Source organism: Massilia horti, from assembly GCF_004614195.1.
In the GTDB taxonomy this organism is placed as follows: domain Bacteria; phylum Pseudomonadota; class Gammaproteobacteria; order Burkholderiales; family Burkholderiaceae_D; genus Telluria; species Telluria horti.
Map to the genome: position 1 here is coordinate 1 of NZ_SPUM01000108.1, position 56,626 is coordinate 56,626.

General features: G+C 67.0%; 46 protein-coding genes and 1 pseudogene. 19 read left to right on the plus strand and 28 right to left on the minus strand.

The window, feature by feature from the left end:
- From E4O92_RS15970 to E4O92_RS16005, 8 genes and pseudogenes are all read right to left on the minus strand, one after another.
- A pseudogene (locus tag E4O92_RS15970) lies at nucleotides 1-912 on the minus strand (hypothetical protein); the annotation flags it as partial.
- Entirely contained in the window at nucleotides 912-1,550 is a 639-nt protein-coding gene (locus E4O92_RS15975) for a tetratricopeptide repeat protein (RefSeq protein WP_135190733.1), read from the minus strand. The gene E4O92_RS15975 and the pseudogene E4O92_RS15970, both read right to left, overlap by 1 nt.
- 4 nt (nucleotides 1,551-1,554) lie before the next feature.
- The gene (locus tag E4O92_RS15980) at nucleotides 1,555-2,820 is read right to left on the minus strand and encodes a glycosyltransferase (protein WP_229483419.1); all 1,266 of its coding nucleotides are present in this window, start codon (nucleotides 2,818-2,820) and stop codon (nucleotides 1,555-1,557) included.
- Nucleotides 2,802-3,674: a hydrolase 1, exosortase A system-associated gene (locus E4O92_RS15985; protein ID WP_135190734.1), complete on the minus strand. Its 873-nt coding sequence runs from the start codon at nucleotides 3,672-3,674 to the stop codon at nucleotides 2,802-2,804. The genes E4O92_RS15980 and E4O92_RS15985 overlap by 19 nt, the downstream gene beginning before the upstream one ends.
- A complete protein-coding gene (locus E4O92_RS15990) occupies nucleotides 3,671-4,516 on the minus strand; it encodes a hydrolase 2, exosortase A system-associated (protein WP_135190735.1) in 846 nt (281 codons plus the stop codon). The genes E4O92_RS15985 and E4O92_RS15990 overlap by 4 nt, the downstream gene beginning before the upstream one ends.
- Nucleotides 4,513-4,764, minus strand: coding sequence for an acyl carrier protein (locus E4O92_RS15995; RefSeq protein WP_135190736.1), 252 nt, complete (start codon nucleotides 4,762-4,764; stop codon nucleotides 4,513-4,515). Before E4O92_RS15995 ends, E4O92_RS15990 begins: the two co-directional genes overlap by 4 nt.
- A 3-nt stretch (nucleotides 4,765-4,767) precedes the next feature.
- Nucleotides 4,768-5,850, minus strand: a complete 1,083-nt coding sequence (locus E4O92_RS16000) for a GNAT family N-acetyltransferase (protein ID WP_135190737.1) — start codon at nucleotides 5,848-5,850, stop codon at nucleotides 4,768-4,770.
- Entirely contained in the window at nucleotides 5,847-7,088 is a 1,242-nt protein-coding gene (locus E4O92_RS16005) for an aminotransferase class I/II-fold pyridoxal phosphate-dependent enzyme (RefSeq protein ID WP_229483421.1), read from the minus strand. Before E4O92_RS16005 ends, E4O92_RS16000 begins: the two co-directional genes overlap by 4 nt.
- Nucleotides 7,089-7,301: 213 nt before the next feature.
- On the opposite strand from E4O92_RS16005, the gene E4O92_RS16010 reads away from it, so the two are divergent.
- The 8 genes from E4O92_RS16010 (at nucleotide 7,302) to E4O92_RS16045 (ending at nucleotide 18,977) form a co-directional block, all read left to right on the plus strand.
- Nucleotides 7,302-8,807, plus strand: coding sequence for a lipopolysaccharide biosynthesis protein (locus E4O92_RS16010; protein ID WP_135190738.1), 1,506 nt, complete (start codon nucleotides 7,302-7,304; stop codon nucleotides 8,805-8,807).
- A complete protein-coding gene (locus tag E4O92_RS16015) occupies nucleotides 8,804-9,589 on the plus strand; it encodes a class I SAM-dependent methyltransferase (RefSeq protein ID WP_206076891.1) in 786 nt (261 codons plus the stop codon). Before E4O92_RS16010 ends, E4O92_RS16015 begins: the two co-directional genes overlap by 4 nt.
- A 105-nt stretch (nucleotides 9,590-9,694) precedes the next feature.
- Complete coding sequence (locus E4O92_RS16020) at nucleotides 9,695-11,281, plus strand: acyl-CoA ligase (AMP-forming), exosortase A system-associated (RefSeq protein WP_135190739.1); 1,587 nt, start codon at nucleotides 9,695-9,697, stop codon at nucleotides 11,279-11,281.
- Nucleotides 11,278-12,510 (plus strand): pyridoxal-dependent decarboxylase, exosortase A system-associated, encoded by a 1,233-nt coding sequence (locus E4O92_RS16025; RefSeq protein WP_135190740.1) that lies wholly within the window; start codon nucleotides 11,278-11,280, stop codon nucleotides 12,508-12,510. The genes E4O92_RS16020 and E4O92_RS16025 overlap by 4 nt, the downstream gene beginning before the upstream one ends.
- Nucleotides 12,511-12,564: 54 nt before the next feature.
- Nucleotides 12,565-14,397: an asparagine synthetase B family protein gene (locus tag E4O92_RS16030; RefSeq protein ID WP_135190741.1), complete on the plus strand. Its 1,833-nt coding sequence runs from the start codon at nucleotides 12,565-12,567 to the stop codon at nucleotides 14,395-14,397.
- Between the two features lie 27 nt (nucleotides 14,398-14,424).
- The gene (locus E4O92_RS16035; protein WP_135190742.1) at nucleotides 14,425-15,483 is read left to right on the plus strand and encodes an acyltransferase family protein; all 1,059 of its coding nucleotides are present in this window, start codon (nucleotides 14,425-14,427) and stop codon (nucleotides 15,481-15,483) included.
- A 32-nt stretch (nucleotides 15,484-15,515) separates the two neighbouring features.
- A complete protein-coding gene (locus tag E4O92_RS16040; RefSeq protein WP_135190743.1) occupies nucleotides 15,516-16,553 on the plus strand; it encodes an acyltransferase family protein in 1,038 nt (345 codons plus the stop codon).
- A 333-nt stretch (nucleotides 16,554-16,886) separates the two neighbouring features.
- Complete coding sequence (locus E4O92_RS16045; RefSeq protein WP_135190744.1) at nucleotides 16,887-18,977, plus strand: acyltransferase family protein; 2,091 nt, start codon at nucleotides 16,887-16,889, stop codon at nucleotides 18,975-18,977.
- Nucleotides 18,978-18,987: 10 nt separating this feature from the next.
- On the opposite strand, the gene E4O92_RS16050 is transcribed toward E4O92_RS16045, so the two are convergent.
- Genes E4O92_RS16050 through E4O92_RS16120 form a run of 15 tightly spaced genes read right to left on the minus strand, consistent with a single transcriptional unit; the run spans nucleotide 18,988 to nucleotide 37,882 of the window.
- Nucleotides 18,988-19,995, minus strand: coding sequence for a polysaccharide deacetylase family protein (locus E4O92_RS16050; RefSeq protein WP_229483423.1), 1,008 nt, complete (start codon nucleotides 19,993-19,995; stop codon nucleotides 18,988-18,990).
- A 14-nt stretch (nucleotides 19,996-20,009) separates the two neighbouring features.
- Entirely contained in the window at nucleotides 20,010-21,323 is a 1,314-nt protein-coding gene (locus E4O92_RS16055) for a putative O-glycosylation ligase, exosortase A system-associated (protein WP_135190745.1), read from the minus strand.
- On the minus strand, nucleotides 21,320-22,696 hold the full coding sequence (locus E4O92_RS16060; protein WP_135190746.1) for a phenylacetate--CoA ligase family protein: 1,377 nt from the start codon (nucleotides 22,694-22,696) through the stop codon (nucleotides 21,320-21,322). The genes E4O92_RS16055 and E4O92_RS16060 overlap by 4 nt, the downstream gene beginning before the upstream one ends.
- The gene (locus tag E4O92_RS16065) at nucleotides 22,693-23,799 is read right to left on the minus strand and encodes a glycosyltransferase family 4 protein (RefSeq protein WP_135190747.1); all 1,107 of its coding nucleotides are present in this window, start codon (nucleotides 23,797-23,799) and stop codon (nucleotides 22,693-22,695) included. The genes E4O92_RS16060 and E4O92_RS16065 overlap by 4 nt, the downstream gene beginning before the upstream one ends.
- Entirely contained in the window at nucleotides 23,796-25,007 is a 1,212-nt protein-coding gene (locus tag E4O92_RS16070) for a TIGR04063 family PEP-CTERM/XrtA system glycosyltransferase (protein ID WP_135190778.1), read from the minus strand. The genes E4O92_RS16065 and E4O92_RS16070 overlap by 4 nt, the downstream gene beginning before the upstream one ends.
- 41 nt (nucleotides 25,008-25,048) lie before the next feature.
- Complete coding sequence (locus tag E4O92_RS16075) at nucleotides 25,049-26,953, minus strand: XrtA/PEP-CTERM system amidotransferase (RefSeq protein WP_135190748.1); 1,905 nt, start codon at nucleotides 26,951-26,953, stop codon at nucleotides 25,049-25,051.
- On the minus strand, nucleotides 26,941-28,122 hold the full coding sequence (locus E4O92_RS16080; RefSeq protein WP_135190749.1) for a TIGR03088 family PEP-CTERM/XrtA system glycosyltransferase: 1,182 nt from the start codon (nucleotides 28,120-28,122) through the stop codon (nucleotides 26,941-26,943). Before E4O92_RS16080 ends, E4O92_RS16075 begins: the two co-directional genes overlap by 13 nt.
- Complete coding sequence (gene xrtA / locus E4O92_RS16085) at nucleotides 28,122-29,669, minus strand: exosortase A (protein ID WP_135190750.1); 1,548 nt, start codon at nucleotides 29,667-29,669, stop codon at nucleotides 28,122-28,124. Before xrtA ends, E4O92_RS16080 begins: the two co-directional genes overlap by 1 nt.
- On the minus strand, nucleotides 29,660-30,853 hold the full coding sequence (locus tag E4O92_RS16090) for a TIGR03087 family PEP-CTERM/XrtA system glycosyltransferase (RefSeq protein ID WP_135190751.1): 1,194 nt from the start codon (nucleotides 30,851-30,853) through the stop codon (nucleotides 29,660-29,662). The genes xrtA and E4O92_RS16090 overlap by 10 nt, the downstream gene beginning before the upstream one ends.
- A gap of 1 nt (nucleotide 30,854) precedes the next feature.
- Nucleotides 30,855-31,952, minus strand: coding sequence for a FemAB family XrtA/PEP-CTERM system-associated protein (locus E4O92_RS16095; protein ID WP_135190752.1), 1,098 nt, complete (start codon nucleotides 31,950-31,952; stop codon nucleotides 30,855-30,857).
- Entirely contained in the window at nucleotides 31,949-32,824 is an 876-nt protein-coding gene (locus E4O92_RS16100; protein ID WP_135190753.1) for an XrtA system polysaccharide deacetylase, read from the minus strand. Before E4O92_RS16100 ends, E4O92_RS16095 begins: the two co-directional genes overlap by 4 nt.
- Nucleotides 32,821-33,870 carry an XrtA/PEP-CTERM system-associated ATPase gene (locus tag E4O92_RS16105; protein ID WP_135190754.1) on the minus strand — a complete coding sequence of 350 codons (1,050 nt, stop codon included), beginning with the start codon at nucleotides 33,868-33,870 and terminating at the stop codon, nucleotides 32,821-32,823. Before E4O92_RS16105 ends, E4O92_RS16100 begins: the two co-directional genes overlap by 4 nt.
- Before the next feature lie 15 nt (nucleotides 33,871-33,885).
- The gene (locus tag E4O92_RS16110) at nucleotides 33,886-35,433 is read right to left on the minus strand and encodes a TIGR03016 family PEP-CTERM system-associated outer membrane protein (RefSeq protein ID WP_167759813.1); all 1,548 of its coding nucleotides are present in this window, start codon (nucleotides 35,431-35,433) and stop codon (nucleotides 33,886-33,888) included.
- On the minus strand, nucleotides 35,426-36,325 hold the full coding sequence (locus E4O92_RS16115; protein WP_135190756.1) for an XrtA-associated tyrosine autokinase: 900 nt from the start codon (nucleotides 36,323-36,325) through the stop codon (nucleotides 35,426-35,428). Before E4O92_RS16115 ends, E4O92_RS16110 begins: the two co-directional genes overlap by 8 nt.
- 21 nt (nucleotides 36,326-36,346) lie before the next feature.
- Nucleotides 36,347-37,882, minus strand: a complete 1,536-nt coding sequence (locus tag E4O92_RS16120) for an XrtA system polysaccharide chain length determinant (protein ID WP_135190757.1) — start codon at nucleotides 37,880-37,882, stop codon at nucleotides 36,347-36,349.
- Nucleotides 37,883-38,193: 311 nt separating this feature from the next.
- Between E4O92_RS16120 and E4O92_RS16125 the strand changes: the two genes are divergently transcribed.
- The 8 genes from E4O92_RS16125 (at nucleotide 38,194) to E4O92_RS16160 (ending at nucleotide 45,129) form a co-directional block, all read left to right on the plus strand.
- Nucleotides 38,194-38,976, plus strand: coding sequence for a S1 family peptidase (locus E4O92_RS16125; protein WP_135190758.1), 783 nt, complete (start codon nucleotides 38,194-38,196; stop codon nucleotides 38,974-38,976).
- A 204-nt stretch (nucleotides 38,977-39,180) separates the two neighbouring features.
- On the plus strand, nucleotides 39,181-39,798 hold the full coding sequence (locus E4O92_RS16130) for an XrtA/PEP-CTERM system exopolysaccharide export protein (RefSeq protein ID WP_135190759.1): 618 nt from the start codon (nucleotides 39,181-39,183) through the stop codon (nucleotides 39,796-39,798).
- A gap of 169 nt (nucleotides 39,799-39,967) precedes the next feature.
- Complete coding sequence (locus tag E4O92_RS16135) at nucleotides 39,968-40,540, plus strand: hypothetical protein (RefSeq protein ID WP_135190760.1); 573 nt, start codon at nucleotides 39,968-39,970, stop codon at nucleotides 40,538-40,540.
- A 49-nt stretch (nucleotides 40,541-40,589) separates the two neighbouring features.
- A complete protein-coding gene (locus E4O92_RS16140; RefSeq protein ID WP_167759814.1) occupies nucleotides 40,590-40,841 on the plus strand; it encodes an HPr-rel-A system PqqD family peptide chaperone in 252 nt (83 codons plus the stop codon).
- Nucleotides 40,841-41,755 carry an HprK-related kinase A gene (locus E4O92_RS16145; RefSeq protein ID WP_135190762.1) on the plus strand — a complete coding sequence of 305 codons (915 nt, stop codon included), beginning with the start codon at nucleotides 40,841-40,843 and terminating at the stop codon, nucleotides 41,753-41,755. Before E4O92_RS16140 ends, E4O92_RS16145 begins: the two co-directional genes overlap by 1 nt.
- Nucleotides 41,752-42,828 carry a nucleotidyltransferase domain-containing protein gene (locus E4O92_RS16150; protein WP_135190763.1) on the plus strand — a complete coding sequence of 359 codons (1,077 nt, stop codon included), beginning with the start codon at nucleotides 41,752-41,754 and terminating at the stop codon, nucleotides 42,826-42,828. Before E4O92_RS16145 ends, E4O92_RS16150 begins: the two co-directional genes overlap by 4 nt.
- A gap of 206 nt (nucleotides 42,829-43,034) precedes the next feature.
- Entirely contained in the window at nucleotides 43,035-43,928 is an 894-nt protein-coding gene (gene pepA / locus E4O92_RS16155; RefSeq protein WP_135190764.1) for a flocculation-associated PEP-CTERM protein PepA, read from the plus strand.
- Between the two features lie 154 nt (nucleotides 43,929-44,082).
- Nucleotides 44,083-45,129 (plus strand): nitroreductase family protein, encoded by a 1,047-nt coding sequence (locus E4O92_RS16160; protein ID WP_135190765.1) that lies wholly within the window; start codon nucleotides 44,083-44,085, stop codon nucleotides 45,127-45,129.
- Here the strand turns inward: E4O92_RS16160 and E4O92_RS16165 are convergent.
- The 4 genes from E4O92_RS16165 to E4O92_RS16180 form a co-directional block, all read right to left on the minus strand.
- Nucleotides 45,126-45,995, minus strand: a complete 870-nt coding sequence (locus E4O92_RS16165) for a ThiF family adenylyltransferase (RefSeq protein WP_135190766.1) — start codon at nucleotides 45,993-45,995, stop codon at nucleotides 45,126-45,128. The two genes, E4O92_RS16160 and E4O92_RS16165, sit on opposite strands and share 4 nt — an antisense overlap.
- Before the next feature lie 55 nt (nucleotides 45,996-46,050).
- Nucleotides 46,051-46,857 carry an N-acyl amino acid synthase FeeM domain-containing protein gene (locus E4O92_RS16170; protein ID WP_229483425.1) on the minus strand — a complete coding sequence of 269 codons (807 nt, stop codon included), beginning with the start codon at nucleotides 46,855-46,857 and terminating at the stop codon, nucleotides 46,051-46,053.
- Nucleotides 46,858-46,942: 85 nt separating this feature from the next.
- A complete protein-coding gene (prsT, locus tag E4O92_RS16175; RefSeq protein ID WP_135190768.1) occupies nucleotides 46,943-49,723 on the minus strand; it encodes an XrtA/PEP-CTERM system TPR-repeat protein PrsT in 2,781 nt (926 codons plus the stop codon).
- A gap of 211 nt (nucleotides 49,724-49,934) precedes the next feature.
- Entirely contained in the window at nucleotides 49,935-50,243 is a 309-nt protein-coding gene (locus E4O92_RS16180; RefSeq protein WP_135190769.1) for a hypothetical protein, read from the minus strand.
- A gap of 144 nt (nucleotides 50,244-50,387) precedes the next feature.
- Here E4O92_RS16180 and E4O92_RS16185 point away from each other — a divergent pair, with 144 nt between their 5' ends.
- From E4O92_RS16185 to E4O92_RS16195, 3 genes are read left to right on the plus strand one after another with little or no spacing between them, the layout of a single operon-like run.
- Entirely contained in the window at nucleotides 50,388-50,657 is a 270-nt protein-coding gene (locus E4O92_RS16185) for a MoaD/ThiS family protein (protein WP_135190770.1), read from the plus strand.
- 1 nt (nucleotide 50,658) lies between these two features.
- Complete coding sequence (locus E4O92_RS16190; protein WP_135190771.1) at nucleotides 50,659-51,747, plus strand: WD40/YVTN/BNR-like repeat-containing protein; 1,089 nt, start codon at nucleotides 50,659-50,661, stop codon at nucleotides 51,745-51,747.
- Nucleotides 51,740-52,933 carry an FAD-dependent oxidoreductase gene (locus tag E4O92_RS16195; protein WP_135190772.1) on the plus strand — a complete coding sequence of 398 codons (1,194 nt, stop codon included), beginning with the start codon at nucleotides 51,740-51,742 and terminating at the stop codon, nucleotides 52,931-52,933. The genes E4O92_RS16190 and E4O92_RS16195 overlap by 8 nt, the downstream gene beginning before the upstream one ends.
- 150 nt (nucleotides 52,934-53,083) lie before the next feature.
- On the opposite strand, the gene icmF is transcribed toward E4O92_RS16195, so the two are convergent.
- Nucleotides 53,084-56,371: a fused isobutyryl-CoA mutase/GTPase IcmF gene (gene icmF / locus E4O92_RS16200; RefSeq protein WP_135190773.1), complete on the minus strand. Its 3,288-nt coding sequence runs from the start codon at nucleotides 56,369-56,371 to the stop codon at nucleotides 53,084-53,086.
- Nucleotides 56,372-56,626: the final 255 nt, after the last annotated feature.

A 56,626-nucleotide genomic window follows, 5' to 3' on the forward strand; every position in this document is an offset into this window, starting at 1 on the left:
CGCCGCGATGGCGGTGCAGGCGCCGCGCCAGTCCGGCACGCCGCCGTGGCGCAGCCGGCGCGCGCCCAGCAGCGCCAGGATCACCGCGCCGGATACCGCGTATGCGAGGTACATGTCGCGCGAGAAGGTGGCCAGTCCGGCGAAGCCGCCAAAGAGGAGCAGCAGCAGGGCCACCGCCAGGCGGCGCCGGTCATCCACGCGCAACAGCCAGGCGGCCACGAACGGGAAGCAAAGCGCAAGGTAGGCGTCGAGCGCGGCGCCGCCGGTGTGCATCGCCGAGAACGGCGCCGTGGGGCGGTAGTCGCTGGAGAAGTTGAGCAGGCCCGGGAAGGCGCTGCGTTCCCACATCACGGCGCAGCTGGTCAAGGCCAGGCCGAGCAGCATGCCGGGGATGAAAAAGCGCCCGATCCCTTCGAGCCGCTCGCCGGCCCCCGCGCGCAGCAGCGGCAGCAGCACCAGCGCCCAGGCGAAGCCCTTGGCCACGCGCAGGCTGTTGAAGCGGCTCGAATAGTTCGCGAAGGCGTTGGCGTCCAGTGGCGGCAGCGGCAGCAGGCCGTTCACCGCGGCGATCGCGGTGGCCAGCGCCACCAGCATCAGCGCCGCTACGACGGAGCGCGGCAGCGTGGCGCGGGGAGCAGCGGGGCGCAGGCGCGCATAGCCGGCGCAGGCGGTGGCCAGCAGCAGCAGGTCGATCTCTTCGAGATAGAACGAGCCGGTGTACGGGGTCAGGTCGAGCACCGGCAGCAGCGCCGGCACACCCAGGAGCCAGGCATGCGGCCAGCGCAACAGCAGCGCCATCCAGGCAAGCAGCGCCGCGCCGAGCACGGTCTTGTCGAGCGGGTAGGCATGGACGGCCGCAACCAGGCCGCCGGCCATCAGGGCGGCGACCAGCTTATACAGCACAAAACGCATTAATCAGCCTTGTCTTCCCATTGGCCGGCTTCGGCCAGCTTGTTCTTCAGGCCAGGCAGGGGAAAGCCGGCATCGTACGCCTTCTTCGCGTACGCCCTGGCCTGCTCGAAGTCGCCCTGTTTCAGGGATACGAGCCCCAGGTTGTAATTGATCGTCGCATTCTCCGGTTCGACGGCGGCGCCCTGTTTGAACAGCGCGGCTGCCTCGTCGGTCTTACCGAGGGAGAAAAGGTAGCTGCCGTAGACCGCGTAGACGTTGGCGTCGTCCGGAGTGAAGCGCAGCGCGCGGTTGAACCAGCATTCGACCGGGTAGCGCATGCCGGTCACCTGCACGCCGCGCTCGCGCTGCGCCAGCGTGATCAGGGTGTTCAGCGCCCGGTGGTGGTTGGGGATGGCGCGCAGCGTGTAGTCGAGATCTCCCCCGAGGGTGCCCGTGGCGCCCTTGATCCCGTACTCGACGTCGGGCGTGAAGTGCGCCATTTCGACCAGATTGACGTTCTGCTGGAATTCGGCGCGGCGGCGGTAGTCGTACGGCCCGTAGGAATTGGCGAGTTCGCCGCAGTAGTTGGCGGTGGCCGCGTGCAGGTCGGCCGCCGCGGTCAGGGCGAGAAGTGCAGCGATGCGTAGGATCTTGTTCATGTTGTCATTCTCCTCGGTTGATGCGCGCCACCCGGTCCAGCAGGCGAGCCAGCTGGGCGGTGCGGGCCTGGCGCGAATTGGCGGCCACCGCCGCGTTTGAAGCGACCGGCGCGCGTCCGGCCTGGGCCAGCGGCACGAAGTGCGCCAGCGCCTCTCCGATCGCCTCCTTCGAGTCGAGCGGCGCGATGGTGTCGATGCCGGCGCTGCGCAGCGCGGCGGCGGTGTCCCCAAGCGGGTCGGTCAGCGCCAGGATGGGGCGCCCGGCACGCAGGTACTCGTACAGCTTGGCCGGGATCTGGTGGTTGCAGTTCGATGCCTGCAGCACCAGCAGGCCCCCCGCGCCCAGCATCTCGGCCAGCGCCGCGCGGTACGGCAGGTGGGGTTCGAGCGCCACCAGCTCCCCGATGCCGTGCTCTTTGACCAGCTGCGCAAGGTATTCGTCGTGGCCGGTGGCGCGCAGCACCAGCCTGAAATTCGCGGCTGACAGCGTGCCCTGCGCCTGCAATTCGGCCAGCGCCGCGAACAGCGGCACCGGGTCGCGCTCGGACGGATAGATCACGCCGCTGTGCACCAGCACGAAGGGTGCGCCGGCCCCTGGCGGCGGCGCCAGCTCGGCCTGGGCAAAGTTCTCCTCGTCGTAGCCGTTCTCGATCAGCGCAAAACGCTCGGCCGGGATATCCGGAAAGCGCGCCTGGTAGATGCGGATCGTGCCCGGCGTGGTGCACACAGCGACGCTGCAGCGCGCCACGGTCTGCTTCTCGATCCAGCCGTAGACCCGGCGCACGAGCGGGTTGGACGGGTAGCTTTCGTCGGTCATCGGGTCGCGCAGGTCGGCCACCCACGGGATGCCGGTCAGCCGGTGCAGAAACAGGCCGATCAGGTGCGCGCTGGCGATCGGGTAGGTCGACCAGATCACGTCGGGGCGGTAGCGCCGCGCCAGGCGCAGCCCGGCCGGTACCGCGCCCAGGCACCATGACACCCAGCGGTCCGGCAGGGCCAGCAGGCCCAGATAGCGGCCGCGCAGCGCCAGGTGGCGCGAGGTGTCCAGCGCGAACGCGCGGTGTACCGGCACTTCGGCGGGGATGTCGCGCAGCTGGTCGTCGCCGACGTTGGCAAAGGCGCGCGGATGGGCCGACAGCACCACCGGGTTCCAGCCGAAGCCGAGCAGGTACTGGGCGAATTTGAGGGTGCGCTGGATTCCGCTGCTGCCGCGCAGCGGCGGGAAGTGGAACGCGATCATCAGCACGCGCTTTACCATGAGCGCACCCATTCGCAGGTCCAGCCGGCCACCTGGTCGCGCCAGTCGCGGCGCGAGAAGGTGTGGTCGGCCGGCGCCAACGCGCGCCGGGTGACGCGCGGCGCGCCCAGTACGCGCTGCCAGTCGCCTGACGCGTTGGCCATGTCCGAGAATGCCTTGGCCGTCAGGTCGGCGCCGCTCAGGATCAGCAGCACCTTGCCCTGGAAGCGGGACAGGCCCTGCAGCATGCGCTGCGGCAGCGGCGCATCGGGTGCTTCAAGCGCTTCAGGCGCGGGGCTGTCACCTTCCCGCGCGCGCCCGGCCCCGAGGGCGGAGCGCACCAGTCCGGCGAACGAGCTGGCGGCGGCAGCGTAGTCGAAGCGGCCGGTCAGGATCTTCTTCCACAGCGAACCCTCCAGCAGGCGGGCGCGGTAGTAATGCTTGAGGGTGGTCCTGGCGACGTCGTCAGCGGTGCACCCCCACGGGTTGAGCAGCACCAGCCCGGTCACGCGCGGGTCGCGCGCGGCGTAGAGCATCGCGGCCGAGGCGGCGTCGCACAGGCCCCAGACCACCACTTCGCGCACGCCCGGCACCGCCTCGACAAAGTGGTCGATCGCGGCGCTCAGGTCGTCGCCGATGTCCTCGAAGCTGCGCGCGGCGCCCTGGCTGTCGCCCATGCCCCGGTAGTCGAAGCGCATGGTGGGGATGCCGCTTGCGGCCAGGCTGCGCGCAAGCAGGGTGAACTGGCGGTGGCTGCCGGCCCGGTACTGGGGGCCGCCGACCACGACCAGCACGCCACGGCCGGCCGGCTGCGGCGGCACGCTGGCCACGCCGTACAGCCAGTCGCCGCGGCAAGGGAAGGCAAGGGCGCGTTCGCAAAAACTCATGCGCTCCCTCCGAAAATGGCGCAGGTGGCTTCCAGCAGCGCCGGGCATTCGGTGATCTCCTGGGTAGCCCAGAACGCCTGGCCCGGCACCAGGTGCACGCGCACCTCAAGGCCCGCCTGTTCCCATGCGCGGGTCACACGCGTGCAGGCCGGCGGCAGCGGGCGCTCCGGGCTTGCTACGATTTCAAGCCAGTGCAGCGGGCAGCCGGTCACCGGCAGGGCGGCTGCGTCCAGTTGCTCGAGCGAGGCCGCCAGCTGCGGCGCCAGGCCGTACCCGCCGATCTCCAGCGTTTCGCCGGCCTTGAGGGCAGCGCGCAGCGCCTCGGTGCCGCCGCTTTTCTCCTTGCCCTCGTCCAGCATTTCGCCGGCCACGCGCAGGCGCAGGAACTGGGTCAGGTGCAGGGCGCCGCTGGGCACCGGCTGCCACAGCACCACCCGTTCGAGCGAACCGGGCGCGGCGTGGTGCGCATGGTCGAGCGCCAGCAGCGCGCCCAGGCGCAGGCCCCACAGGCTGGGAGTGTGGCCGGTCTGTTCGCGCAGCCAGTCGCAGCCGAGCGCGACGTCGCGCCGCCATGCTTCCCAGCGGGCGTCGCCGAAGTCGTCGCTGCTGTCGCCGCAGCCGTGCAGGTCGAGCAGCAGCACGCCGTAGCCGAGCGCGGCCAGCGCGCGTGCCTGCAGCGCCGCCATGCGCCGCGCCTTGTTCATCTCCTCGGCAAACGGATGCACGTACAGCACCGCGCCGCGGCACTCGCCAGCCGGCGGGTGGTACAGGCAAAAGCGCTGGCCCGGTGCGCTGTCGAGGAAGAACGGCAGGGCGCGCGGCGACGCCGGCAGCTGGGTCATGCGCCGGTCTTGTGCTGCACGAACGCGGCCAGGGTGCCCAGCGTTTCGAAGGTGGACGCGCCGATCTCGTCGTCGTCGACGACGATGCCGAAGTGTTCTTCCAGTGCGCCGATCAGGTTGACCACCGCCATGGAATCCAGTTCAGGGATGCTTCCCAGCAGCGCCGAATCGGCGGTGAGGCTGTTCCTGGCCTCCAGTGTCAGGCTCAATACGTCGGCCAGGATGTTCTTTACTTCCTCGAGATACATGTCTTACTCCATCGATGGGGTGGTTTGCTGCAGCGCTGGCGCAGCAGGCGCGGGCGCGGCCTGCGGCGGCCGGGCGCGGTTGTTGATCAGCTTTCGCAGCCGCGGTAGCGCTGCCCAGCGGTAACTGTTGACATGGTACATGGTGCGCACCTCGTCGGTCCATCGGGTATGCCACTCCATCACCTTGCCGTAGAACTCGAGCCGTTCGAACTGCTGCTGCTCGAACAGTTCCCGGCAGACCTCCTCGCACAGGAGGAAGGCTGGCGAATATTGGCTGCTGACCGACTCGTCGTAGGTGGTCTTCAGGATGATCAGGGCGCCGTTGCCTTCGATGCACAGGTTCATCGCGACCAGCCGGTCGTCGAACCGGTAACGCAGGATGCGCCCGCGCCCGGCGCGGCAGAAGTTCTCCAGCATGGCGCGGTAGAACCGGCCCTGGGCGTTGTCGGCATGGATCGCGGTGCCGCCGCCGGCCTTCCAGCCTGCGCTTTCCAGTTGCCCGTAGTCGGCCAGCGCCGCGGCCACCTGCTGCGGATCGCGCACCACTTCCATGTGCGCCTCTACGCCTTCCTTCTGCAGTTTCGAGCGCTGCTTTTTCATGTTGGTGCGCAGGTTCTTGCCGCGCGCTGCCCAGTAGTCGTCGAAGCTGCCGCGGATCGTGATGCGGGCGGTGTCGATGTAGTCGAGCGTGCGAAGCAGGGCGCCGTCGAGCGGGCGTGGCGCGAGCATCGGGTCGCGCTGGGTCACGCCCAGCACCAGCGCGAAGCCGGGCAGGGCGCGCAGCAGCGTGCCGGTGAGCATGTCGATGTCGAGCCCGGGGTGCGACAGCCACATGCCGACGGGCGCCTGCGACGGCTGGAACGTCTCCCAGGCACCAATGCGGCGCCGCTGCACGATCGCCATCGCGAGCAGGCGGCCGTCACGCTCGAAACGGGCCAGCAGTTCGCTGCCGTCGCCAAACTCGGTAAGGAGCGGCGCCACGAACGCCGGTTCGAGCAGCGGCGAAGCCGTGCATTCAGTGTTCAACTGCTGCCAGGCGGCAGCATGGGCGGCGAATTCGCGCGCCGGGGTCAGGATCCATGTCATGGTGCAGTCGCGCTGCGCTGGAGCAACGCATCTTTTATCTGGCTGATCATCCAATCGAGTTCCGCCTCACGCAGTTCCTGGTGACAGGGGAACGACAATACGCGCTGCGACAGGTCGGCGCTGGCCGGGCAAACGCTGGCATCGACCCCCGGCCACGGGTATTCGCCGAAGCGCAGAATCGGCACGCCCTGCATCTTGAGCGTGCGAAACAGCGGCTGCGGGCGGTCGACCAGCAGCGGGAAGATCCACGGGCAGACGCCGTCGGGCAGCGTGGCGAACAGCGGGCGGCAGCCGGGCAGGCCATGCAGCGCCGCCTGCAGCTTCAGGTAGTTCCGGCGGCGCAGCGCGCCCATCCGCGGGCGCGACACCAGCCGGAGCAGGAGGCGCGAGCACAGCGACGAGCGCTTGTCGAGCCAGCGCGGGTCGAAGCCGAAGCCGCCGTCCGACGAACCGGGCGCGAGCGAGGGGGCGGATTCCTTGCGGCCTTTGAGCCGGCCCCACAGCACGTCCTTGAGCCAAAGCGGCAGCGCCAGCAGCGCGCGCACGACGAAGAGACGCCCGTAGGCGAAGCTGTCTTCCAGCGTGTTGATCGCTGCCTTCGCCTCGAAGCCCTTGCCTGCCGGTTGCAGGTGCACGCCGGCCAGCGAATGGCGGGCCGACACCAGCACGCCGCCTTCGTACATGGGAAAGAACTTCATGCTGCTGGCGATCGCGTAGTCGCCGTACGAGCCGACCGGCTTGCCTTTGTGTTGGCCGAGGAAGCAGTGGGCGCAGTCTTCCAGGAGGGCGATGCCGCGCGCGTCGCAGAAGGCGCGCAGCGCCACCAGGTCCTGCGGGAAGCCGTAATAATTGGTGGCCATCAGCACCTTGCAGTCGGCATCGAGCTTGGCGGCGACGTCAATCAGGTCGACCGAGGTGTCCGGCCGGATGCGGTAGAACACCGGCCGCGCGCCGGCCCACACCACCGGCTCGATCATGGAGGCGCAGTGGTAGGACGGGACCAGCACCGCGTCCCCGGGCCCGATGCCCATCTCGCGCAGCGCCAGCGCGATCGCGACCCGGCCGCTGGTCACCAGCCGCGCTGCGCCGGCGTCCAGTACCGACGGGATGCGCTCGCCGCCGCGGCCGAACGAGGCCAGCGACAGCACCGGGGTCACCGGCACGTGCGACTCCGGGTAGCCGGCGCTGGGCGCTTCGGCCAGCGGCAGCGTCTGGCCCACTGTCGTCATTTCTCCCATGGAAACCTGTTCGCGAGTGAAAGTTTTAATTTAAACAAGATCGAGTATAACCCGCACTTCCGATTTTTAGTCGTACGGAAAGTTTCAATCGTGTGCGGCGGGCATGATTTGTTGCATAAAATTATCGCGCACGGTTGAGTGCAAGTTTGTTAATTTATTGCTGCTACAATACGGCGGCCTCATCGGACCGGGTTTTCGAATAGAAAGTCGCGCTTGAACGAAATTAATAATGAGATAGCCAAAGGCGCCGCCTGGATGGTCGCGTTCAAGTTCCTCGACCGCGGAATCGGGCTGGCCAGCACGGTGGTGCTGGCGCGCCTGCTGGCGCCGACCGATTTCGGACTGATCGCGATGGCGATGATGCTGATCGCCGCGCTGCAGCTGCTGGTGGCGTTCAGTTTCGACGTGCACCTGATCCAGAAGGCCGATGCCGGGCGCGCCGAGTTCGACACGGTGTGGACCTTCAACGTCCTGTTCGGCCTGGCGATCGGCGCCGCGCTGGCCCTGCTTGCGCACTTCATGGCCGGGTTCTACCGCGAGCCGCGGCTGGAGGCGGTGATCTACACGCTGGCGCTCGGTTGCGTCGCGAACGGGCTGGCGAACGTCGGCCCGGTCATGTTCCGGCGCGAGATGCGCTTTGACCGCGAATTCAAGTTCATGCTCGGCAAACGGCTGGCGCCGGTGGCGGTCACGATTCCGATCGCGCTCTGGCTGCACAGCTATTGGGCGCTGGCGCTGGGGCAGCTGACCGGCACCTTCGTCGCGGTGGCGCTATCCTATTACATGAGCTCGTACCGGCCACGCTTTTCGCTGGCGGCGCGCGCCGAGCTGTTCCACGCATCCAAATGGCTGGTCGTCAACAACATGCTGGCGTTCCTGAACGGGCGCGCCGCCGAGTTCGTGATCGGCAAGTTTGCCGGCGCCTCGGGCCTGGGCGTGTACACCATCTCCAACGAAATCTCGACCCTGCCCACCACCGAGCTGGTGGCGCCGATCAACCGCGCCGCCTTTCCCGGCTACGCGCGGCTGGCGCACGACCTGGCCCGGCTGCGCGACAGCTTCCTGGGCGTGATCTCGATGATCGCGCTGTTTGCGATCCCCGCCGGGCTGGGAATCGCGGCGCTGGCCGACCTGATGGTGCCGGCGGTGCTGGGCTGGAAATGGCAGGCCGCGACCCCACTGATCCAGGTGCTGGCGCTATACGGCGTGCTGGGCGCGCTGCAGACCAATATCGGCTATGTTTATCTGGCGGTCGGGCGCCCGCGCCTGATCACGATCGTGGCCTTCGTCCAGTTCCTGGTGCTGCTGGCGTTGCTGCTGCCGGCCACCTGGTACCACGGCGCCATCGGCGCGGCCGTGGCATTCCTGGGCACGGCGCTGTTGATGGCGCCGGTCAACCAGATACTGATCGCCCACCAGCTCAGGCTCTCATTGCCGGCTTACCTGGCGCGCCTGTGGCGCCCGCTGGTGGCGGGGTTGGCGATGGTGCTGGCGCTGGTCGCGTTCAAGCAGGTGGTGGCGACCCAGCACACGCTGGCGCTGGCGGCCACGCTCCTGGCCGGCATCGCCTTTGGCGCGCTGGTCTACTCTGCCTGCCTGTACCTGCTGTGGCGCGTGGCCGGGCGGCCGGACAGCGCCGAACGCGTTTGCCTCACTCAGATTGAACAAGCAATGCATCGCGCCGGCGTGCGCGTGAACTTCGGACTGGAGCCACGATGAACCTGCAGACAATCGCAAATCCGGGCGTGGCGGCGCCCGTCCAAGACTTCCGCCAGGGCGCGCTCGAGCAGGCCCGGGTGGCGAACCTGCTCGGAATGCTGCCGCCGCGCCTGCGCCACGCGCTCGACATCGGCACCCGCGACGGCTATATTGCACGATTGCTGGCCGAGCGCGCGGACATGGTGACCGCGCTCGACCTGGAGCTGCCGCGGATCGACCACCCGCGCATCCGCTGCGTCAAGGGCGACGCCACCGCGCTTCAGTTCAGCGACGGCGCGTTCGACGTGGTGTTTTGCGCCGAGGTGCTGGAACATATCCCGAGCCACCTGCTGGAGGCCGCGTGCGCCGAACTGTCCCGTGTCGCCCAGGACTACGTGCTGATCGGGGTGCCGTATCGCCAGGACTTGCGTACCGACCGCACCACCTGCCAGCACTGCGGCCAGACCAATCCGCCCTGGGGCCACGTCAACAGCTTCGACGAGGCACGGCTGGCACGCCTGTTCCCGCAGTGCGGGATGGAGAGAATCGAGTTCGTCGGCGCGACCCGCGAGGGCACCAATTTCCTGTCCGCGCTGCTGATGGATGCCGCCGGCAATCCGTACGGCACCTACGAACAGGACGAGCCTTGCGTTCATTGCGGCGCCGACCTGGGCGGGCCGCCTGCGAGGACCATCGGCAGCCGGGTGCTGGCACGCGCGGCCACCAGCGTGCGCAAGCTGCAGCAGCCGTTCGTCAAGGAACGGCCGCGTTGGATCCACGTATTGTTCCGCAAGCACAATTGAGCAAAAGAAATCAAAAAAATAAAAAAATGCTAATATATTGCGGTTGAAAGTGCGGCGCACGCGCTGCTTCAACCCACCATCGAAGCAACAAGAGATGTGACTGTCATGAGCGACCTGATTCACGAGTTTATTTTCCGCTCCGCGCGCCGCACGCCGTCGGCCGAGGCGCTGGTGCACGGCCAGCGCCGCCTCGATTACGCGGCGCTCGCCAACGCCGTGCGCTGCGCCGCCGGTGGGCTGCTTGCGGCCGACCTCAAGCGCGGCGAACGCGTCGCCATCTACCTGGAGAAGACGGTGGAGAACGTGGCGGCGATGTTCGGCGCCGCCGCCGCTGGGGGCGTGTTCGTGCCGGTCAATCCGCTGCTCAAGCCCGAGCAGGTGGCCCACATCCTGGCCGACTGCAACGTGCGCGTGCTGGTGACGTCGGGCGAGCGCCTCAAGCTTCTGGCGGCGGCGCTGGAGCAGTGCCCCGACCTGCATACTGTGATCGTCACCGGCAATGCCGCCGCGCTGCCGGCGCTGGCCCGCATCGCCGTGGTGCCGTGGGACCAGGCGATGGCCGCGCGTTCGGCACGCGCGCCGCACCGCGCGATCGACACCGACATGGCCGCCATCCTGTACACCTCCGGCAGCACCGGCAAGCCGAAGGGCGTGGTGCTGTCGCACCGGAACATGGTGGCGGGCGCCAACAGCGTCGCCAGCTACCTCGAGAACACGCCAGAAGACCGCATCCTCGCCGTGCTGCCGCTGTCGTTCGATTACGGCCTGTCGCAGCTGACCACCGCGTTCTCAACCGGCGCCACCGCGGTGCTGATCAACTACCTGCTGCCGCGCGACATCCTCAAGGCCGTCGAGGCCGAGCGCATCACGGGCCTCGCGGCAGTGCCGCCGCTGTGGATCCAGCTGGCCCAGCTCGATTGGCCGGCCGATTGCACGCTGCGCTACCTGACCAATTCCGGCGGGGCGATGCCGCAACCGACCCTGGCCGCGCTGCGCCGCGCCTTGCCTAACGCGCGGCCGTTCCTGATGTACGGCCTGACCGAGGCGTTCCGCTCGACCTACCTGCCCCCGGAAGAAGCCGACCGCCGCCCCGATTCGATGGGCCGTGCGATCCCGAACGCCGAGGTGCTGGTGCTGCGCCCGGACGGCAGCGAATGCGACCCGGGCGAACCGGGCGAGCTGGTGCACCGCGGCGCGCTGGTATCGATGGGCTATTGGAACGACGCGGCCAAGACCGCCGAGCGCTTCAAGCCGTTCGTCTCGATCCACCATGGCCTGATGCTGACCGAGATGGCGGTGTGGTCGGGCGACACCGTGCGCCGCGACGAGGAAGGCTTCCTGTACTTCATCACCCGAAAGGACGAGATGATCAAGACCTCCGGCTACCGGGTCAGCCCGAGCGAGGTCGAGGAAGCGGTGTACGCGCACCCGGACGTGGTGGAAGCAGCCGCGCTGGGCGTGGCCCACCCGGCGCTGGGCCAGGCGATCGTGGTGGTGGCGCTGGCGCGCGCAGGCAGCGAGCTGTCCGCGGACGCGCTGCTGGCCGCCTGCAAGCCGCGCCTGCCGGCCTACATGCTGCCGGCCCGGATAGTGATGGCCGAGGCCAGCCTGCCGCGCAACCCGAACGGCAAGATCGACCGCAAGCTGCTCGGCCAGCAGTTTGCCGACGCATTTCCGGGAGAGCCCCAATGAGCGCGCGTCCCCAACATGCGCCATTGATCCAGTTCCCGGTGGTCGACGACTGCCTGCAGGTGGGCGGCATGCCGCTCACCCGGCTCGCCGCGCGCATCGGCAGCACCCCGTTCTACGCCTACGACCGCGTCAAGCTGACCGAGCGCGTCGCGCTGCTGCGCCGCCACCTGCCGCCCGAGGTGCACCTGCACTACGCGATGAAGGCCAACCCGATGCCCGCCGTCGTGCAGCACCTGGCCGGCCTGGTGGATGGTTTGGACATTGCTTCCGGCGGCGAGCTGCGGGTGGCGCTCGACACGCCCATGGCCCCGCACCTGATCAGCTTTGCCGGTCCGGGCAAGAGCGACGCCGACCTGTCGTGCGCGATCGCGGCCGGCGTGGTGCTGAACCTCGAATCGGAAGGCGAAATGGAGCGCGCCGCCGCGATCGGCAGGCAGCTTGGCGTGGTGCCGAAAGTCGCGGTGCGCGTCAATCCCGACTTCGAGCTCAAATCGTCCGGCATGAAGATGGGCGGCGGCCCCAAGCAGTTCGGCGTGGACGCCGAGCGGGTGCCAGAGATGCTGGCGCGGATCGGCGCGCTGGGGCTGGATTTCCAGGGCTTCCACATCTACAGCGGCTCGCAGAACCTGAAGGCCGAGGCGATTTGCGAAGCGCACGAGAAGACGTTTGCCCTTGCGCTGCGCTTGGCCGCGCACGCGCCGTCGCCTGTGCGCCTGCTGAATATCGGCGGCGGCTTCGGCATTCCGTACTTCCCTGGCGAGGGCCGGCTCGACCTGGAGGCGGTCGGCGCCAACCTGAAGCGCCTGCTGCCGGACGTGCTGCGCCAGCTGCCGGGCGTGCAGGTGGTGATCGAGCTGGGACGGTACCTGGTGGCCGAGGCGGGCGTGTACGTGTGCCGCGTCATCGAGCGCAAGGTCTCGCGCGGTCAGGTGTACCTGGTCACCGACGGTGGCCTGCACCACCACCTGGCGGCTTCCGGCAACTTCGGCCAGGTGATCCGCAAGAACTACCCTGCCGTAATCGGCAACAAGGTCGCTGGCGGCGAGCGCGAGACGGTGTCGGTGGTCGGCCCGCTGTGCACCCCGCTCGACCTGCTGGCCGACCAGATGGAAATGGCGCGCGCCGAGCCGGGCGACCTGGTGGTGGTGTTCCAGTCGGGCGCCTACGGCCTGTCGGCGAGCCCGACCGCCTTCCTCAGCCACCCCGGCGCGCGCGAAGCGCTGGTCTGATTCCCACGCGAACAGGAAAGGAACGAAGATGTCTGGACTTGCCGGAGGTTTGCGATGAGCGGATTGTGCGGATGGATCGGGCATAACGGCGCCTCGAACCAGGAACTGGTCGAGGCGATGGCCGCGCCGCTGGCGCGTTTCGACGGTGCCCCGGTGCGCAGGGTGCAGGGCCGCAAGAGCGCGGCGGCGGTGGCGGCCCGTGACGGCAGCGCCCACCTGTATCAAAGCGACGGCCTGCTGGTCGCGCTGTGGGGCCGGCCGCGGCTGCGCGACGCGCGCCTGGCGGAGCAGGCGGCACGGGAAGGCCTGGCCAGGACGCTGGCCGACGCCTGGCGCGGCGCGCCGCAGGAGCTGTGCGCGAGCCTGGACGGGACGTTCGCGCTGTGCATCGTCGACGAGGCCAAGGGCAGCGCTCTGCTGGCGGTGGACCGCATGGGTGAGGTGCCGCTGGCCTGGCGGCTGGCCGGCGAGACCCTGGTGTTCGGCTCATCAAACGACGCGATCCATCGCCACCCGGCCACGCCGGCGCGGCTCGACCCGCAGGGCATCTACAACTACGTGTACTTCCACATGGTGCCCAGCCCCGGAACCGTGTACCGCGACGTGCGGCGGCTGCTGCCGGGCGAATACCTGCTGTACAAAAATGGCGAGGTCCAGACCGGATCGTACTGGCGCATGCGGTACGAGGAACACAACGCCCGGCCGTTCCCCGAGCTAAAGGAGCAGTTCCTTGCGGCGCTGCGCACCGGCGTGCGCGAGGCGGCCGGCGATTCTGCTGTTGGCGCGTTCCTGAGCGGCGGCACCGACAGTTCGACCGTGGCCGGCATCCTGACCGAAGTCTCCGGCCGCCCGGCGAAGACCTACTCGATCGGTTTCGAGGCGCAAGGCTACGACGAGATGGAATTCGCGCGCATCGCCTCGCGCCATTTCGGCACCGAGCACCATGAATACTACGTGACGCCGGACGACGTGGTGGCGGCGATCCCGCAAGTGGCCAGCGCGTTCGACCAGCCATTTGGCAACGCCTCGGCGCTGCCCGCATACTACTGCGCGCGGCTGGCGCGCGCCGACGGCATCGAGCGCATGCTGGGCGGCGATGGCGGCGACGAACTATTCGGCGGCAACGAGCGCTACTCCAAGCAGCACATCTTCGCGCGTTACGAGCGCGTGCCTGGCCTGTTGCGCAAGGGCCTGCTGGAGCCGGCGGTGTTCAATTTTCCGGGCGGCCGCCACATCAAGCTGGTGCGCAAGGCGCGCAGCTACATCGAGCAGGCCTCGGTCCCGATGCCGGCGCGGCTGGAGACCTACAACCTGCTGGACCGCTACGGCGCAGCCGCGGTGTTCACCGACGAGTTTTTGGCGGACGTCGACCCCGGCCGGCCTTTGGTGAGCCTGGCCGATACCTACGGCCGGAGCGAGGCGGGCAGCCTGATCAACCGCATGCTCGAGCTGGACATGAAGATCACGCTGGCCGACAACGACCTGCCGAAGGTGGTCAAGGCCTGCGAGCTGGCCGGGGTCGAGGTCGCGTTCCCGTTCCTGAACGATGCGATCGTGGCGTTCTCGGCGGGCCTGACCCCGCGCCAGAAACTGAACGGAACCCAGCTGCGCTGGTTTTTCAAGGAGGCGCTGCGCGGCTTCCTGCCGGATGAGATCATCACCAAGCAGAAGCACGGCTTCGGCCTGCCGTTCGGGGTCTGGCTGCAGCAGCACAAGCCGCTGCAGCAACTGGCCAGCGACAGCCTGACCGACCTGAAGGCGCGTGGCATCGTACGCCCCGCCTTCGTCGACGAGCTGGTGGGGCAGCACCTGCGGGAACACGCCGGTTACCACGGCACCATGGTGTGGGTGCTGATGATGCTGGAGCAGTGGTTCAAGCAGCGCTGACGGGCCATCGCCCGATATTGATAGCGCATGGTGGATAGATCCAACAAAGTCGACGTCTTCCGCGGCCTGCTCTTCGCGCTGATGGTGAACAGCCACGCCCTGACGCTGGCGCACGTGCCGCCGTCCCATTGGTTCTGGACCGACTGGTGGCTGCCCAAGGGCTGGGCCACGGTGGTGTTCGTGATCCTGTCCGGCTACGGCGTCGGGCTGGTGTACACGCAGCGCGCGGTGGCGTCGCGCGCGCCACGCCTGCAGCGCCGCTGCCTGCAGCTGCTGGGCGTCATGGCCGCCTCCAATACCGTCTTCGCCATGCTGCGCGAAGCCTCGGCCGGTAACTTCGAGGTGGTGTCGACAATGAACTGGTGGCTCGGGTTCCTGACCTTCGAGACCAAGTGGACGATCTCGGGCGTGCTGCTGCCGACCGCCATGGTGATGCTGTGCGGGGCGGCCATCATCCGCTGGACCCTCAAGTCCCCCTGGACGGTGCTGGCGGCGCTGGCGGTCGCGCGGCTGGCGGTGACGGCGCTGACCCTGCAGCTCGCACCCACCCCGCATGCGCAAGACTGGCTGGTGCGCTTCCTGCTGTTCAAGGGTTTCGGCGGCTATCCGGTCGTGCCGTTCGTGATCAACGGCTGCATCGGGATCTGGCTGGGGGTGATGCGGCGCCAGCGCGAGCCGGCCTGGAAGGCGGCGATGGCCGCGCTGCTGCTGCTGCAGTTGGCGTTCTACCTGTCGTTCTGCCTGCTGCCGGGCGCCTTGCTGACGCAGGGGCTCAAGACCTTGAGCCCGCTCGGCAAGTTCGCCTGCGTGTTCATCGTGACCCACCAGTTCGAGCGCTTCGGGCCGCGTGCGCTGGTCGAAGCGGTCGAGATGGTCGGCCGCTTTGCCCTCGGTTCGTTCGTCATGCACCGTGTCTTCATCCAGCTGCTGGCATACGCGATGGCTGCCTATGCGCTGGCGGTCGGCGGGTTCGAGCAGCGCTACGTCGTGCTGGTGGCCGGTACTCTGTTCCTGACCTGGGGACTGTGCCATCTGCGCCAGCGAATCGAGTTGGTCAACGCGCCGTTCAGGCGTCTGGCCCTTTAGGCCGCGTGGCTGCACGCGCGCGACCAGCAATCATGGGCCACAGCGAACTCGCCATTTCCCGCCCCGAGCCAAGCCAGCGCCAGCGCGAGCTGGCGCCGCAGCACCTTGACTACCTCGACGGCTGGCGCGGCCTGGCGATCCTGTTCCTGCTGGCCGGGCATTTCTATCCAGTCGCCGGCATCAACCTTGGCGCGGTCGGGGTGAATCTGTTTTTCGTGCTGTCTGGCTTGCTGATGGCCCAGTTGCTATTCGTCGCGGGCACGCCGATCCCGACCTTCTACCGACGGCGCATTTCGCGCATCCTGCCCGGGTTTGTCGTGATGCTGGGCCTGGTGACGGCCTGGTGGGCGCTCTCGGGGCGCACCGTGCAGTGGCACCAGGTCGCCGCCGCCGCTCTGTTCGTTAACAATTACACTGCGCACGCGCCCGGCGAGATGCCGTTCGGGCATATCTGGTCGCTGTCGGTAGAGGAGCATTCCTACGTGCTGCTGTCGCTGGTCGCGTTGGCGGCGCGGCGGACGGGGCGCCGGCCTGGCCCTGCGGTTGCGCTGCTGGCCCTGGTTTTCGCCGGCTGCGGCCTGTGGTACTGGTCGCGCTTCTCTGGGCCGGGCCTGGACTTCGGCCTCTGGCTGCATACCGAGGTGCAGGCCTTCGGCGTCTTCCTGTCGGCCGCATTGCTGCTTGTGCTGCGAAAGCGCCGGGTGGCGCCGCTGCCGTGGCTGGTGCTGCCGGTGCTGGTCGCCGCCGGCATCGCGCTGCACTGGTGGTCGGTCCCGGCCCCGCTACGCACGGTGGGCGGCGTCGGCTTGTTCGCGCTGGCGGTCAACTTGCTGCGCGCGGCGCCCCCGCCGCTCAAGGCCGCGCTCTCGCTGCGGCCGCTGCGCCAGATGGGCATCTGGTCGTTCTCGATCTACCTGTGGCAGCAACCGTTCTACCTGGCCACGCAGCACGCGATGCCCGCCTGGATCGCGCTCGCGCTGGCAATCGCCGCCGGTATCGTTTCCTTCTACTGCATCGAGCGGCCCGCGCGTGCCTGGCTGAACGCGCACTGGGGCGGGCGCGCCGGTTGAGCCGGTTCGCCGGGTCTCTCTCCGAACTGGCTGTCTGCGCACTCGTCCCGCCCTTCGCGCGATTGCTTCCGTCGATGCCGCTTCTGTCGAAACCTTCCGAATTCTCGTAGGCGTCAATGGCCAGCGCACCTGTTGTATCGGCGCAAGAAAAAGTGACCGATAGTCACATATTCCAACTATTTCGGGAAAACTGGCTTCATAATTGCAATTGCTTTTTTTGCACCTCAGGGGTGCCAGTATTTCCATGGACGAATTGGAGTCGTAAGGTACCTTCCTTATTCAGGGAAGCTTGTGTTCCCTCATCTTCGCGCGGTTTGAGAATTCACGACAGGAATGAGTTCATCAACATTGAAGGCAGATATTGCGTACCGCCCTGACATTGATGGCTTGCGGGCCATCGCGGTACTTTCAGTTGTCCTGTTCCACATCAACAAACACCTGATACCGGGTGGTTTCGTCGGTGTCGATATCTTCTTCGTCATCTCCGGTTACCTTATTTCACTAGGGATCCTGCAGGAATTGGAGCGCGATTGCTTCTCGATCGCCGACTTCTATCGACGGCGTATCAAACGAATCGCCCCTCCGATGTTAGTCGTTGTGCTGCTCACAATGGCGGCGGCGCAGTTCGTGATGATTCCGGAAGATGCCAAGCGGGTCGCCGATTCAGCGCTCTGGTCGCTTCTTTCTCTCGCCAACGTCTATTTCTGGTTAAAACAAGACACCAGTTATTTTGCAGCGGCAAATAACGAGTCTCCGTTGATGCACCTATGGTCCCTGGGGGTAGAGGAGCAGTTTTACATCATATGGCCGTTGCTGCTGCTGCTCACCTATCGGCGGGCGCGAGCAGCGGGATTCGTCATTCTGGCGGTTGCCAGCTCCATGGTCTCATTCGGTCTGGGGCAAATTTGGTTTGCACACGACCCATCCTTCACTTATTTCATGCTGCCGACCCGTGCAGGCGAGCTGCTTCTGGGTGCGCTGGCAGCAGTCATCGTGCTGCGTCGCGTCGATTTGCGCATACCGGCAATTGTCGTCGGGCCGCTCGCGTGGATGGGGGCGGCGCTGCTGGTCAGCTCATTACTTTGGATCACCGAGGACCAGATACATCCGGGCTGGATCACGCTTGCGCCGACACTTGGAACGGCGCTGCTGATCGTCGCGGGACACTGCCGCACAACGCCAGTTACGTGGCTGCTCTCACTTGCGCCATTAAAGCGGGTGGGTCTCGTGTCGTACTCGGCCTACCTGTGGCATTGGCCGCTGCTGGCGTTCTATCGGTACGGTCACGCAGAGATTGGCCCGGTCGCCGCCGGCATCATACTTGTCCTGACCTTCGTATTTGCCTGGCTAAGTTATGTGCTTGTTGAGCAACCGGCCAAGGGATCGCGCGCTTCGGCAATGCGTGTCTTCACCGCCCAATTTGCGATTCCGGCAGGGGCGACGGCGGTGCTCGCTTTGGGGGCGATGTTCATTGACGGCTACGGCCCCCGTTGGGGTTCGGCGGATTACAAGACGCAATTGGCAGCCTTCCGCAATCGCACCAAGCCGGCCTACCAGTTCGACTACGTATGCCAGCGTCAGCATATCTCGATCGCCGATGCGCGCAACGAGCACTGCGTGCTTGGCGCCCAGTCCGGCGCGCCGCCCAGCGTGATTTTGTGGGGTGATTCGAACGCCGCGCACTACGTTGGAGTGGTCGGCGCTATCGCCCGCGAAGCCGGTTTTCGTTTTCGAAACATCGAGCTTGGATCCTGCCCGCCGCTGCGAAGCGATCCCGCTCTGTTTGTCAGCGTCAAACGGCTGCACGATTGCGAAAGCTCGGCAGGCCCGATCCTGGCGACGGTAGACGGCTTTGATACTGTGATTATCGGCGCTTCATGGACCGATTACCTGCGCAAGTCGGAACGTTTTTTCGATGTTTTTTTCTCTGAGGTCAGTGCCCTTGCAAAGGCAGGAAAACATGTGATCCTCCTTGCAAAGGCACCGGTGATCGACGGATATGATCGGCGCTGCCGCGAAAAATCCCTCAGCTATCCGCTACTGCATTGTCCAATGAATACGGCGAAACCTGCGCCAGATGTCATGAGTGCCAATCTGCAGCTGAAAGAATTCGCCGACCGCACTCCTAATGTTTCCTACTTCGATATAGGGCCTTATCTCTGTCCCAACGATATGTGCTATGCCTTTGATGCCGAGGGGCGCCCGCTCTATTACGATTCAAGTCACCTGTCCATGCCAGCATCGTGGGAACTCGGCGAGATGATCGTACGCCGGGTTGGCGTGCCAGTGCCGTTCAGGCAGATTCCAGCCATTAGCAAGCCGATTCTAGGGACCCGTACGGTAGTGGAGCAGGGTTCCGGGATGGCCGATGGCATCGCCAAGCACTCGGCGCTGCGTCCAGTGCTTCTCGAGGCAGCGCACTAGCTTGTGCGGCTCAGGCGCGCTCGGCCGGCACGCGCAGGTTTTGCGCCAGCCGCAGCGTAAAGCGCAGGCGGCCGCGGTCCCACGGCGTAAAGCGCGGCAGCTGATACAGGTCGGTCGCTCCGCGCTGCGCGCCCCACGCGGTCGATACCGCGGCCTCGAAGCCAAGCTCGCGCACCATCTGCACGTGCTCGGCACGATAGTCGGTGCCCGGCTTGCCGTTGGGGTAGGCGAACAGGCGTACCGGGGCGCCGGTCAGGTCCTCCAGCGCGCGCTTGCCATTGGCGATTTCTGCGCGCGCCGCGTCCAGGTCGAGCCTGGCCAGGATCGGGTGGCGCACGGTATGCCCGCCGATCTCCATTCCACAGCGGTGCAGCTGGCGCACCTGGTTCGAACTCATCATCAGGTCGTTTGGTAACGCGCACCCGACCGCATCTGCCAGGCGCGCCACCTGTTCCAGCCGCTCGGTGAGCGGCAGGTACTTGAGCTGGCCGATCAGCGCGCCGATCGCGGCCTGGCGTTCCTTGACCGTGCCGGCCGGGTGCAGGCCCAGCTTGATCCCACGCGCGTCGATTTCGCCTTGCGCGCGGCGCGCCAGTTCGATCACGGTGTCGTTCCACATCCGTCCGCCATCGAGAAAGCCGGTGGCGACGAAGAAGGTCGCATGCAGTCCGTGCGCGAGCAGCAGCGGCAGCGCGTTTTGCGCGTTGTCGGCATAGCCGTCGTCGAAGGTGATGCAGGCCGCGCGCGGCGGCAGGGTGCCCTCGTGCAGGTGGCGCACCGCGTCCGGCAGCGGGATCACGTTGAATATCGATTTGAGCAGGCGCAGCTGGCGGTCGAACTCGGCCCGGTCGACTTCGCCGGGGAACAGCGGGTCGGGGTGATCGAGCACGCGGTGATAGATCAGGATCGACAGGCCCTGCTGGCCGCCGGGCGACAGCATGCGCATCAGCGCCTTGCCGAGCAGCGAACCGCTGCTCCCCTCGGGTGCTGCGCGCAAGTATGTTTGGGATGCGTCCACCGGCCTGTCCATCGTCACGCCCTGCGCCGCCGGGCCGTCTGGAGCTGGGGCGCCACTTCCGCAGCGGGTGCGTGGGCGTCTTCGCGAATACGCTTTAGCTCGCGTTCGACCACCAGCCGCAGCGCCACCAGGCCGCACATCAGGTAGTAGGGCACGTCGAAATAGGCCAGGCTCAGGAAGGCGCCGCCGACCATGAACCCGAGCAGGCTCACCTGGGTCATGGTCGCGAGGTCGTGCGCCCATTTCAGCTGCGAGTGCGCCCGGGTGCGCCGCACCACCCAGCTGCCGGTACGCCAGGTGAGCACGCCCAGCAGCAGGTACAGCAGCAGGCCGACGTAGCCATGTTCACCCAGGACCTGGAAGTAGATGCTGTGGGCGGCGTGGATGTCGTCCGGAACCGGGGCGTAGCGCGCGAACACCTGCGCGTCGTAGATTTGGAAGCCGCCACCCACCAGCGGCCGGTCGTTGGCCAGGTTGACGGCCATGTGCCAGGCGTTGATGCGCCCCATCGCCGAGCTGTCCTGCTGGTAGGTGCCGATGGTGTCGATCCGTTCGTGCCATTTGTCCGGCATGAACAGCAGCAGCGCCGGCACCGCGATCGCGATCAGTACGCCGAGCCTGAATTTATCCCTGCTCTTGAGCCAGAGGAAGATGACCATCGCGCCGATCGCCAGCGCCGCGCCCCGCGAGTAGGTGCCCAGCGCGGCCAGCGCGCACAGCAGCATCGAGGCGACCAGCGCGCGCCGGCCCCACTTGTTGGCCGTCATCGAGCGCAGGAACACCATCAGCGGGATCACCATCACGAACGCCAGCGCGACTTCGTTATTGCCGTCGATGAAGGTGCCTGCCGGGCCCCACACCCGTTCGCCGCCGCCGCTCCTGATCGTGAACAAGCCGCCCTTGACGCCGTAGTAGCCGACCGATACCACCACGGTCCAGATCATCCATTCGATGTGCTTGCGCTCGGTGAGCAGCATCAGCACCACCAGCGTCATGCCAAAGATCTTGTACACCTTGCTCCATTGTTCGCCGATCTGGTCGGGGTGGATCGCGAACAGCGAGGTCACGCCCATCCATAAGGCGAACAGGATGAAGGTCACCGTCACCGGGTTCATCGGCAGCCGCTTCTTGTCCTTGCTGAACAGGATGGCCAGCATGGTGGTGGCCGCGATGATCGCCGCGAACGGGTAGGTGCGGGCGAAGCCCCAGCCTTGCGAATGCGGATTCATCACGCTGATCCAGATCCACATCACCATGCCGAACCACGGCCGCTTGAAGATCAGCGGCAGCGAGCCGAACACGATCAGGGTAACGAGAATGTCCCTCATACCATGGCCTCCATGTGTGCCGCGTCGACCTTGCTGACGACGTAGCGGAACTTGCCTGACTTTTCAGGCGTGATGGCCTCGACCTGCTCGACCACAACCTCGACCTCGCGCCCGAGCCGGGCCCTGAAGCCGTCCACGATCGCCTGGTGCGCCGCGCCCAGCGGGGCGTCGGCCACCACCTGCACGCGGGTCTGGTCCAGGCTCTCCTGCACGATCTTGAACGCTTTCACCTGCGGCAGGTCGCGCAGGATGTACACCAGCGCCAGGCCGTGCATCACGGTGCCGTCGCGGGCGACCAGGAAGTCGGTGGTGCGGCCCTGGATTTCTTTGAGCAGCGGCAGGCCGCGCCCGCAGCCGCATGGCTCGGTGCCTTTCACCCCGACGTCGCCGGTGCGGTAGCGGATGAAGGGGAAGTCGCCGGTGGCCAGGTGCGTGACCACGATCTCGCCGGCGGCGCCAGCCGGCACCGGGTTGCCGTCCGGGTCGAGGATCTCGACGATGATGTCTTCGGCCGTGATGTGCATGCCGCCGTGCGGGCACTGGTGCGCGATGAAGCCGGCGTCGCGTCCGCCGTAGCCGTTGGCGACCGGGCAGCCGAAGGTGCGCGAAATCTGTTCGCGCTGGTCGTCGTACAGGCGCTCCGAGGTCACGAACGCGACCTTGATGCCCAGGTCGTCCATGCGCTGGCCGCGCGCCTGTGCGTGGCGCGCAATGTGCGACAGCGCCGACGGGTAACCGAACAGCATGCGCGGACGGGCGGCGCGGATGCGGGCCAGGAAGCCGTCCAGCTTTTCGGGCGACATCTGGAACGCCGGCAGCAGCTGCGTGCGCAGCAGGCGGTCGCGCACTGCGCGCGCGCCGTCCTGCGCCCCGAGCTCGATCGGCGAGCCCCAGACCACGATTTCGCGATCGCCAATGTCGACGTCCCACCAGCGCGTGGCGCGCCACTTGGCGGCCACGTCGTGGCTGACGCGCTCGCGGCCAATGTAAAAGACCAGCGGCTCGCCGCTCGAGCCGCCGGTATTGAAGCGTGCGAGACCCACCGCGTCAATCGCCTTCAGGCGCTCGCCGGCGGCGCGCACCGCGGCCTTGTCCAGCCGGGGCAGGCGTTGCAGGTCGGCCAGCGACTGCAGGTCGCGCGCCGGGTCGAAACCGATCGCGGCGAACAGGTCGCGGTAGTAGGGGACCTGCGATTGGGCGCGCGCCAGCAGGCGGCGCAGGCGCTGGAACTGGAGGGCCTGGAGCTGGTCCTGGCTCCACCACTGGCTCGCTTCCAGCTGCCGGCGTGCGCGCACGCTGGTGTGGCGCTTCACCAGTTCGTGCAGGGGGAACAGGATCCGCGATACCAGCGCGGTGTACGGGGAATTGCTCATCTGTCCGTTGCGATCCGTGTGGGTTGGGGGCGGAGGACGGCATGGTAGGCGCCGAGCAGGCGCGGGCGCACTTCGCTCCATGCGAACTGGCGTACCCGGGAGAGGCCGGCCTCGCGCAGGCTGGCGGCCAGCTGCGGGTCGGCGGCCAGGCGCAGCACGGCGGCGGCCATCGCTTCGGGCGAGCCGGGCGGCACCAGCAAGGCGGTCCGGCCGTCCTCGACCAGATAGGGGACGCCGCCGACGTTGGTGGAAACCACCGGCACGCCGCTGGCCAGCGCCTCGATCACCGAGTTGGGGCTGTTGTCGACCCGGCTCGGGTTAAGCATCAGGTCGGCCTCGCGGTACAGCTGGGCCATGCGCTGGTTGTCGACGCGCCCGGTGAAGGTTACCGCCTGCGCGATACCCAGCTCTTCGGCCAGGCGTTCGAGCGCGGCGCGCAGCGGGCCGCTGCCGGCCACCACCAGCCGAGCGTCCGGATGCACGGCCGCCACCAGCGCAAAAGCGCGCAGCGCCATGTCGTTGTCGTAGATCGGGTCGAGGTTGCGCGCGACCAGCAGGCGCAGGCCGCGCCCGCTTGGGGCGGGTGGCGCTGGACTGAAGCGCTCCAGGTTGACGATGTTCGGCACGATCCTGGCGGTAAAGCCGTATTTGTCGAACACCGCTTCGAGAAAGCCGGACGGCACGATCAAGGCGCTTGCCCTGCGCAGGCTGGGGCGCACCCAGGCCAGCGACTTGCTCAGGAAAGTGTCCGCCTCGCCGCCGCGGTAGTTGACCACCACCGGGCAGCCGCGCAGGCGACCGATCCAGATCGCCGGTGCGGCGTACAGGTGCCACGACCAGCCGGAATTGGCCATCACGTGAAACAGGTGCACGCGGCCGGCGGCGCGCCACAGGCGCGCCAGGTAGGGCAGCAGCCGGCACACCGCGCGCAGACCCCGGACGTGCGCGGCCCAGGCCGGGCGCACCGCGCAGTTGACCTGGATGGTGTCGACCTCGCAGCCCTCGGCCTGCAGCAGGGCGGCCAGCTGGAGTGTCTGGTTCGCCATGCCGCCCGACGGCGGCGGCAGCGGGCCGACCAGGCCGATGCGCAGTGGTTCGCTCATCCCTGGAGAATCCTTCCCGCCAGCGCGCCGTAGACGGCACGGTAGCGGTCGACGCTGGCGGCCCAGCTGCGCCGCTCCTCGACAAAGCGGCGGCCGCGCGCGCGCAGCGCCGGCCAGCTCTCGGGCGCGGCCAGCAGCGCCAGGACCTTGTCGGCCAGCGCCGCCGGATCGCCGGCCTTGAACAGCACACCGGTGCGGCCGTCTTCGATCAGTTCATGGTGGCCGCCGACGTCGGAGGCCACCAGCAGCCGGCCCTGGGCCATCGCCTCGAGCGGCTTGAGCGGCGTGACCAGGTCGGTCAGGCGCATCTTCAGGCGCGGGTAGACCAGCACGTCGACCAAGTTGTAGTAGCGCTGCACCTGGTCGTGCGGGACCCGGCCCGTGAACACCACGCGATCAAGCACCCCCAGCCGCTCGGCCTGGGCCTTGAGCGCGGCGTCCTGCGGGCCGCCGCCAACCAGCAGCACGCGCAGGTCCGGATTGGCTTTGGATAGCGCAGGCAGCGCGTCGAGCAGCACGTTCAGCCCTTCGTAGGCGTAGAACGAGCCGATGAAGCCGAGCACCGTCTTGCCCTCCAGGTCCAGCTGCTGCGCGAGCGCATGGTCGCGCGTGCCGTCCACGCTGAAGTCCTCGATGTCGACCGCGTTCGGGATCACCGTGACCTTGGCCGGGTCGATGCCGCGCGCCAGGATGTCGCCGCGCAGGCCCTCGCAGATGGTGGTGGCGGCGTCCACCTGCCTGAGCGCATGCGTCTCGAGCGCGCGCGTGACGCGGTAGCGCAGGCCCCATTCGCGGCTGGTGCCGTGGTCGACCGCGGCGTCCTCCCAGAATGCGCGCACTTCGTACACCACCGGGATACCCAGCTTGCGGCCGACGGAGAGCGCGGCGATCGCGTTGAGCGCCGGCGAGTGCGCGTGCAGGATGTCGGGCTGGACCTCGCGCGCGACTTCCAGCAGGCGCGCGGTCAATTGCCTGATCACGTCGAGCTGGTTCAGCACAGGCAGCCGCGCCAGCGGGCCGGGCGCCGTGCGGTAGAAGGTCAGGCCATCGACCGTCTCGGCGCGCGCGCCTGCCGCGCCCTGCTTTGAACCGGTGACGTGGAAGGTCTCCCAGCCGAGCGCGCGCTGGTGCTGCAGGATCGAGCGGGTGCGGAAGGTGTAGCCGCTGTGCAGCGGGATCGAATGGTCGAGCACATGCAGCACGCGCAGCGCGCGCGCGCTTGGCGCCACGGCGTGAACGGCGGTCTGGCTCATGCCGGCGCTCCTTCCAGTTCCTTGCGCAGGAACGCTTCGAACATCAGCACCGTCCAGATCGGCGCGCTGTAGTCGCGGCGGCCGGACTCGTGCTGCTCGACCATCTCGGCCAGGAAGGCCTGGTCGAAGATCCCGGTCGCGGCCAGCGCCGGTCCCAGCAGCGCCTCACGTACGCGCTGGCGCAGCGGACCGCGGAACCAGCTGGCCAGCGGCACCGCGAAGCCCTGCTTCTTGCGGTACAGGATGTCGTGCGGCAGGTAGTGCTCCATGCTCTTCTTGAAGATGTACTTGCCTTCGCCGCCCTTGAGCTTGATCGATGGCGACAGCCCGGAGATCCATTCAACCAGCAGGTGGTCCAGCAGCGGCACCCGCACCTCGAGCGCGTGCGCCATGCTGGCGCGGTCGACCTTGGTCAGGATGTCGCCCGGCAGGTAGGTCTTCATGTCGAGGTACTGGATCAGCGACAGCGGCTCGCCGGTCGGCGCCGCGGCGGCGTGCTCGCGCATCACGTCCAGTGCGCGGTAGCCCTGCAGGCGCCGCTTGAACTGTTCCGAGAACAGGCGCGCGCGCATCGCGTCGGACATGATCGACACGCCGTGGAAGTAGCCTTCCACCAGGTCGCGCGCCAGCGCCTCGAAGGTGGTCTTGGCGCGCAGCACGCGCGGCGCCCAGTCGGCCTTTGGATAGTATTTGCCGAGCGGGCCGAACACGCCGCGCCGCAGCGCCTGCGGGATCTTCGAGCGCACCGCGTCCTCGGCCATGGCGAAGCGGTAGCGGCGGTAGCCGGCCAGGTTCTCGTCGCCGCCGTCGCCCGACAGCGCCACCGTCACGCGTTTCCTCGCCAGCTGGCACACTCGGTAGGTCGGGATCGCCGAGCTGTCCGCATACGGCTCGTCATACAGCCCGGCCAGGGTGTCGAGCAGCGCGTAGTCGTCGGTGTCGACGGTTTCGACGTGGTGGTTGGTGCCGTACTGGCGCGCCACCTGCCCGGCGTACTCCGATTCGTCGAAGGCCTTGTCGTTAAACGCGATCGAGCAGGTGTTCACTGGCTCGTCGGTCAGGCCCGCCATCATCGCCACCACCGCGCTTGAGTCGACCCCGCCGGACAGGAAGGCGCCGAGCGGCACGTCGGCCTTCAGGTGGCTTTGCACCGCCTCGCGCACGCGCACTGCCAGTTCACCGGCCGCGTCCTGCTCGGTCATCTTTTCGTGCAGCTTGAACGGAACGTCCCAGAACTGCTTCGGTTCGGGAACCGGCTGGCCGATGCGAACCAGCAGCGAATAACCCGGCGCCAGCTTGCGGCTTCCCGCGTAGATTGTCTTCGGCTCGGGCACGTAGCCGTAGGCGAAATAATCCTCGACCGCGCGCACGTCGATCTCGCGCGGCAGGCCGGGGTGGGCGCGCAGCGACTTCAGTTCCGAGCCGAAGATGAACATCCCGCTTGGTAACAGCGCGTAGAAGAAGGGCTTGATGCCCATCCGGTCGCGCGCCATGAACATGACCTGCTTGCGGCGGTCCCAGATGGCGATGGCGAACATGCCGCGCAGGCGGTGCACGCAGTCCTCGCCCCATGCCTCCCACGCATGCACGATGGTTTCGGTGTCGCTCTTGGTGCGAAACTGGTAGCCCAGCTGCTGCAGTTCGGCGGTCAGTTCGCGGTAGTTGTAGATCTCGCCGTTGAACACCACGCCGACGTCACCGGCGGCGTTGAACATTGGCTGCTGGCCGCTGGCCAGGTCGATCACCGACAGCCGCCGGTGGCCGAAGCCGACCCCGGGCTCGGTATAGATGTCGCCCTCGTCGGGCCCGCGGTGATGCTGGGTTTCGTTCATCCGCTTAAGCAGCGCGGGGTCGATCTCTCGCGCGCCGCGGGTATCGAAAATGCCGACTATTCCACACATGATTCGATGGACTTCCTGAATGGGGTTTTACGTTGGCACAGGCTGTCGTACAAGGCCTGGTAGCCGGCGACCATGGCCGGCATCGAATAATGGGTCAGCACCCGCGCGCGGCCGGCGGCACCGTGCGCGGCGGCCAGTATCGGGTCGTCCACGTAACGCGCCAGCGCCTCGGCCATCGCTTGCGGGTCGCGCGGCGACACCAGCTGGCCGGTGACGCCTTCGGCGACCACTTCCGGCACGCCGCCGACACGGGTGCCGACCACCGGCAGGTTACTGGCCATCGCCTCCAGCACGCTGCCGGGCGTGCCCTCGGCGATCGAGGAGATCACGTACATGTCCAGGCCACGCAGGATCTCGGCCACGTCGCTGCGCGCGCCGGGCAGCCACACCAGGCCCTCCAGGCCGAGCGAGCGCACCTGCTCGCGCAGGTTCGGCAACAGCGGGCCGTCGCCGACGATCGCCAGCCGCAGGTTGGCGGCTTGCTGCGGCGCGCGTGCGCGCAGCAGCGCGAAGGCTTCGACCAGGGTGGCGTGGTCCTTGACGTCCTGCACGCGGCCGACGCTGCCGATCACACGGCAACCGGGGCCGAAACCGAAATCCGGGCGCGCCTCGGCGTCTGCCCGCGGCCGGAAGCGTTCGGCGTCGATGCCGTTGGCCAGCAGGGCGCTCTTGTGTTCGGGTACGCCGATCACGTCGCGGCTCCAGGACAGCATGGCGCCGGAGTTGGCGTAGCAGCAGTCGTAGAACGGCAGCATGAGGCGGCGCAGCAGGTTGTGCTTGCGGTTGCGTCCCTCGGGGTCGGTGGCCTCGCGCCCGTGCATGCCGTTGATGCGCGCCGGGACACCGGCCAGGAGCGCCGCCGGCGCGTACTCCATCGCGGCCAGGTTGTAGGTGTGCAGGATCGCCGGGCGCAGGCGGCGCAGCAGCTTGAACAGCGCCGCGTGGGTCGCGAGCGACAGGCCGCTTTGCTTGTGCAGCGCGTACAGCTGCACGTCGGGCTTGCTGATCCGCTTTGCGAAATCGGTGTGGTCAAGCAGGCACACCACCGCGTGGCGGTAGGCGTGCGCCGGCATGCGGTTGATGCGCTCGACCAGCAGGTTTTCCAGGCCGCCGAAGTCGAGGCGATAGATCAGGTGCGCGACCAGCGGCGCGTCCGGTTGCCCGCACATCAATGGCCCTCCGTGGCCGACAGCGCGGCGTCGATCGCGGCCAGGTTTTGCTGCAGGAACGAACGCAGCGTGGCGCGTGCCGCCTCCTTGTTCTCGCCCAGCGGGGTGGCGGCAATCACCGCCGATCCGTCGCCGGGACGCAGCATCAGGCGCGCGCGCGCCTGCCACAGCTTGCCCACGTAGTCGCTGGCGGTGACGTGCCCGCCGACCCGGATCCAGTGCCAGACCAGCAGGTCGCCCTCCTGGCTCGACAGGGTGGTCTCGCGCAGCACGAGCGTGGCGCCACCCACGTTCTCCTGGCGGCGCACGGTGCCGGTTTCGCGGAAATCGCCGTGTTCGTTCGCGAGCCGGTTCACTGAGCTGATCAGCGACCGGCCAGTCCGGTCATTGCGGTAGTAGAGCAGCGAGAGCGCCACCGGGGCGCTGCCCTCAAGCTGGCGCAGGGACAGGTCCAGGCGCGCGTCCGGCCCGACGTATGCCGGTTGCCAGCTGGTGAAGGCGGGTGTTTCACTCCACGCCAGCGCGACCGGCGCCAGGCGCGAAGGCTGCGGCAGCGCACTGGCGCGCGCGTTGACCAGCGCCAGCGCCGGCCACAGTGCCGCCAGCGCGACAAAGGCGACGGTCATGCGCGCGAACACGCCCGGGCTGGCCAGTGCGCGCTCGCCATCCTGCGCCAGCGCGTCTGGCGCCGGGCCGGCATCCTTCTCGTGCCACAGGCGCCCGATCCAGAACATCAGGAACATCACCAGGCCGAAGAACAGCCAGCCGTAGATGATATGGTCGACCCCGACCGCCAGCCGCATGCTCGACAGGTGGCCGATCATCACGATCATGTAGGCGCGCACGCCGTTGGCGACGATCGGCACCGCCGCCGACAGCGCGATGAACAGCAGGCGCCGGCGCCAGGAGCGGTAGCTCAGGTAGGCGTACAGGCAGCCGAGCGTGATCGACGAGATCAGGTAGCGCAGCCCGCTGCAGGCTTCGACCACCGACCAGTGGCCGCTGGGGATTTCGAAGCTGGGACCGTTGCGCAGCACCGGGATGCCGGTCAGGCGCAGCGCGGCCACCGTGAAGTCGGCGGTGAAGTCGATCAGGGGCGCCACGAACACTTCGCCGAACGGCACCGCGGACAGCAGGAACAGCAGCGGGAACGCGAGCGCGCTGGCATAGCGGCGGCCGCATACGGCCAGCACCGCCAGCGGGAACAGCGCCACCAGCGCGTACTGGCGCACCACCTGCACCTCGGCCACCGAACCGAGCAGCCACAGCATGCCGGCCAGCGCCGCCGGCACCAGCGCCGGCCACCACGGCGCGAGCGGCAGCGTGCGCAGCGTTTCGCGCTGGCGCCACGCCAGCCACAGGCAGATCGGTGCCACCGCGTAGCCGTGCGCGAAGGTTTCGGAGTTGTTCCACAGCGTGACGATCGAGCGCGCGGTGTCGAAATACAGGATGAGCGGCGCGAGCAGGGCGAGCGCAATCCATATGCGGCGCGCGCCGCCCAGCGCGGGGGGCGCCAGGACCAGGCCTGGTGGGGGGATCAGTTGCATTCCAACCTCGCTTCGATGCCGGCCAGGTTGCTCGGCCAGCTGTACAGTCGCTCGACCCGTTCGCGTGCGCGTGCGCGCAATGCGCGGTCGTCTTCGCCCAGGGCTCTTGCCACCGCCGCGGCAAACGCGTCGGCGCCGTCGGCCAGCAGCAGTTCGGCGCCGGGCGCGGCGTCGATTCCTTCCAGCGCCTGCGGCGACACCACCACCGGCAGCGCCATCGCCATCGCCTCCAGCACCTTGTTCTGGATCCCGCGCGCGACCCGCAGCGGGGCCACCGACAGTGCGGCGTGGGCCAGGTAGGGGCGCACGTCGGGCACGGTGCCGGTCACGACGATGCCTTCGCTCCTGGCCAGCGCCTGCACGGCCGGCGTGGGCCGCGCGCCGACGATGTAAAAGCGCAGGTCGGCAAAGCGCGCGCGCAGCGCCGGGAACACTTCGGCCGCGAACCACTCGACCGCGTCGACGTTGGGCCAGTAGTCCATCGCGCCGGTGAACACCAGCGCCCGTTCACCTGCCGCAAACGGGCTGGCGTAGGGGCGCGCGGGCGAGAAGTAGTCGGTGTCCACGCCGTTGTTGAAGTGGCCGATCTTGGCCTGGCTTTCCGGCGCCAGCGTGCGAAACAGCTCGGCTTCCGGCGCGGTGGCGAACAGGGCGGCGTCGCACTGGCGCGCCACCTGGCGCTCGTAGGCCAGCAGGGCGCGCGCCTCGCGAGCGTACAGCCAGCTCATCGGCCACGGCTTGTTGTCCGCGTACTGGCGCCACTTGTCGGAGTCGACGTCGCAGAAGTCGACCACCCGGCGCGCCTGTCCATAGGGTTCGGCGTACTGCGCCATGGGCGAGGAGAACACCACGATCCGGCTGATATGCTGCTGCGTCATCGTGCGCTCGACCCAGGCCGACAGGTCCGCGTCGCGGTAGTAGTCGAGCGAAAGCGAGCGGCCGCGCGCCAGGGCCGGCAGGCTGCGCAGGCGCGCCAGCTTCGGGTCGAGCCGCGCGAAGTGGGCGCTTGCACACAGCGCGCGCACGTGCGGCACGTGCTGCCAGTCGTCGGGGTCGTCCACAAACGTACCCAAGTGCACCCGGTAGCGCTGCGCCAGGTGCCGCAGCAGGTGCCAGGAGCGAATCTTGTCGCCCTTGTTCGGCGGGTACGGGATGCGGTGCACCAGCAGCAGCAGATCTTCCATGCTATCCCAGGTTCCTGACGATGTGCGGCCCCAGCGCATTGGCCAGCGGGAGCGGCAGCTTTTTCCAGAGCTTGATGAACAGCCGGTATTTCGGGTTGAGCGGGTTGTTGTCGGGCAGGGAGCTCGCCCGGTACAGCTTGTACTCGTACGGCAGCGGCTGCGCGGTGAAGCCCCAGTTCTTCTTGAAGTCGTAGGCCCCGGTGCCCAGCTTGCTGCGGCCGAAGTCGAACAGGCGGCAACCGCGCGCGGCAGCTGCCTGCATCAGGTTCCAGTACATGAAGTCGTTGCCGGCCACATCGCGCGCGATGTCCATGCCGCCGCCGTAGTACGGCACGACCTCGTCGCGCCAGTAGAACGACAGCACCGCCGCGACCAGCTGGTCGTCGTCGGTGGTGATCACGCGCACCTCGCACTCGTCGCCGAACACCTGCTGCAGCAGGGCGAAGTAGCGCTTCGGGAACACCGGCGTGCCGAGCCGGTGCACGCTGTGCGCATAGGCGGTGAACAGGCGCTCGACGTTGTCGTCGACCTGGCCCTTCAGGCCCAGCTTGATCCCCTTGCGCACCATCGCGCGCTGCTTGCGCGGGATCGCGTTCAGGTTTTCCTCATCGATGCCTGAAATCGCTTTGCGGAAGGTGACGTACAGTTCTTTCGTGTGCCAGGCCGGGTCGTCCGGATGGGCGCGCCGCATGCCGCGGTATTCGAGGTGGCCCACGCCCAACTGCTGCGCCAGCTCATGGGCGGCGGCATCTAACATGGCGCGCGCCTCGGGGTCGCTCGCGACCACCCCGCCGTACACGCAGAACGGCATGGCGCCCAGCGAGTGGCCGAACAGGCGGCTCTTGATCTCGGCCAGCGGCAGCACGCCCTGGATCACGCCGTCCTGCTGCACGTAGTAGAACCAGGTCTTGATCCCGAACGACTGCTCGATCACCTGCTGCCAGCCGGACAGGTGGAAGAAGGTCGCCTCCGGGCAGGCGCGCACGAACGCATCCCAGCGCGCGCGCTCGTGCGGCTGCATCAGGTGCAGCGTGCGGGGGCTGGCGGCCAAGACCGGGGCTTTGCTCCGGGTGGAAGCGCGTTCGAGGATCGAGCTCATGGCGTCTGAAGGAACACGCGGTCCATGCGGTCCCACTGGAAGTCGCGGGCGAGCAGGCCTAAGCGCCGCTCCATGCGGTCGATGTTCAGGTAGTGGCGAAAGCGCGCCCGGGCGCCTAGCCCGGCGGGGCGCGGCTGGCCGGGGTCGATTTCCCACGGATGGAAATAGAACAGCGACGGCTGGCGCTCGTCCTGGTTCACGCGCCGGATCATCCAGCGCGACAGCGCGTACGGCAGCAGGCGGAAGTAGCCGCCGCCGCCGGCCGGCAGGTTGCGGCTGCCGACCCGCACGGTGGTGATCGGCACTTCGAGCAGGCCGCCCGGGCCGTTCGGGTAGAACGCGAAACGCGGCGCGTCCGGCATGCCGTAGTGGTCGTGCGCGATCGGGTAGATGCTGGAGCTGTAGCGGTAGCCGGCGTCCAGCAGGGCGTCCAGCGCCCACAGGTTGCCGTGGCCGATCGAGAAGCTGGGCGCGCGGTAGCCGGTCACCGCCACGCCGCCGATGTCTTCCAGCAGCGCCTTGCTGCTCTTGATGTCGTTGTCGAATTCGGCGCGGTCCTGGCTGGAGGCGCGCAGGTGGCCGTAGCCGTGGCTGGCCAGTTCATGGCCGCCGGCCACGATGCGGCGCACGACCTGCGGATAGCGCTCGGCGATCCAGCCCAGTGTGAAGAAGGTGGCCTTGACGCCGTGCTGCTCGAACAGGGCGAGGATGCGCTCCATGTTCGCCTCGACCCGGCATTCGCGCGCGGCCCAGCTGTCGCGGGCGATGTAGGGGGCGAACGCGGAGACCTGGAAGTAGTCCTCCACGTCGCAGGTCATCGCGTTGCGGATCGGCGCGAAAGAAGCGCGCGGCTCCGGCGCCCCGGCTGTCATTCCTCTTCCTCCGCGGTCTCGGCGGCTGCGGCGTTCTGCGGGGCGCTGACCATTTTTTTCAGGATCGACAATACCGACACCACCGACTTCTCCAGCCGCATCAGGCGCTCGTCGGTCACCCCGGCGCCGCCTTCGCCCGATTCGCTGGCGCACAGTTCGCCGCCGCGCAGCACCGCCTCGCGGGTCGCCGCCGGCAGCGCGCCGGGGGCGGGCTCGCCCACGCTCGCGGGCAGCTGGAATTCCTCGTCGATGTCGTGGATGACGGCGTTGATGTGTTCATCGACGAACGCGTGCAGCTCTTCCAGGTAGCCCATCAGCAGCACCCGGTCCATCAGGGTATTGACCTTGCGCGGGATGCCGCCGCTGTAGGCATGGATCGCCTCATGGGCGCTGTCCGCGAATTCCGGGTCGCCGTTCCAGCCGACCGTGGCCAGCCGGTGCTCGACATAGGCGCGGGTCTCTTCCGCATCCATGGGGCCCAGGTGGTAGCTGGCGATCACGCGCTGGCGCAGCTGCTGCAGGTCGGGGCTGTGCAGGGTGGCGCGGAACTCGGGCTGGCCGAGCAGGAAAGTCTGCAGCAGCGGCTTGTCGTCGGTCTGGAAGTTCGACAGCATGCGCAGTTCCTCGATCGTGCGCGGGTTCAGGTTCTGGGCTTCGTCGACCACCAGCAGCGCGCGCTTGCCCTGCTGGTCGACGAAGCGCAGGAAGTGCTCCAGGCGCGTGATCAGGTCGGTCTTGCTTGCGCCTTCGAACGGCAGGCCGAAGCTCGACACCACCATGCGCAGCGTGTCGTCCGGGTCGAGGTGGGTGTTGACGATGTGGGCCGCGACGATCTGATCCTTGGGCAACCGGTTGAACAGGTTGCGCACCAGCGTGGTCTTGCCGGCGCCGACTTCGCCGGTGATCACGATGAAGCCCTCGCCCTGCGACAGGCCGTACTCGAGGTAGGCCATGGCCCGCTTGTGGCCTTTGCTGCCGAAGAAGAAGTGGGGATCGGGCCGGAGTCGGAACGGTTTGTCGCTGAGCCCGTAGTAGGATTCGTACATGTGCTCGTGGCTTTTCTAAAGCGTCAGGGAAAGGGAGGCCGAGACTGCGTTCTCGGTGTACGTGCGCCCGCCGCCGATGGCCGTGCCTTTCGCGTGGCGCGCTTCGACCGAACCATACAGCTTGCGCTGGAAGCGGCGCGACAGGCCAACGCGCAGCGCGCGGTTGTCTTGCTTCAGTCCAGTCGACAGCGAGTTGCTGCGGCTGGATGTGAGCGAGACGCTGGCCTGGCTGCGCGAGGACAGGCTATAGTTGAAGTTGGCCGCCGCTCCCTTCATGCGCACGTCGTCGTTCAGGTTGGACAGGTGGCTGCCCAGGAGCTGGCTGTCGGTCTGCTGCAGCGACAGCGCGGTGCGGCGGGTGTCGAACAGCGACAGCAGCAGCATGCTGTGGGCGCCGTTGAACCCGGCCGAGGCCTGGAACTGCTTTTGCAGCATGTAGCGGTTGCTCAGGTAGTTGACGTTCTCGGCCAGGCTGGCCGGCAGCCCGGTGGCGCGCAGGTAGGCTTCGACCGCCTGGCGGCGTGCGACCGGGTCGGGAATATTGGGCATGAACAGCCGGTCCAGCAGGTCGGCGGTGTCGATCGTGGCCGGCAGCAGGAACTGCGAGCGGGTGGTGGTGACCGCCTCGTCGTAGTTGAAGCTCCAGACCGTGTGGCGGCTGCGGTGCAGCGCGTTCAAGGCATGCGACTGGCCGTAGTAGCGGTGGCCGGTGCTGGCCGACAGCGAAGTGCGCGGCGAGGGCGTCCAGTCGAAGCCGATGTTCCAGTTGCCGCCGCCGCTGCGCCCGCCCAGCGCGTGGTAGTCGTAGTTGTCGTGTCCGATGGCCGCGCGCACGGCCAGGCTCGGCTGCACGCGGTACGACAGGCCTGCCATCTCATTGGTCGAGACCGAGTCGCCGGCCAGCTTGTCGACCAGGTGCTGGCGGTCGTAGCGCAGGTTCCAGCCCAGGCGCACGCCGGGCCTGCTGGAGGCGCTCGCGGTGACGCTGTCGGCGTGGGTGTTGCCGTAGCCTTGCTGGTTGGTCTGGACCGAGTCGCGGGTGTAGCGCAGCATCAGGTCGGTACCGCCGCCCAGGCGGTGCGCCAGGTAGGGGCTGACGCGCCAGGTCGACACCTCGGTGCGGTTGAACGAGGAGTAGGGGGCGCCTTCGACCTGGGGGGCGAACGCCGATATCGCCTGCTGGCCGCGCATCGCGGCGGCGTCCAGGAACAGCAGTTCGTCGACCACGCGCGCCTTGAGGTTGGCCTGCAGCTGGCGGTTGTTGTCGTAGATGTTGGGTGCGGTCTTGTCGCTGTAGTTGTAGACGTGGAACTGGTAGCTGGCGTTCAGCTGCAGCCGCCGGTTGTTCTCGACCAGCGCGAAGCTGGGCGCCAGGTCGGTGATCCATTCGCGGCGCGCCAGCGCGGGTTCGGCCAGGTTGACATTGTCGGTCCAGGTTTCAGTCAGCGTTACGCCCGGGATGAATTTCAGCTCGGCGCTGGCCGGCGCGCATGCCAGCGCCACCAGGAGTGGCAGCAGGGCGCGCGCAGGCAGGGCCGGGCCGGCCCCGGATCGGTCAGCCATAGTGATAGTCATAGGCCTCTTCGATGCCGGGGAAGTCACGTACTTTGTTGTACAGCAGGTTCACGTTGCTGCAGCCTTCCAGGTGGCGCAGCGTTTCGGCGACGGCGTGCTGGGTCGTGGTTTCGGCCTCGACCACCAGCACGATCTGGCCCATGTGGCTGGCCAGCACGCGCGCTTCGCTGGTGAGCAGCAGCGGCGGCGAGTCGAAGATCACCACCCGGTCCGGGTAGCGGTTGGCGATTTCATGGACCATGCTGCTCATGGCCTGGCTGGCCAACAGCTCGGTGGCATGCGGGTTGCTGGTGCCGGCCGCCAGGATGCTCAGGGTGTCGACGTTGGTGCGCAACAGCACGTCGCCCAGGTCGAGGCCATCGTCGAGCAGGATGTCCATCAGGCCGCGCTGGGCCGGCAGGCCGAGCGTGCGCAGCACCGACGGGCGCGCGACGTCGGCGTCGACCAGCAGCACCGTGTGGTCCAGCTCCATGGCGATGCTCATCGCCAGGTTGATCGCGCAGAAGGTCTTGCCTTCGCCGGGCAGCGAACTGGTGACCATGATCAGGTTGTTCGGGGTCTCGCCCGCGCCCTGTTCGCCGAACGCGCGCCGCAGCAGCGGGCGCTTGATGATGCGGAACTCCTCGACCACGGTGGTGCGTCCGCCGGCGGCGGTCACCATGCCCATGTTGCGCAGCCGGTCCAGGTCGATTTCGACCTGGCGCGTCTGGACTTTGCGCGCTGCCGCGGGAGCCGCGGGGGCGGAGTCCGGCGCGCCGGCGGGCGGCACGGGCGAAGCCTGGGACGGGGCGGGGGCAGCCGCAGCCGCCGGGGAGGAAGGGGTGGCGTTCGTATCGCGCCGCTGCTCGATGCGGCTGGCCGCTTTTTCGATTATGCTCACATGTTCTCCGTGCAGGTCGCGTTACAGGGTGGACTTGATCAGGGCTGCGGCCATGACGCCGCCATAGACCCCGAACAGCATGAATACCGATGCGCCCAGGGCCCACAGGCGGCGCTTGCGCTTGACTTTCTGCCCGTCGGTCCAGTTCATGCTGACCGAGCCCAGGATCGGCACGCCGGTCACCTCGCGCAGCGCGCTCTGGCTGAGGAAGGTCGGACGCACCTGGCTCATCAGGAGGGCGGTGGCCAGGCCGGCCGCCAGCGCGGCGAGCAATACGAAGCTGTACAGGCGCGGACGGTTCGGTCCCGACGGGGTCAGCGGCGCGGTCGGCGGATCGATCACGCGGAACGCCAGCATGTCGGTGGCCGACGACAGGTCGCCCGACAGCTTGGCCGACTCGCGGCGCTCGACCAGCTTCTGGTAGTTGTCGCGGTTGACCTGGTAGTCGCGGTTCAGTTGGGCCAGCTGGGCCTCGACTTCCGGCGCGCTGGTCATCCGGGTGCGCAACTGATTCACACGCGAGGAATAGGTGTCGACCCGCGCCTTGAGCGAGGCCACGCGCGCCTGGGCGACCGACAGCTGCACGTTCAGCTGCTGCAGCATGGGGCTGTAGTTGGCGCCCGGATCACCGCTGTGCTTGCGCTTTTTGGCCTCTTCCTTCTTGCGCACCTGCAGATCGGCCAGCAGGCGCTTGCCGGCCACGATGTCCGGATGCTCCTCGGTGAACTGCATGCGCAGCTGGTCCAGGTTCTTGTTGATGGTGGCGATGCGGGCGTCCAGCTCAGGGTCGGCGTCGGTGTCGATGCTGTCCGGCGGCAGCGCGGCCGGGTCGTCGCCGGCGATCTGGCGCTTGATCGCATTGCGTGCCTGCTCGGCCTCGGCCAGTTCCAGGCGCGCCTGGTTCAGTGCCTCGTTCATCTCGGCCAGCCTGGTGCTGGAGTCCCCGCCCTGGCTGGACAGCAGGCCCAGGTGCCTGATCTTGAATTCCTTGAGCGCGTTTTCGGCCCCCGCCAGCTTCTCTTCGTAGCTTTTGATCTGGTCGTCGATGAACTGGACCGCTTTTTCCGAGTCCTGTTTCTTGCCGCCGAAGCTGCCTTCCATAAAGATGGTCAGCAGCGACTGCACCACGTCCTTGCCCAGCTTGGGGTTGGGATTGTTGTAGGCGATGGTGTAGATGTCGTCGCGCTCGGTGCCGCCGATCTTGATCTTTTCCATCAGCTCATCGACCAGCTGCTCGTGCTCCTTCTGGGTCTTGGCCGTCACGTCCAGGTCGACCATCCGGATCACCTTCTCGACGTTCGGGCGGCTGATCAGGGTGCGGCGCATGAACATCACCTGCTGGTCGATGTTGGGCAGGGCCGTCATGCCCGACAGCAGGGGCTTGAGGATGCTCTGGGTATCGACGTACACGCGGGCCGTGGCCTGGTAGTCGTTTGGCAGCGAATAGACGACAGTCCACCCGACCAGCGCGACGATCCAGGAAATGAGCACTGCGTACCAACGGTATTTGCCGATTGCCTTAAGGAATGCCAGGATTACGGCGGAGATTTCTGCCATATTATTGATCTCGGTAAGGTCAGGTTCAGGTAGCAATCATCGCTTGCGCTTGGAGCAATTGCAATTGCATAATGGAAAACCGTGGCAACGGAAGCAAGAAGTGGCGTGGTTTTCCAACACTAAGTTACTTTTCAGAACTAAAATTCGGTCACAGCTGCAATCTTCATTGCATCAATGGCATTGCTAGTGTCAAATAATACAACAAATTTCCAAAGACCATTGTTCTTATGAATCGTGCGCGCCCTGGGATCGTTGTCATTGCTACTTCGGCAATCCGGGTGTTTTCCTATTGTATTGTTGTCAAACGTAAAATGCTATCCTGCAATCAATCGTGCGCACGCTGGCTGGGCGCGCTCGCCCTGGCCTGTGCCAGCGTGCCGGCCCAGTCCGGCAACCTGGTGGAGACGATCGTCACCGTCAAGCGCTCGGTGGTCGCGGTCGGCAGCTCGCAGCCCACGCGCCGGCCGGCGGTCAACTTCACCGGCACCGGGTTCGTGGTCGGCGACGGCTTGACCATCGTCACCAATTCCCACGTGGTGCCCGAAGCGCTGGACAGCGAACACAAGGAAGTGCTGGGGATCGTGGTGGCCCAGGGCGACGGCGTCGCGTTCCGACCGGCCACGCTTGAGGTGCGCGACCGCGAGCACGACCTGGCGCGCCTGCGGATCAGCGGCGCGCCGCTGCCGGCGCTGGCGCTGGGCGACTCGGACACGGCGCTCGAGGGCCGGCAGCTGGCCTTCACCGGCTTTCCGCTGGGCGTGATGCTGGGCCTGCATCCGGTCACGCACCGCGCGCTGCTGTCGGCGATCACGCCGGCGGTGATGCCGTCGCTGGCCTCGCGCGCGCTGGACGGGCGCAGCGTGGCCCAGTTGCGCTCTGCCACCCCGTTTTCCCTCTTCCAGCTCGATGCGACCGCCTATCCGGGCAGCAGCGGCAGCCCGCTGTTCGATCCGGACAGTGGCGCGGTGCTGGGCGTCATTAATATGGGGCTGGTCAAGGGAACCAAGGAAAGCGCGATGAGCAACCCGAGCGGCATCACCTATGCCGTCCCGGGCCGCTACGTCCGTGAGTTATTGCAACATACGTCGCCGTAAGACAACGAATTTACGCGTGCGCACGTTGTCGAAGTTGCCGAATGGTATAGAATAGGCGCGCCAAAAGATGGTGAAATTGCAATAAGAAGTCGTTTCAGGGAGCCGCAGCGCAGCCGTGCTCGTTTTGAAGCGACTTCTCTAAGCCGCGGCCCCGAGCCGCCCCGAACGAGGCGCCGCCCGGCGGCGCGCTGCAAAAGGATAGGCATGAATATACGCAACGCACTTCAGCGCATGGCGCTCTTCGCCGCCACCATGGCGGCCCTGGCCGGCTGCGCCAGCAGCGGCGGCCCCGCTGCCACCGACGCGGCCCCGCCCGCGTCCGACTACCTGGTCGGGCCGGGCGACAGTGTCAACATCATCGTCTGGCGCAATCCGGAGGTGTCGATGACGGTACCGGTGCGTCCGGACGGCAAGATCACCACCCCGCTGGTGGAGGACCTGCCGGCGGCCGGCAAGACCTCGACCGAGCTGGCGCGCGACATCGAGAAGGCGCTTGCCAAGTACATCCAGCAGCCGGTGGTGACGGTGGTGGTGACCGGCTTTGTCGGCACCTACGACGAGCAGATCCGCGTGATCGGCCAGGCCGCCAAGCCGCAGTCGCTGCCTTACCGCCGCGGCATGTCGCTGATGGACGTGCTGATCGCGGTCGGCGGGGTCACCGAATTCGCCTCCGGCAACCGCGCGATCGTGATCCGCACCGTCGACGGCAAGCAGCAGAAGATGGCGGTGCGCCTGGACGACCTGATCAAGTCGGGCGACATGTCGGCCAACCTGCCGATGCGTCCGGGTGACGTGCTGGTGGTTCCGGAAAGCTTCTTCTGAGCGGTCGCGGCTGTCGATTTTTCTTACAGGAATTTTTATGCCGGCCCGGCAATGGACCGGGCGGGCGTGATAAGTCCTTGATTTTGTTGGGATGCGGTATGTGCCGGCGCGGCTGGAACGGATATTGCTAAGCTTTCTTCGGACAGCACGCTTACCAGGGATCGAACACGTGGACCTCCAAGACCAACAATCAGCCAAGCCCAGCAAGGACGCACCTGCGATGCCGGGACGGCGCCGCTTCGCCGGCGTGGGCGTGATCCTGACACTGGCCAGCGAGCCGGGCATGGCGGCGGTGATGTGCAAATCGCCGTCGGGCTCGCTTTCCGGCGGCTTGCGCAGCAGCCCGGGCGGACAAAACCTCGTCTGCGGCGGGCTGTCGCCAGGCTACTGGAAGAACCATCCCGATGCGTGGCCGCGCGGCGTCTACCCGTACAAGGCGCCCCCCCAACAGGCGACCACCTTTGCCTCGGTGTTCCCGTTCGGCAGTACCAAGCTGTACAGGACCGGGACGCTGATGGAGGTGCTGGAATCGACCGATCCGTCGGAGGATCCCTACAACTTCGGCTTCCACCTGGTGGCCGCCTACCTGAACATACTGAGCGGGAAGATGAACTTCCTGACCGTCGACCGTCTCAAGCTCATGTGGCACGACGTGGTGGCCTATGGCTTCTACGTGCCGACCGCCGGCAGCAAGTGGTATGCCGAGGACGTCAAAAGATATTTGGAGAGCACGGAAAACTGATGCCGGTTCCTGTTTGCGCGCCGCGCGCCCGCCGCAGTGCGTTGGTTCGATGTGGCGGCTGATTCCTGGCCAGTCGCTGGCGCACCGCTGCTGGATGGATGAGTTCGTGGTGTACAACGACCTGTCGGGCGACACCCACCTGTTTGGGGCCGATGCGATGCAGGTGCTGCTGTGCCTGCGCGAGGGGCCGGTGGACGCCGACGCGCTGGCTCTGCGCATTGGCGCCGGCCCGCATGAGCAGGAGTCGCTCGCGGTGCTCCTGGTCGAGCTGGCCGCGCTGTCCCTGATCGAACAGGCCTGATGCAGCCCCTTTCAGCCTTGCCCCCCCACGAGATGCGTACCGCGCTGCGCGAGGGCAGCCTGTGCCTGCAGACCGGCGCCTTCGTCACCCGGGTGCGCAGCACGATCGCGCAGGTGGCCGACGGCATCGGCCTGCTGTACGCCGACTATCCGGCCAGCGTGGCGGCCCCGTTCGCCGATTTCCAGATCCACCTGCGCCGCCCCGCGGGCGTGCGCCGCTGGCTGCGCGCGCAGGTCGAGTTCGACCTGGACGGCACCAACCCGTTCCAGCCGCTGCCGCTGGCGCAGGCGTTCCCGATGTTCGAATGGGTGCTGAACTGGCACATCTCGAGCCGGGCGCATCGCTACCTGATCATCCATGCTGCGGTGGTCGAAAAACACGGCCGGGCCGCGATCCTGCCCGCGCCGCCCGGTTCGGGCAAGAGCACCCTGTGCGCAGCGCTGGTGTGTTCCGGCTGGCGCCTGCTGTCCGACGAGCTGGCGCTGGTGCGCCTTGGCGACGGCCAGTTGCAGCCGGTGCCGCGCCCGGTGAGCCTGAAGAACGGCTCGATCGACGTGGTCAAGCGATTCGCGCCGGCGTCGGTATTCAGCCCGGCGGTGCTTGACACCAGCAAGGGCACCATCGCGCACATGAAGGCGCCCGGCGAGAGCGTGCGGCGCGCGCACGAGACTGCGCGAGCGGCCTGGGTGATTTTTCCGCGCTACGTGGCCGGCGCTCCCGCGCAGCTGGAGCCCATTGCCCCCGCGCGCACCTTCATGCGGGTGGCGGAGAACTGCTTTAACTACAGCGTGCTGGGCGCGGCCGGCTTTCATGCCCTGGGCGAGCTGGTCGACGCGACCGCGGGCCACGAGTTCAGCTACGGGCATCTGGACGAGGCGCTGGCGCTGTTCGAGCGCCTGGCGGCGGCCCCATGACGCGGAAGGTAACCCCGCTGCTGCTGGCCTTGCGCGCGCCCGGCGACATGGCCGCGCTCGACCTGTGCCAGTGGGACCTGCTGCTGCGCCAGGCGGAAGGAGCCGGCATGAGCGCCACCGTGCTGTACCTGGCCGAGGAGCAGGGCGTGCTGGCGGCGCTGCCGGCGCCGGTGCGCGAACATCTGGAGTGGGCCCGCGTGCGCGCCGAACGCCACCGCCGGGCGGTCGCATGGGAAGTGGCCCTGATCGCCAAGACGCTGGCGCCGCAGCCGCTGGTGCTGCTCAAGGGCGCGGCCTACGCGCTGGCCGGCCTGCCGCCGGCGCGCGGCCGGCTGTTTTCCGACATCGACATCCTGGTGCCGGCCGAGCGCCTGGGCCAGGTCGAGGCGGAGCTGATGCTGGCTGGTTGGGTCTCCAATCACCCGGACCCGTACGACCAGCGCTATTACCGCGACTGGATGCACGAGCTGCCGCCGATGCAGCATGCCAAGCGCCAGACCCTGATCGACGTGCACCACGCGATTCTGCCGCGCACGGCGGCGGCCCAGCCCGATCCCCAGAAGCTGCGATCAAACGCGCATGCCCTGCCGGGACATCCGGGACTGCACGTGCTGGCCCCGGCCGACATGGTGCTGCACGCCGCGGCGCACCTGTTTTACGAGGGCGAATTCGAGCACGGGCTGCGCGGCCTGTTTGACCTGCACCGGCTGCTGGTGCATTTCGGCGATCAGCCCGGCTTCTGGGAGCAGCTGCCGGCGCGTGCGCAAGAGCTGGAGCTGGCGCGCCCACTGTTTTACGCGCTGCGCTACGCGGTCAGGCTGCTGCACGCGCCGGTGCCGGCAAGTGTGCTGGAAGCTGCCGCGGCCGGCCGCCCCAACCGGCTGCTGCTGGCGCTGATGGACCAGTTGTTCGAGCGCGTTCTGTTGCCCTTTCACCCGAGCTGCTCTGATCCGTTGAGCGGCATGGCGCGCCTGCTGCTCTACATCCGCGGCAATTGGCTGCGCATGCCGCCACTGATGCTGGCGCGGCACCTGTTCCACAAGGCCGTCATCTCGCCCCGCGCGGCGGCATGACGCACGCTGCGACCCAGGATGAGTTTTGCGGGTTTGTCGGAAAATCTTACATCAATTGCAAGTTGCACTAGGAAAACTAAGTTAAGTCATTGATAGAAAAGGAGAAATGGCAGTTTTCATGAGCTGGCCCGATTCCTGCTTTATGTAGCTCAGACCGTGAATTCGCGGTTGCATGCAACAACTGCTCGAACAACCTGGAGAATTTCATGAAACTATCGAAACTTCGTAAGCACTGGATGGCTGCCGCCGCCGGCCTGGCACTGTCGCTGGGTGTGGCAGCGCCGTCCATGGCAGCGCCCGTGCCGTCCTTCACACTGGCGCCGAGTGCCTTCGGCCTGCCCACCGCCGATTTCGTTGCCAACCATATCATGGGCAGCTCGTCGGAGCTCCTGCACACGACCGCCACCGGCCACTACGGTTCGGGCTGGATGCAGATCAGCGGCTTTAACCTGAACGGTAACCCGCTGCGCGACAGCGTCACCGGCCTGGGCACCTATGAGCTGTACATCACCTACGACCTGGTGGACGTGTGGTCCATGGGTAACCCGAACAGCCCGGGCATGACCAACACCCTGACCAAGCTCGACTTCAAGTTCTGGGTCGATATCAGTCACAACAACGCGTACACCCAGGCGGCCGTCGATGTCGACAACGACACGGGCGTCGAGGCAACGGTGGCCAACACCAGCGACGACATCCTGCTCGCATATGGCAGCCTGATCCAGGGCGTGGCCGGCTTCGACTCGCTCGGCGGCGCTTTCCTGAACTCGATCCAGAATTTTGCCATCTGCACCGGTGCGGGCTCCGCGACCCTGCAGGGCATGCCGGTGACGGGCGCGCTGGCCGCGGGCGCTGCTGACTGCACCTCCGGCATGGGCAACGCATACTTCAAACTGCCGCAGCCGTTCTACGGCCTGGCCTTCGACGAGTTCAACAACACCACCCAGGGCTTCGAGGCCACCCCGAGCGGCCTGGTGGCGATCAACCAGGCTAGCGGTTCGATCGACTTCAACCGCATTCCGGAACCGGGTTCGCTGGCCCTCCTGGGCCTGGGCCTGCTGGGTGCTGGCCTGAACTTCCGTCGCCGCCGCGCACGCTGATCGCGTCGCCCGGCGCCGCGCGCCAAAGCCCGTCGTGAGCGACGGGCTTTTTGCGTTATTTTGTTCACAAAAAAGTGCACACCTACTTTTTTGTGGGTTCAGGTAAAAATCACTGGCGGAGCCAGATGATTTTTACAGACTAAAAGCGACGATCATGAGCCATACGTTTATTGAACAGCTTGCAGCGGTCGGCGCGCAGGCGCCATCGGCCGACAATTGCCAGCCGTGGACGCTGCACTGGACCGGGCGCGCGCTCGAGGTGGCCTATGCGTCGCGCCATCCCGACACCAATGTGTTCGACGCCGACAGCCACGCCACGCTGCTGGCGGTGGGCGGGGTGGCCGAAAACCTTTCGATGGCACTGGCTGCCAACGGAGTGGACGGCGCATGGCGCTGGAGCGGCGGCGCGAGCCAGCCGTACGGCGAACTGGCGGTGAGCGCTCCGCTGCCGGACACCTTCGTGGCGCCAAGCGGGCCGGCGCGGCGCCATACCAACCGCCTGCCTTACCAGTCCACCGCGCTGCCGGCCGATGTGCTGGCGCACGCGGGCGCGGCGCGCGAAGGCGGGAACCGGACCGTGGTGCTCACCGAGCCCGACGCGCGCGAGTGCCTGGTGCAATTGGTGCGTCAGTGCGCACAGGCGCGCTTTTGCAATCAGGACCTGCACCGCTGGCTGTTCGGCAGCCTGCGCCATACGCCGCAAGAAGTGGCCCAGGGCGACGGCCTGGACATGAACACCCTCGGCCTGCCGCCGGGCGGCAGGGCCATGCTCGCCCTGATGTCGAGCTGGAAGCGGATGGAGGCGCTGAACCGGATCGGCGCCTACAAGCTGCTGGCGCACACCGAAACGCAACTGCTGTCGGCCGCGCCGGCCCTGGTGTGCGTGGTCGGGCCGGAAGAGCGCTATGGCACGCTGGACGCCGGACGCCTGCTCACGCGTGTCTGGACCGAACTGAATCTGGCAGGCGTGGCGGTGCAGCCGTACTACGTGGTCACCGACCAGGTCAACCGCCTGTTCGCAGGCACGCTGCCCGCCGGTTTCGACCCGTGGATCTGGATCGCCCAGCGCGACCTTGCCAGGCTGCTGGGCCTGGCCGAGGGCGAGATGCTGCACATGATCCTGCGCGTGGGCTTTCCGGCGCGCGAGCCGGTGCGTTCGCGCCGGCTGCCGCTGGCGCAGCTGTTCACCAGCGCTGATTAGCGCTGCTGGCGCGCGAACTGGCGCTTGCCGATGGCGATCGCCAGTCGCTGGACCGGGTGCCTGTTGCCGCCCGGGCGCCAGGTGATGCTGAGCCGGTTGCGGTAGGCATCGAACTGCATCCCGTAGGGCGCGGCCAGCACCCGGCCGCGGCCGAGCAGGATCTTGAGCGCCTCGGTGGCGACGATGCCGGCGCACAGCTGGCAGGCCATGATGGTCGACGGGCCACGCCGCTCGCCGAAGTTCACCGCTTCGGGCACCACCAGGTAGGGGCGGTGCAGGCCGGCCGGGGCCAGCCCGACCACGAAGCGGATCGCCTTGTCCTGGTCGGGCAGGTCGCCCCACCGGAAGTACTGCTCGAACGTCATCCGTCCCGGCATGAAATTCAGGAGTGCCGCCCCCATGCCAAGCGGTGCGGCGGTGGTGGCCGCGATGTTGCGCTCGGCGCACATCGCGAACGTGCGCTGGCGAATGTCGAAGGCGAAGAAATCGAGCGCATCGACGTACAGGTCGACGCCATCGAGGAATGCGGGCAGGTTGTCCTTGTCGATCCCATCCGGGAAAACCTTGATGTCGATTTCCGGATTGATATCCTTGGCCATGCGCGCCAGCACGTCGGTTTTCGGCTGGTCCAGCGTGGACATCATTGCGCCGACCTGGCGGTTGAAATTGGCGATGTCGAAGCTGTCGAAATCGGCGATATGGAATTTGCTTACGCCCAGCCGCGCCAGCGTCAGCAGGTGCACGCCGCCGACGCCGCCGCCGCCGGCAATCGCCACCCGTTTATTGCGCAGCAGTGTTTGTTCTTCCGGCGTGACCCAGCCGATATTGCGTGAAAATGCCTCTTCGTAGCGGAATGGATTGGTCATCGGCAGCTATGGAAATGCGGGGACAAACAAGGCAGGGAAGGCGCGCGGCGGCGACTCAGGCGACTGCCTGTTCGTCGATCCGCAACAGGCGGTTGATGATGCCGGCCTCTTCTCGCGGCGAAAAGAAATACGGATAAAACGAGCGCTCGGTGGTGTTGGTGCTGAAGGTGCCGCCGTGCTGGCGGATCTGCTCCGTGGCGTAATCCAGACCGACCCGCAGCAGGTAGGCCGGCGCATTTACCCGCGGGTTGGTTTTCATTTCGCCCTCGCGCTCGAAACCGAGCATGCTTTGATAAAAGCGGCGATGGCGCGGATTGACTTCGATGACGATATCGGTGCAGTGATGCAGGTCGCGCGCGTAAATCACGGCCAGGTGGAACAGGTTGGCCAGCGAGATTTTCGAGCGCACCGCCGGATCGAACGCGAGCTTGGTGAACTCGCACAGGCGCGCGCCGCGCTCCCGGTGCGCGTCCAGTTCGTCCTTGAAAACCTGGTCGGCCATCAGCCCGATCGGGGAATCGATGCCGAGGGTGAGGGTGCCGACCACATCGCCCTTGTCGGTGGCGGTCAGGGTAATCCGGTTAGGATCGTCGCCCAAATGGTGGGTCCCGGCATATCCGCGCCACGCGTACATTTTGCTGATTAACATGCTGGCCGAATTACGCCCGTCGGCAGTATCGGTAAGCCGGATCCCATACGAATCTTGGTTCACGATAACGTCCTCTAATTCGGAGGACATTATGTTATCCCGATCATCGAAAACATGAGCGTTCGATAGGGAATCGGGCAAAACGCCATCCGGATCCTTATTAGCTTCAGTCTTTGTCATCGCGGACTTCCCTTGATCGGCGTCGCGCAACATGTGGCAGTCGTTGCGCACGCAGTTCCGGTGCAGGTAGCGCGGCTTTGCGCTCTCTCCATTCTTATGATGGATTTATACTAACAATTTATAAAGTTTTCAGCAACGAACGCGCTTCCTCTTCCTGGGCAAACCGCTTGTTTTGAGACAGCAGTTTATCCAGCTCCTTGCGCGCGCCCGCCTTGTCGCCCGATTTGGACAGGCCATACGCCAGGTGATAACGGATGTCGTGCGACTCCGGGGCCAGCGTCACCGCTTTTTGCAGCAGCGGCAGTGCGCGGTTGGTATCACCCTTTTCGATCAGCACCCAGGCCAGCGTGTCCATGATCTGCGGGATCTCGCCGCCCGCCTTGTAGGCCTGCTCGGCAACGCCCAGCGCGCGCGGGTCTTTCTCTTGCTGGTAGGCCCAGGCCAAGTTGTTCAGCGCTCCCGCATGGTTGGGGGCACGCTTGACCACGTCTTCGAGCATGGCGATCGCCGTCTTGAACTGCTTGTTCGCCAACTGGCTTTCGGCGGCGTACAACGCGACCACCACGTCCTCCGGATGTTCCTTCTGCCATTGCGCGAGCAGCGGTTGCGCGTCGCTGGCCTTGCCGGCCTGTTTCAACGCTTCGGCCAGCTTGAGCAGCAACTGGGCCGACTTGGCGTTCGCATACGCCTTCTGATAGGCGGCCACCGCCAGCGCCGGGCGCTTGAGCAGCAGTTGCGCGTCGCCTTCCAGCACGTAGCCGGCGACGCCAGACTGGCCCTTGGCCTGCTGCAGCTGGCGGGCGGCAGCGATCGCCTCGTCCGGCTTGCCCTGGCTGAGCGCGAGCTGGATCTGGGCGCCGCGCGCCGGCACGAAGTCCGGCTGCAGCTCAACCGCGCGCTTGACGTCGGCGGCGCTGGCGGCGTCGTTCTTCAGCTGGTGGTGTACGTGCGCCAGGCGCAACTGCGCCAGCGCCGATTTCGGCAGCAGCTTGGCCAGCTTGCTGTAGGTTTCCAGCGCGTCCGTAGGCGCGTTGTTGGCAAGCTGGGCCTGGCCGAGCAGGTCGAGCACGTCCGGGTTGCCCGCGTTCGCGGTATACAGCTTGCGCGCCAGCGTCAGCGCCTTGGCCGTCTGCTTGATCTCCAGGTAGTGGCCGGCCAGGCGCAGCGCCGGGGCCACCGCGTCCGGGTTGGCGTCGCTGGCCTTTTCCAGCCACGTGGTCGCATCAGCCGTCCGTTTCTGCAGCAGCGCCAGGTCGGCCATGGCCGTCATCGCCTCGGCGTTCTTGGGGTCCTTGGCGAGCATGGTCTCGAAACGCTGCCTGGCCGAATCCGGCTTCTTGTCCACCAGGTCCAGCCGGGCCAGGTTGGCCACGGCCGGGAAGAAGGTCGGCTGCAGCGCCACCGCCTGCTCGAACGTGGCGCGGGCTGCTGCGCGATCGCCCTTGGCCAACAGGACCAGGCCTTGCAGATTCTGCGCCTGCGGGTTGTCCGGCTGCTGCTTGGCGAGCGCCTTGGCGGCCGCCAGCGCCTTGTCGTAGTTCTTCATGCTCAGCTGGGCCTGCACCAGCGCCACGGCCGCGTTCGACGACTTGGGATCGAGCTCGGCGGCCAGTTCCAGTTCGCTCAGGCCTTTTTCGCGATCGCCCTGGCCCAGGTGCGACAGGCCGAGCGAGGTGTGCAGCGCCGCCGCCTTGGGTGCCAGCGCGGCAGCCTTTTCCAGGTAAGCGGTCGCGTTCTTGAAGTCGCGTGTCTGCATGGCCGACTGCCCGGCCATCGCCAGCAGTTGCGGGTCCTGGCTCGCTTCCTTCAGGGCCGGGGCCAGGGTTGCCGCGGCGTTGTTCGGCTGGGCGCTCTTGAGCTGGGCCTGGGCCAGCAGCTTGCGCGCGAAGACATTGTTCGGATCGTTCTCCAGGTACTTGCGCAGGTGCTGCTCGGCCTGCTGGGTCGATCCCAGGTTCAGCTCGGTCGCGCCGGCCAGGAGGATGGTCGGCGGGTGGTCGGGCGCGACCCGCAGCACCTTTTGCAGCGATTCCTGCGCCGCCGCGAACTTGCCCTGGTTGAAGTCGAGCAGGGCTTGGGTATAGAGCACCAGCGGGTTGTTGGGCGTGATCTTGCGGGCCGCGACGAGGTCGGCCTGGGCCGCGTCATACTTGTTCAGGCTGATTTCGACATAGGCGCGGTCGAGGTGGGCAAAGCGATGGTCCGGCTTGAGCTTGAGTACCTGGTCATAGGCCGCCAGCGCCTCGTCCAGCTTGCCCTCGGTGCGCAGCAGGGCGCCCTTGAACATGGCCACTTCCGCATTGTTCGGCGCCTTGGCGGCGGCCTCGTCGGCGTAGCGGTGCGCGGCCGCGTTGTCCTTGTCCTGCATGGCCAGGCGCGCCAGGCCGATGTAGGCCTCGGCGTTGTCGGCCTTGAGCGCCAGCGCCTGCTCGTAGGCCTGTTTGGCCTCGCCACCCTTGCCCAGCGCGAGCAGTGCATCGCCGCGCGCCACCAGCAGCTCGGCCGAGTTTGCAGCCAGCGCCGGCGTCACCTCGTCCAGCACCGTCTGGTATTGGACCTGTCCCAGCAGCGCCTTGGCCAGGCCAGGCAGGCTGCGCTGCGGGGCGATGCCGAGCGAAGCGGCCTTGCGCAGTTCCTTCTCTGCCGAGACGTTATCGCTCATATCGAGGTAATGCATGCCCAGCGCCAGGCGGGCCTCGCCATCCTGCGGATTCTTTTCGACCGCGTTCTTGAACTGGATCAGCGCGGCTTTTTGGTCGCCCTTTTGCTGGTACTGCTTGGCCTCGGCCAGCAGTGAGGCGGAGGATTCGTCGCGGTGGCAACCGGCCAACCCGGCACCCAGCAGGAAGGCGCCGCAGACGGCGGCCGTCAGTTTGTGTTTCTTGGCAAGACTCGGCATGTCGATTCCTTTGTAATGTGCACAACGATCGCTCCGCCAACGAGCGGCAGTTTCCTGACCGGAAATAATAACCCAAGGAATCGCTTGCAACCCGCACAAGATAATTAATTGTTGTAAAACTTTCCTTGCCGGAGGGAATTTGAGGGGCGTGCGGGAACTGCCGGACCCAAGCGGCGGACTAAGACAGGTGAGCTCGTTTTGAAGCGAGGTCTTACTGGTTGGGCTTGCGCAGACGTGACAGCAGGGCTTCGACACTGTCCCCGACCGGCAGGCCGTGGCGGCGCAGCAGTTGCACGTGCAGTACGAGGTTTTCGAGCACCAGCTTGGCCGAGACCGCGAGCAGGGTCATCAAGCGGTCTTCGGTGCTGAAGTTTTCCATGGCGGCAGCCATTTCGCACAAATGGTTGGCGACGAGGTTGCGCAAGTCTTCCTCGGGAAACGGCAGGTCGGCGAAGTCGATCGGGTCTTCCTGCTCGACTTCGTGCATCAGCGCTGCGAGTTGTTCCGGCTTGATCGGCATGCTGCGCTCCGTGGTGGCGATGGAGTCATTCTAGGCCAGCGGCCGGTCGTGTGGCCACCATCCGGAGCAGCAAGTTTTTGATGGCGGAACGGTAACAACAAGTCTAGAATCTGTCGGCGGGAAAATTGAACGGAAGGCAAGGCGATGGCGCAGGTGTTCTTTACGCAGCAATTGGCGCGATTCACCACGGTGCCGCAGGTCGACACCGCGGCCACGCAGTTGCGCGCAGGCCTGGACAGTGCATTCGCCGTCAACCCGCTGCTGCGCGGCTACGTGCTCGACGAGCAGGGCTGCCTGCGCGAGAACGTGGTGATTTTCATCGATGGCAGGCGCGTATCCGACCACATGCGCCTGGACGATCCACTTCAACCGGATAGCAAGGTGTACGTGCTACAGGCACTTTCAGGAGGCTGAGATGAGCGAACGAGCATACCTGTCGACCCGCAAGGGCTTGTTTGAACTGGCCCGCAAAAACGGGCGCTGGGAATTCGGCCCCGTGCATTTTCTCGGCGACCCGGTGACGATGACGCTGCCCGACCCGCGCGACGGCAGCCTGTATGCCGCGCTGAACCTGGGCCACTTCGGCGTCAAGCTGCACCGGCGCGACGCCGGCAGCGACAGCTGGACCGAAGTGGCGATGCCCGCCTATCCACCCAAGCCGGCGGATAGCGACGACCCGGTCGATTGGACCAACAAGATGATCTGGTCGCTGGAAGCCGCCGGGCCGGACCAGCCCGGCGTGCTGTGGGCCGGAACGTTGCCGGGGGGCCTGTTCAAGTCGGTCGACCGCGGCGCGTCGTGGGAACTGATGCGTACGTTGTGGGACGTGCCCGACCGCCGCGAGTGGGGCGGCGGCGGCTACGACACGCCGGGCATTCACAGCATCTGCGTCGATCCTCGCGACAGCCGCCGCCTGCTGGTGGCGATGTCCAGCGGTGGCGCCTGGCGCAGCGAGGACGGCGGCGAAAGCTGGAACGTGAGTTGCGCCGGCATGCGCGCCGCATACGTGCCGCCCGAAATGGCCGAGAAGCCATCCGTGCAGGATCCGCACCGGGTAGTGCGTTCGCCCGGGGCGCCCGACGCCTTGTGGTGCCAGCATCACAGCGGCATGTTCCGCTCGGCGGACGGCGGGCACCGCTGGGAGGAGATTACAGCCCCGGCCCTGTCGCATTTCGGGTTCGCGGTCGCGGCCCATCCAACCGATCCGAATACCGCCTGGTTCGTGCCGGCCCAGGCCGACCAGCGCCGGGTCCCGGTCGACGCCGCGCTGGCGGTCACGCGCACCGTTGACGGCGGCCGGACCTTCGAAGTGTTGCGGGAGGGGCTGCCGCAGGAGCACTGCTACGACCTGATCTACCGCCACGCCCTGGCGGTGGCTGGCGACGGGCGCACGCTGTTGATGGGCTCGACGACCGGCGGGGTGTGGCTGTCGGAGAACGGCGGTGACAGCTGGCAAACCATCTCGACTTCGCTGCCACCGGTCTACGCCGTGCGCTTTGGCTAGCGGCCGTCCCGAGATCGGCATCGTCGGCGCCGGAACGGCCGGCCTTGCCACCGCCATCGCCTTCGCCAGAAGCGGGCACGCGGTCTCGGTGTTCGAAAAGCACCCGTGCCTGGCGCCGCTGGGCGCCGGACTGCTGATCCAGCCACAAGGGGTTGCGGCGCTGGACGCGCTCGGGGTGGGCACTGCCTTTAGAAGCGCCAGCGTGCCGGTCACGCGGCTCCTGGGCACCTGCCACCGCGACTGGACCCTGGTCGACATTTCCTATGACGGGACCGAAGCGCGCGGGGTCAGCCGGGGAGCCTTGTCGCAGCTCTTGCTGGAGGCGGCGCTTGCGGCCGGCGTGCAGGTCAGGTACGACAGCGCGGTGGAGGCGATCGTGCCGCAAGCCACGCGCCCGCTGCTGCAGACGCAGGAGGGCGAGCAGCGTTTCGACCTGATCGTGATCGCCGACGGCGCGGCCTCCCGGCTGCCGGCCCAGGTTGGCCTGGCCGTCAAATCGTCAGTGTACGAGTGGGGCGCGCTGTGGGCCATGTTCGACGTGGAGCACTGGCCAGACGAAGCCTTGCTCGAGCAGCGGTACCGAACCACGCGCCAGATGTACGGGCTGATGCCGACTGCGCGGGTGGACGGCAAGCTGCGCCTGTCCATGTTCTGGAGCCTGCGTTGTGACCAGTACGACGCGTGGAAGAACCGCTTGATCAGCGACTGGAAGGAAGAACTGCTTGGTTTGTGGCCGCAGTCCGCGCCGGTGGTGGACCAGATAGACAGCCACGACCAGTTTGCGTTTGCCACTTACCGCCATGCGCGGGCCAAACGGCTGGCCGGCGGACCGGTGTGCGTGGTCGGCGACGCGGCCCATGCGATGAGCCCGCAGCTCGGCCTGGGCGCCACGCTGGCGGTGCAGGACGCGCTGGTGCTGGCGCGGGAAGTCGCGCGGCATGGCGTGCTCGCAGGCGCGGCGAGCTACTCACGGCGCCGGCTGTGGGCGGTGCGCGGCTACCAGTCGCTCAGCAAGGCGCTGACTCCGTGTTTTCAGGCGGATGGGACGGGACTGTGGCGGGACTTGCTGTTTGCGGCCGGGCTGAAGGTGCCCGGTGTGCGGCGGCTTATGTACCGCAGCATCGCTGCGCCGGCCGCCAAGAACCGGCGCTATGTTGGCTCAATCGGAGCAGCGAACACCGAATAAGGCCGTGCGGCTTATCGGAGGGTGTAGGGTGCGCACCTGTGCGCATGCGGTCAAGGCTCGCTGACTTGCGGCCGCAGCTCCACTACGCAACCTTCGCGAACCGCGTGCGCACAGGTGCGCACCCTACGCCTCCTGCAAACTGTCGTGGCCTTACATATTCCGGCGATACTGCCCGCCGACCTCGAACAGCGCGTTGGTGATCTGGCCGAGCGAGCACACGCGCACCGCGTCCATCAGCTTGTCGAACACGTTGCGATTGTCGATCGCGGCCTGCTGCAGGGCGGCCAGCGCTGCCGGGCTTTCATTGGCATGGCGCCGCTGGAAGTCCTCAAGGCGCGTCAACTGCGACTGCTTTTCCTCATCCGTCGAACGCGCCAGCTCGATCGTCGCCGGGGCCGATGCGCCGTGCGGATTGCGGAAGGTGTTCACGCCGATGATCGGCAGGCTGCCGTCGTGCTTCTTGTGCTCGTACAGCATCGACTCTTCCTGGATCTTGCCGCGCTGGTAGCCGGTCTCCATCGCGCCCAGCACGCCGCCGCGTTCGGCGATGCGCTCGAATTCCTGCAGCACTGCTTCCTCGACCAGGTCGGTCAGTTCGTCCATGATGAACGAACCCTGGTTCGGGTTCTCGTTCTTCGCCAGGCCCCATTCGCGGTTGATGATCAGCTGGATCGCCAGCGCGCGCCGCACCGATTCGTCGGTCGGGGTGGTGATCGCCTCGTCGTAGGCATTGGTGTGCAGCGAGTTGCAGTTGTCGTAGATCGCGATCAGCGCCTGCAGCGTGGTGCGGATGTCGTTGAAGTCGATCTCCTGCGCGTGCAGCGAGCGGCCGGAAGTCTGGATGTGGTACTTGAGCTTCTGGCTGCGCTCGTTGGCGCCGTATTTGTCGCGCATCGCCACCGCCCAGATGCGGCGCGCCACGCGTCCCAGCACCGTGTATTCGGGGTCCATGCCGTTGGAGAAGAAGAACGACAGGTTGGGCGCGAAGTCGTCGATGTGCATGCCGCGCGCGAGGTAGGCTTCGACAAAAGTGAAGCCGTTCGACAGCGTGAACGCAAGCTGCGAGATCGGGTTCGCGCCCGCTTCGGCGATGTGGTAGCCGGAGATCGACACCGAGTAGAAGTTGCGCACCTGGTGGTGCACGAAGTATTCCTGGATGTCGCCCATCACTTTGAGCGAGAACTCGGTCGAGAAGATGCAGGTGTTCTGCCCCTGGTCTTCCTTGAGGATGTCGGCCTGCACCGTGCCGCGCACGTTGGCCAGCACCCAGGCGCGGATCTTGGCCGTCTCGTCCTCGGTCGGCTGGCGGCCGTTGTCCTTGACGAACTTGTCCATCTGCTGGTCGATGGCGGTGTTCATGAACATCGCCAGGATCGCCGGCGCCGGGCCGTTGATGGTCATCGAGACACTGGTAGCGGGGCTGCACAGGTCGAAGCCGTCGTACAGCACCTTCATGTCGTCCAGCGTGGCGATCGATACGCCCGAGTTGCCGACTTTGCCGTAGATGTCGGGACGCAGCGCCGGGTCGGAGCCGTACAGGGTGACCGAGTCGAACGCGGTCGACAGGCGCTTGGCGTCCATACCCGTCGACACCAGCTTGAAGCGGCGGTTGGTGCGGAAGGCGTCGCCTTCGCCGGCGAACATGCGGGTCGGGTCTTCGTTCTCGCGCTTGAAGGCAAACACGCCTGCAGTGTACGGGAACGAGCCGGGCACGTTCTCCAGCATCAAAAAGCGCAGGATTTCGCCGTGGTCCTCGTAGCGGGGCAGGGCGACCTTGCGGATCGGGTTGCCGGACAGGGTCTTCTGAACCAGGCTGGTGCGGATTTCCTTGTCGCGGATCTTGACCACGTACTCCTCGCCGGCGTACGCGGCCTGCATGTCGGGCCACATCGCCAGGAGCTTCTTGGCGCCGCCGTCCAGGGCGTTGTCGCGGTCCAGAATCAGGTCGTCGAAATTGGCGTCCTTGCCGGCGGCGGCCAGCATGCGCTTGGCCTCTTGCAGCTGCTGGCGCTCGCGTGCGAGCCCGACCTGCCTGCGCACCTGCTTGTGGTAGCCGCGCACGGAGTCGGCGATCTCGGCCAGGTAGCGGCTGCGCGCCGCGGGCACGATCACGTTCTGCGCGCCCGAATACTTCTGGCTCGGGACCGGCAGGCGCGACGGCTGCAGCGCCAGCCCCAGTTCGCCAAGGCGCGGCAGCAGGCCGTGGTACAGGGCGGTGACGCCGTCGTCGTTAAAGCGCGATGCCTGGGTGCCGTAGACCGGCATTTCATCCGGGCTCTTGCTCCACAGTTCGCGGTTGCGCTGGTACTGCTTGGCGACGTCGCGCAGCGCGTCCTGGGCGCCCTTGCGGTCGAACTTGTTGATCGCGACGACGTCGGCGAAATCGAGCATGTCGATCTTTTCGAGCTGGGAGGCGGCGCCGAATTCCGGCGTCATCACGTACATCGACAGGTCCACGTGCGGCACGATGGCGGCGTCGCCCTGGCCGATGCCGGAGGTCTCGACGATCACCAGGTCGAAGCCGGCCACCTTGCAGGCCGCGATCACGTCCGGCAGCGCCTGCGAGATTTCGGAGCCGGCGTCGCGCGTGGCGAGCGAGCGCATGAACACGCGCGCCTGGCCGTGCCAGGGGTTGATCGCGTTCATGCGGATGCGATCGCCCAGCAGGGCGCCGCCGGACTTGCGGCGCGAGGGGTCGATCGAGACCACGGCGATGTGCAGGCGGTCGCCCTGGTCCAGGCGAATGCGGCGGATCAGTTCATCGGTGAGCGAGGACTTGCCCGCGCCGCCGGTGCCGGTGATGCCGAGCACCGGCACCTTGCAGCCTTCGGCGGCATCAAAAATCTGCTTGCGCAGCGCGGGATCAAGCTTGCCGTTCTCCAGCGCGGTGATCAGCTGCGCCAGCGGGCGGTGGCGCTCTTCGATCGGCCCGTTGCGCAGTGCGTCGATGGTGGTCGGCGCATAGCCCGACAGGTCGACGTCGCAGGCGTGCAGCATCGAGCGGATCATGCCCACCAGCCCCATGCGCTGGCCGTCTTCCGGGCTGAAGATGCGGGTGACGCCATAGGCGTGCAGTTCCTCGATCTCGTGCGGGACGATCACGCCGCCGCCGCCGCCGAACACCTTGATGTGCGCGCCGCCGCGCTGGCGCAGCAGGTCGATCATGTACTTGAAGTATTCGACGTGGCCGCCCTGGTAGCTGGAGACCGCGATGCCTTGCGCGTCTTCGGCCAGGGCCGCGGTCACCACTTCGTCGACCGAGCGGTTGTGGCCGAGGTGGATCACTTCGGCGCCATTGCTCTGCAAAATGCGGCGCATGATGTTAATCGAGGCGTCGTGGCCGTCGAACAGCGAGGCGGCGGTGACGAAACGCACCTTGTTCGCCAGTTTGGGCTGCTCCGGCAGGTCGAGCTTGGCGGCGGGAGTGATGTCGTTCATGGTGTTCCTTCGGGTGTCGGAAGCGGACAGGTATGTTAGGTACGGTATATGACGTTAACGTAAACGTCAAGAATGGATATTGGCCGGGCGCACATGTGTTGCACCGCAGGCGAGTCTTCCGCCCGCGGTGCAACCGGCACTATCAGGCGGCGCGTTTTTTCGCGGCGCGACTCAGCAGTTCGGCCTGTTTCGCGCGGTAGGTGGCCACGGCTTGTTCCTTCACGTGGCCGAAGCCGCGGATCTGCTCCGGCAGGC

Excerpts from the sequence above, each read along its gene's own strand:
- E4O92_RS16180 (WP_135190769.1), bottom strand. The coding sequence starts at position 50,243 with ATGCCGATCAAGCCGGAACAACTCGCAGCGCTGATGCACGAAGTCGAG.
- E4O92_RS15985 (WP_135190734.1), bottom strand. The coding sequence starts at position 3,674 with ATGAGTTTTTGCGAACGCGCCCTTGCCTTCCCTTGCCGCGGCGACTGG.
- E4O92_RS16160 (WP_135190765.1), top strand. The coding sequence starts at position 44,083 with ATGAGCCATACGTTTATTGAACAGCTTGCAGCGGTCGGCGCGCAGGCG.
- E4O92_RS16190 (WP_135190771.1), top strand. The coding sequence starts at position 50,659 with ATGAGCGAACGAGCATACCTGTCGACCCGCAAGGGCTTGTTTGAACTG.
- prsT (WP_135190768.1), bottom strand. The coding sequence starts at position 49,723 with ATGCCGAGTCTTGCCAAGAAACACAAACTGACGGCCGCCGTCTGCGGC.
- E4O92_RS15995 (WP_135190736.1), bottom strand. The coding sequence starts at position 4,764 with ATGTATCTCGAGGAAGTAAAGAACATCCTGGCCGACGTATTGAGCCTG.
- xrtA (WP_135190750.1), bottom strand. The coding sequence starts at position 29,669 with ATGCAACTGATCCCCCCACCAGGCCTGGTCCTGGCGCCCCCCGCGCTG.
- E4O92_RS16025 (WP_135190740.1), top strand. The coding sequence starts at position 11,278 with ATGAGCGCGCGTCCCCAACATGCGCCATTGATCCAGTTCCCGGTGGTC.
- E4O92_RS15980 (WP_229483419.1), bottom strand. The coding sequence starts at position 2,820 with ATGGGTGCGCTCATGGTAAAGCGCGTGCTGATGATCGCGTTCCACTTC.
- E4O92_RS15990 (WP_135190735.1), bottom strand. The coding sequence starts at position 4,516 with ATGACCCAGCTGCCGGCGTCGCCGCGCGCCCTGCCGTTCTTCCTCGAC.
- E4O92_RS16060 (WP_135190746.1), bottom strand. The coding sequence starts at position 22,696 with ATGAGCAATTCCCCGTACACCGCGCTGGTATCGCGGATCCTGTTCCCC.
- E4O92_RS16075 (WP_135190748.1), bottom strand. The coding sequence starts at position 26,953 with ATGTGTGGAATAGTCGGCATTTTCGATACCCGCGGCGCGCGAGAGATC.
- E4O92_RS16165 (WP_135190766.1), bottom strand. The coding sequence starts at position 45,995 with ATGACCAATCCATTCCGCTACGAAGAGGCATTTTCACGCAATATCGGC.
- E4O92_RS16090 (WP_135190751.1), bottom strand. The coding sequence starts at position 30,853 with ATGGAAGATCTGCTGCTGCTGGTGCACCGCATCCCGTACCCGCCGAAC.
- icmF (WP_135190773.1), bottom strand. The coding sequence starts at position 56,371 with ATGAACGACATCACTCCCGCCGCCAAGCTCGACCTGCCGGAGCAGCCC.
- E4O92_RS16065 (WP_135190747.1), bottom strand. The coding sequence starts at position 23,799 with ATGAGCGAACCACTGCGCATCGGCCTGGTCGGCCCGCTGCCGCCGCCG.
- E4O92_RS16140 (WP_167759814.1), top strand. The coding sequence starts at position 40,590 with ATGTGGCGGCTGATTCCTGGCCAGTCGCTGGCGCACCGCTGCTGGATG.
- E4O92_RS16000 (WP_135190737.1), bottom strand. The coding sequence starts at position 5,850 with ATGACATGGATCCTGACCCCGGCGCGCGAATTCGCCGCCCATGCTGCC.
- E4O92_RS16130 (WP_135190759.1), top strand. The coding sequence starts at position 39,181 with ATGAATATACGCAACGCACTTCAGCGCATGGCGCTCTTCGCCGCCACC.
- E4O92_RS16145 (WP_135190762.1), top strand. The coding sequence starts at position 40,841 with ATGCAGCCCCTTTCAGCCTTGCCCCCCCACGAGATGCGTACCGCGCTG.
- E4O92_RS16105 (WP_135190754.1), bottom strand. The coding sequence starts at position 33,870 with ATGTACGAATCCTACTACGGGCTCAGCGACAAACCGTTCCGACTCCGG.
- E4O92_RS16005 (WP_229483421.1), bottom strand. The coding sequence starts at position 7,088 with ATGGGAGAAATGACGACAGTGGGCCAGACGCTGCCGCTGGCCGAAGCG.
- E4O92_RS16150 (WP_135190763.1), top strand. The coding sequence starts at position 41,752 with ATGACGCGGAAGGTAACCCCGCTGCTGCTGGCCTTGCGCGCGCCCGGC.
- E4O92_RS16125 (WP_135190758.1), top strand. The coding sequence starts at position 38,194 with ATGCTATCCTGCAATCAATCGTGCGCACGCTGGCTGGGCGCGCTCGCC.
- E4O92_RS16170 (WP_229483425.1), bottom strand. The coding sequence starts at position 46,857 with ATGTTGCGCGACGCCGATCAAGGGAAGTCCGCGATGACAAAGACTGAA.
- E4O92_RS16045 (WP_135190744.1), top strand. The coding sequence starts at position 16,887 with ATGAGTTCATCAACATTGAAGGCAGATATTGCGTACCGCCCTGACATT.
- E4O92_RS16030 (WP_135190741.1), top strand. The coding sequence starts at position 12,565 with ATGAGCGGATTGTGCGGATGGATCGGGCATAACGGCGCCTCGAACCAG.
- E4O92_RS16080 (WP_135190749.1), bottom strand. The coding sequence starts at position 28,122 with ATGTGCGGGCAACCGGACGCGCCGCTGGTCGCGCACCTGATCTATCGC.
- E4O92_RS16095 (WP_135190752.1), bottom strand. The coding sequence starts at position 31,952 with ATGAGCTCGATCCTCGAACGCGCTTCCACCCGGAGCAAAGCCCCGGTC.
- E4O92_RS16055 (WP_135190745.1), bottom strand. The coding sequence starts at position 21,323 with ATGAGGGACATTCTCGTTACCCTGATCGTGTTCGGCTCGCTGCCGCTG.
- E4O92_RS16035 (WP_135190742.1), top strand. The coding sequence starts at position 14,425 with ATGGTGGATAGATCCAACAAAGTCGACGTCTTCCGCGGCCTGCTCTTC.
- E4O92_RS16015 (WP_206076891.1), top strand. The coding sequence starts at position 8,804 with ATGAACCTGCAGACAATCGCAAATCCGGGCGTGGCGGCGCCCGTCCAA.
- E4O92_RS15975 (WP_135190733.1), bottom strand. The coding sequence starts at position 1,550 with ATGAACAAGATCCTACGCATCGCTGCACTTCTCGCCCTGACCGCGGCG.
- E4O92_RS16185 (WP_135190770.1), top strand. The coding sequence starts at position 50,388 with ATGGCGCAGGTGTTCTTTACGCAGCAATTGGCGCGATTCACCACGGTG.
- E4O92_RS16120 (WP_135190757.1), bottom strand. The coding sequence starts at position 37,882 with ATGGCAGAAATCTCCGCCGTAATCCTGGCATTCCTTAAGGCAATCGGC.
- pepA (WP_135190764.1), top strand. The coding sequence starts at position 43,035 with ATGAAACTATCGAAACTTCGTAAGCACTGGATGGCTGCCGCCGCCGGC.
- E4O92_RS16110 (WP_167759813.1), bottom strand. The coding sequence starts at position 35,433 with ATGGCTGACCGATCCGGGGCCGGCCCGGCCCTGCCTGCGCGCGCCCTG.
- E4O92_RS16040 (WP_135190743.1), top strand. The coding sequence starts at position 15,516 with ATGGGCCACAGCGAACTCGCCATTTCCCGCCCCGAGCCAAGCCAGCGC.
- E4O92_RS16100 (WP_135190753.1), bottom strand. The coding sequence starts at position 32,824 with ATGACAGCCGGGGCGCCGGAGCCGCGCGCTTCTTTCGCGCCGATCCGC.
- E4O92_RS16020 (WP_135190739.1), top strand. The coding sequence starts at position 9,695 with ATGAGCGACCTGATTCACGAGTTTATTTTCCGCTCCGCGCGCCGCACG.